This window comes from Yinghuangia aomiensis, from assembly GCF_039542225.1.
Taxonomy (GTDB): domain Bacteria; phylum Actinomycetota; class Actinomycetes; order Streptomycetales; family Streptomycetaceae; genus Yinghuangia; species Yinghuangia aomiensis.
On record NZ_BAABHS010000045.1, the window covers coordinates 1 to 57671 of the forward strand.

Genomic DNA, 57671 nt, shown 5'->3' on the forward strand with positions numbered 1-57671 from the left:
CGCCGCGCGGCGGGCCCGACGCCCGCTGCCCTGCGCGGCGTTCGCGGCCTCGGCCGGCTGCGGCGTGCCGGCGGCGGCGGCCTCGGGCGGCGCGGCGTCGTCTTCCACGGCCGGGTTGCCCGCGCGGCGGGTCCGGCGCGCGTTGGCCACCGGACCGGTCGCGGGCGTGTCCCCCTGGGCACCGGCTTCCTCGGCTGCCTGAGCCGCGGCGGCGGCTTCGGCCGCTTCGGCGGCTTCGGCTGCGGCCTCCGCCGCCTGGTCGGCGGCGCCCGGCTGTTCGCCGTTCGCGTCGGGGTTCGGCCGGGCGCGGGTCCGCAGTCCGCGGCGCGGTGTGGCGTCGGGGTCGGCGAACGCCGCCGTACGCATCCGCCGCACGGACGCCTGCCCGGCTTCCGCGGCCGGGGCGTCGGCCGCCGGAGCGGCCGCGTCCGCGGCGGGCGCGGCCACCGCGGGCGCTTCCTGCTGCGCCGCCGCGACCGGAGCCTGTACGGCATCCGGCTGCTGCTGCGCCGCCACCTGGCCGGAGTCCGGCCCGGCACCGCCGGTCGCGGCCGGAGTCTCGCCGCCGGGCGGCGGCGGAATCGTCGGTACGCCGGAAGTCTGCGGCGCCGCCTGCACGTTCGCCGGGGCCTCGACGGCCGGGCCCGGCACGGGCCCGGGCACTGCCGGTCCGCTCTGCTGCGCCGGAACCTGCCCGCCCGGCCCCTGGACACCCGGGACCTGCGCGTTGGCCACCGGCGCGCCCGGAACGGCCCCCGGCACGGCCTGCGGCAGGACCGCCTGGTGCTGCGCCGACGCCGGTCCGCGGCCCACGCGGCGCTGGCGCCGCGGCGGCAGCGTCGTCCGCGGGACGGCCGGTCCGGCGACCGCCGGGACCGGCTGCGACTGCGTCGACGACAAGCTCTGCTGCGGGAGTTGCACACCCGGCACGGCGCCGGGACCCGGGGTCTCCCCCTCGGGCCGCACCGGCGTCGGCGCGGTGAACGCCACCGGCCCCGACTGCACGACCCCGCCCGGCGCCGCGGCCGGAGCCGCGCCCTGGGCGGGCACCTGTCCGGACGCGTCCTGCCGCGGTACGTCGGCGGGGGCACCCGGCACGCCCGCGACACCCGGTGCGGACTGCCCGGCCTGGGCGCCGTCGGACGGCGCCGTCACGGCCTCGGGCACACCCGGCGCGGGCTGCGCGGCGTTCTGCGCCACGGTCGGCTGAGCGGCAATCGGCTCGGCGACCGGCTGACCCACCGGCTCACCCGGCACCGCGAACCCGGGTGCGGCACCGGCCGGCACGCCACCCCCGTGCGCCGCGTTCTCCGGCACCCCGGCCTCGGGACCCGGAACGGCGGCGATCTGCCCCGACCCGTCCGGCACCGCACCGGCGGCGCCGGGCGCCGCGGCGGGAGCGGGGTGCTGCGGACCGGGCACCTGCGGCTCCTGCGCCTGCGGTCCGGCTCCGGACGGCGAGGCCTGTCCGGCCGGTTCCGCCATCGGCTGCGGGACCTGGAGCTGCGGGATCTGGGGCTGCGGGATCTGGGGCTGCGGGATCTGGGGCTGCGGCACCTGCGGCTGCGGCACCGCGGTCACCGGTTGACCGGCCGGGACACCCGGAGCGCCGTGCGGTCCGGCCTGCTGCGGCTGCTGCGGCTGCGGCGCGGGCTGCGCGGCCTGCGGGGGCACACCCTGAGCCGGCATGCCCGCCCCGACCGCACCGTCGGCCGGCATCTGCTGCGGCGGCGGTGCGGCTGCCGGGCCCGCGTGCGGCGCCTGCGCGAACTGCGCATCGGCGTTGGCCGCACGCCCGGCACCGGGCACCGGCACGGTGTGCGGCGGCATCGTCTGCGGGGGCGCTGCCTGCGGGGGTACACCCGGCTGCGGCATCTCCTGCGCGGGCACCGGGGTCATGCCGTACTGCGGCACGCCCGCGCCCTGCGCGGGTTCCCCGGGAACCTGCCCCGGCACCGCACCCGCGGGCTGTCCGCCGCCGAAGGCCGCGTCGAGCGGCGCGGACGCGGCGGCCGCCGCGGCCATCCGGTCGGCCAGCGACTGCGCGGCCCCCGGCTGCGGCGCCGACTGGGGCATCTGCTGCGGCACGGGCTGGTGAACGGGCTGATGAACGGGCTGCGGCATCGGCTGGGGCACCTGCTGCTGCGGAACCTGCGCACTCGGCGCATACCCGGCAAACTGCCCGCCGTGCGGCGGGGTGTTCCCGACCGGAACTCCCTGATCCTGCGCGGGAACGCCATAGGCCGCGGGCTGCGGCACGGCGTACTGCGCGGACTCCGGATAGCCGACCGGCGTGCCGGGCTGCGGCACGTAGCCGCCGGGCGCGGCCGGGTACTGCTGCGGTACCGCGTACTGCCCCGATTCGGGGTGCGGCACCTCCGCCCAGCCGCCTTGGGGGCCGGGCATCAGCAGCGCGTCGTCGTCGTCGAGATCGTCGATCTCGCCGGGCGCGACGGCTCCGTCGTCCGGATAGGGGTACGCCGGTCCGTTCGGCACGGGGTGGTGCTGCGCCGGGCCGTGGCCACGCAGCTCGTCGGACTCACTCATGCCGAAACCTCGCTTCGCCGGGCGCCGCACACGCCGTCCGCACCCTTCTTTCCGATGAGCGTTTTGCTGTGGAACGTTTTGCCTTCGCCAAAGGTGACGCCGGCACCGCATGCCGCCCCGCCCCGGACCCGCTTGCCGCCGCGGGCGGTGGTGCGGCCGCCGTCGCGTTTCATGGGCTCAACACTCCCTCCAGTGCGGCCGCGAAGGCCTCGGTGGTGGCACGGTCGCGCACCGCGATGCGCAGCCAGTCCGGGCCGAGCCCGGGGAACGTGTCGGCGCGGCGGACGGCGAAGCCCCGCTCGCGCAGGAGTTCGCGTACCGCCAGGCCGTCGTCCACGTGTGCGAGGACGAACGACGAGCGCGGCTCGACCGGCAGCCGCACCCCGGGAATCGCCCGGAGCCGCGCCACGAGGTACGCCCGGTCATCGGCGAGCGTAACGGCCGCGGCGTCCGCGTGGGACACGGCGCCGGGCTCGCTGCACGCCTCGGCGGCGACCAGTGCGGGGGTGGAAACGGACCACAGGGGCTGTCCCTCGGCACAGCGTCGGACCAGGTCGGGGGCGGCGAGGAGGTAGCCGATGCGGAGTCCGGCGAGGGCCCAGGTCTTGGTGAGGCTGCGGACCACGACGAGTCCGTCGACGTCGGCGCGTTCGGCGAGGCTTTCGGGTTCGCCGGGGATCGTGTCGGCGAAGGCTTCGTCGACGACGAGGACGCGTCCGGGGCGCGCGAGAGCGGCGATCGTCTCGGCGGGGTGCAGGACGGACGTCGGGTTGGTGGGGTTGCCGATCATGACGAGGTCGGCCTCCTCCGGGATCCGGGCCGGGTCCAGGCCGAAGCCCTCCTCGGCGCGGAGGAGGACCCGTCGCACAGTATGCCCGGCGGCCCGGAGCGCGGCTTCGGGTTCGGTGAACTGCGGGTGCACGACCACGGCGTGACGCGGCTTCAGGGTGCGGGCGAGGAGGACGAACGCTTCCGCGGCTCCGGCGGTGAGCAGCACGTCGGCGGGGTCGCGTCGGTGCCGGGCGGCGACCGCGGCGCGGGCCTCGGCCGCGTCCGGGTAGGCGGCGAGGCGGGTGAGGCTTTCGGCGATGCGTTCGGTCAGCCACGGCGGAGGTGCGCTGCCGCGGACGTTGACCGCGAGGTCGACGAGTCCGGGCGCGACTTCGCGGTCGCCGTGGTGACGAAGGTCGACGTCCGCGGGGTGGTCGCGCGCAGGGTCGGGCGGGGTGTTGGTGGTGATGCGCATGCCTGGTGTGCCCGTGCTCCTGCCCTGCGTCGTGCGGTACGCCGTCGTGCCGTCGGCGTCCATCATGCTGGTGACTATGCCGGTGCCGCTCGGCGGGGTCGCACCGATGATCACAACGCCTCCCGGTTTGATCGAGTCACCGCGTGTTGACTGTCGCGCAGCGACCGTTCATGTGGCGTTCGTGCTGCCGTTCCGTCCAACCTGTCGGCGCGCCACGGCAATCGTGCACAGGGATGGGGTCCCGGCGCCCCGGGTTTTCGGGATCACGAGGTCGGCGCCGGCGCCGCAGGCGTGGAGGGCGGCGGCTTCGGCCACGCTGGGGGTGCCGACGCGGGCGTGGACCGCCGGGGACGGGTGGGGCACGGCGACGGCGGCGAGTTCGGCGGCGTCCAGCGCGACGAGGGCGGCATCGAGAGATTCGGCCAACCGCAGGATCGCCGGAAAATCACACTTTGTGGTGAGTGTGGCGACTACGGAGACGTCGGTGCGGGACAGGCCCGCGCGGTCGAGGACCGCGCCGAGGGTGTCGGCGAGTTCGGCATACGTCGCGCCGCGGGCCGCCCCGACGCCGACCGCCAGCGCCCCCGCGGGCACGGTCACAAGCGCTCCCCCCACACCACGAACACCGGTTCGCCCGGCTGCAGGCGGTGCGCGGTGCCGCCCGCGGGGGCGAGCCGGGAGGGCTGGAGCAGCGTGCCTTCGACGGCGTATCCGGCGCCGGCGAGCGCCTCGTGGACGGCGCCCACGGACTCGACCGCGGGCAGCGCCGCGACCACGCGTTCGGGACGCCGCGCCGCGCAGGCCGCGACCACGTCGGCACCGCCGCCGCCGACGAACACGGTGTCCGGGTCGGGCAGGTGCGACAGTACGTCGGGGGCGGTGCCGGGCACGATCTGGACCTCGACGCCGTAGCGGGCGGCGTTGGCCGAAATGTGCTCACACCCGGTCGGGTCCCGGTCCACGGCGATCACCGCGGCGCCGTGCCGGGCGATTTCGACGCTCATCGCGCCGCTGCCCGCGCCGATGTCCCACACCAGGTCACCTGGTCGCGGGCCGAGCCGGCCGAGGGCGACCGCGCGGACCTCGGCGCCGGTGATGGCGGCGCCGTCGTGGTCGTACGCGTCGTCGGCGAGGCCCCAGCCGCGCACCGGCCCGGGGAACGTCGAGCGCTGCCCGGCGAGCCAGCCCGCGGGTGCGGAGGTGGCGGGGTTCGGGCCGACGACGATGACCACGTTCGGGTCCGACCACGTGCGGTCGGCCGCCTTGTCGGCGGCCAGCATGGTGACTTCCTCGCTGTCGGTGCCGAGGTTCTCGCAGACGACGAAGGTGCGGGGGACGCCGCGGAGCATCAGGCCGAGTTCGGCGGGGCCCGAGCCGGGGCCGGTGAGCACCGCGACCTTGCCGTAGGCACGGCACACGTTGACCGCCCGGCGCAGCTCGCGGCCGTGCGCGCTCACCACCTTCGCGTCGTCCCATGGCATCGACGCCCGGGCGAACGCGTGCGCGACGGACGAGACCGCGGGCACGATCTCCAGTTCGAGCCCGTACTCGGGACGGCGCAGTATCCGCACGATGCCGAAGAAGCCCGGGTCGCCGGACGCCACCACGACGGCGGTACCGCGGTGTTCGCTGATCCGCCGCGCGGCGACGTGCACGTTGCCCATGACGACGCGCTCGGCCGCCTCCGGCACGCGCACGGCGTCAAGGTGCCGCGCACCGCCGGCGACCAGCGTGGCCGACGCGAGCGCGGTACGCGCCGCGGCGGACAGCGGCGCGCCGTCGTAGCCGATCACGGTGACCCTGTCCGCCATGAGCCGTCCTGTTCCTGGTGCGAGTGTGGTGGTGTCCGGTCTCCCGAGTGTGCCGGGTTCCTGTGAAGACGACGATCACGTGGCCGGATCGGTTTCCGGGGACGCCTCGCCGCGCGCACACCACTCCGCGAACCGCACGGCCGCAGCCGGATTCCCCGCCCAGTGCGTATGCAAGTAAGACGCGTGGACCCCACCCGCGACAAAGCCCTCACGGACCCGGCCGGAGCCGGCCGACCACGCCCACGCCGCCCTCTCCCCCGCCCCCGGCGTCACCACCGTCCGATGGAACTCGTGCCCCCGCACGGTCTCCCCGGCCTCCGCCAGCACCGACGTCTCCACCGCGACCGCCTCGCGATACCCGAGCGTCAACCGCGAGGTCATCCGGGCCTCCGCCGCGAGCACCCCGCACATCGGCGCGCCGTCCAGCGACCGGGCCAAATAGAGCAGCCCCGCGCACTCCGCCGCAATCACTCCACCCCGTGTCGCGAACGCCGCCACGTCCTCCCGCAGAAGCGCGTTCGCCGAAAGCTCCCCCGCATACACCTCGGGGAAGCCCCCGCCGATGACCAACCCGGAGACCCCCTCCGGCAAAGCCTCGTCCCGCAGCGGATCGAACGGCACCAGTTCGGCACCCGCCGCGGCCAGCAGTTCGAAGGTCTCCCGGTATCCGAAGGTGAACGCCGCACCCCCGGCCACGGCGATCCGGGGCCGATGGCCCGGCCGACCGCCGCCGACCTCCGCAACCGCAGCCCCCGCATCCCACGCGGCCGCCGGCAACGGCGCCGCCTCGCGCGCGATCCGCATCACCGCTGCCAAGTCGACCGCGTCCGCGACCAACTCCCCGAGCGCCTCCACCGTCGCCACCGCGTCCGCATGCCGTTCGGCGACCGGTATCAGCCCCAGATGCCGCGACGGCTCGGCAATCGCGTCGTGACGTCCGAGGACACCCAGCACGGGAATCCCCAGCGGCTCCAACGCCTCCCGCAGGATCACCTCGTGCCGCTCCGTACCCACACGGTTGAGCACGACCCCCGCAACCCGCACCCGCGGATCGAAGCCGGCGAAGCCCTGCACCAGCGCGGCCACCGACCGCCCCTGCGACCGAGCGTCGACGACCAGCACCACCGGCGCGTCCAACAACCGCGCAACATGTGCCGTGGACGCGAACTCACCCCGTCCGAAGGCCCCGTCATGCAGCCCCATGACGCCTTCCACCACGGCGACATCGGCCCCTGCCGCCGCATGCGCGAACAACGGCGCAATCCGCTGCTCCCCGACGAGAAAAGGGTCGAGGTTCCGTCCCGGCCGTCCGCTCGCCAGCGCGTGGTACCCCGGGTCGATGTAGTCCGGGCCGACCTTGTGCGGCGACACCCGGAAACCCCGCCGCGTCAGCGCCGCCATCAGCCCGGTCGCGACGGTGGTCTTGCCCTGCCCGGACGCCGGCGCGGCGATCACCAGCCGCGGGACCGTCACCACTCGATGCCTCGCTGGCCCTTCTGCCCGGCGTCCATCGGGTGTTTGACCTTCGTCATCTCCGTCACCAGGTCGGCGTACTCCACCAGATCCGGGTGTGCGTCACGGCCGGTGATCACCACGTGCTGATGCCCTGGGCGTGCGGCCAGCGTCGCCACGACATCGGCGACGTCGACCCAGCCCCACTTCATCGGATAGGTGAACTCGTCGAGCACGTAAAGCTTGTACGCCTCCGCCGCCAGGTCCCGCTTGATCTGCTCCCAGCCCTCGGCCGCGTCCGCCGCGTGGTCGGCGTCGGAGCCAGGGCGCTGGATCCACGACCAGCCTTCGCCCATCTTGTGCCACGCCACCGGCCCGCCCTCGCCGGTCTCGTCGTGGACCCGGCCGAGCGTGCGCAGCACGTTCTCCTCGCCGACCTTCCACTTCGCCGACTTGACGAACTGGAACACGCCGATCGGCCACCCCTGATTCCACGCCCGCAGCGCCAGCCCGAAAGCGGCGGTCGACTTCCCCTTTCCAGGGCCGGTGTGCACCATCACCAGCGGACGGTTGCGGCGCTGACGCGTCGTCAGGCCGTCGTCGGGAACGGTCTCGGGCTTACCTTGCGGCATGGGGGACTCCTTATACGTCGGTGTGGCTCGGGGCAGAGCGAATCGGCGGCCCCGGCACAGGCAAAGGGGATGAGTCGGGCGGGCCCTCCGCGTGTGGGTGGGACGAGGCAGCTCGCCGCCCCACGCCGCGTCGTTCAGCCCGCGGCGCGCAAGTCCCGGACGAGTCCCGCGAGTCCGTCCGCGGCCAGCTCGCCGAGCCCCAGCACGGGGCCGCCGAGGTCGGCCGCCAACCGCGCCGCCAAGCCGAGCCGCACCGGACCGCTCTCGCAGTCCACGACGACCGACGCGACCCCGGTCGCGGCCAGCAGCCCGGCCGCCCGACGGGCCTCGCCCAGCGCGTCGCGGCCGTACGTGGCACGTCCGTCGGTCACCACCACCAGCAGCGCGCGGCGCCGCGGGTCCCGCAGCCGTTCCACCCGCAGCGTCTCGTAGGCCCGCAGCAGCCCGGCCGCCAACGGCGTCCGCCCCCCGGTCGGCAGCGCCGCCAAGCGCGCCGCGCCGGCCTCGACCGACGACGTCGGCGGCAGCGCCAACTCCGCGCCGCCGCCCCGGAACGTCACCAAGCCCACCTTGTCCCGGCGCTGGTAGGCGTCGAGCAGCAGCGACAGCACCGCGCTCTTGACCGTCCGCATCCGGGCCCGCGCCGCCATCGACCCGGACGCGTCGACCGCGAACAGCACCAAGTTGCCTTCGCGGCCTTCCCGTACGGCTTCCCGCACGTCGTGCCGCCGCAGCACCAGCCCGGGCCCGCTGCGCCCGCGCGCCACCTGGTGCGGAGCCGCGGCCCGCACCGTGCCCACGAGGTGCAGGCGGGCCACGCCGCCCCGCGCCGGACGACGCTCGCCGGTCGTCCGGCCGGTCCCGGTCTCCGCCCGCGACCGCCGCCCGGCGGCGCCCTGGCCGAGCCCCGGCACGGCGATCAGCCGCGTCCGGTACGGCTCCCCCGCCGCCACCGCCGCCTGCTCGGCAGCCGCCGCGCCCCCGGACCGCGGCCCGGCCTCAGCGGCGGCGTCCTCGGACTCCCGTGCCGCAGGCGCCTCGTCGACCGACGACGCCTCGCCCCGGGGATCCCGGGAGTCCCCCTGCGGCGGAACCTGCGGCTTCCCGCCCCCGGGCCCCCCGGACCCGCCGGGACCACCGTCCGGCCCGGGATCCGGATCCGGCTCCTCGTCTCCCCCCTCGGACCCCGGCGACGGCTCCGGCTCAAGCTCCTCGTCATCCGAGTCGTTCGCGCCGTCCGAGGCGGCATCGTCCGGCTCCTCCGGATCGTCGGCCAACGCCTCGTCCAGCCGATCCGTGTCCAACCCCGGTGCGTCGAACGGGTTCCGCCGCCGCCGGTGCGGCAGCGCCAGCAGCGCGGCCCGGCGCACATCGCCCGCCTCCACCGCGGTGCGCCCGTCCCACGCCGCCAGCGCCATCGCCGTGCGCGCGGTCACCAGGTCGGCCCGCAGCCCGTCGACTTCGAACGCCGCGCACACCCGGGCCACCCGGTCGAGTTCCCGGTCGGGCAGCCGCACCTCGGGGAGCAGCGCCCGGGCCCGGGTGATCCGCGCGGCGAGGGCCGCGTCGTCGTCGGCCCAGCGGCGGGCGAACCCGTCCGGGTCGGCTTCGTAGGCGAGGCGGCGGCGTACGACCTCGGCGCGTTCGCGGGGTTCGCGGCTGGCCGCGACCTCCACGGTGAGGCCGAAGCGGTCGAGCAACTGCGGCCGCAGTTCGCCTTCTTCGGGGTTCATGGTGCCGACCAGCAGGAAGCGGGCGGCGTGGCGGACGGAGACGCCTTCGCGTTCGACGTGCGCGGTGCCCATGGCGGCGGCGTCGAGGAGCAGGTCGACGAGGTGGTCGTGGAGCAGGTTGACTTCGTCGACGTAGAGGAGTCCGCGGTGGGCGGCGGCGAGCAGGCCCGGTTCGTAGGCTTTGACGCCTTCGGCGAGGGCGCGTTCCAGGTCGAGGGAGCCGACGAGGCGGTCTTCGGTGGCGCCGACGGGGAGTTCGACGAGCCGGGCGCGGCGGGTCTCGCCGAGCGCGGATCCGTCGTGCGGGCCGTCGGGGCAGCGGGGGTCGGGGGCTGTCGGGTCGCAGGCGAAGCGGCAGCCGGAGACGACCGCGGCATCGGGGAGCAGTGCGGCGAGCGCACGCACCATGGTGGATTTGGCGGTGCCCTTCTCGCCGCGGACGAGTACGCCGCCGACGCCGGGGGATACGGCGTTGAGCAGGAGTGCGAGGCGGAGGTCGGCGAGGCCGACGATGGCGGAGAAGGGGAATCCGGCGGTCATCGCCCGACCGCCGGGTGGGCCGGGACCGGGCGGACGTTCTCGGTCCGGTCGGCGGAGCGGCACGGTATGCGCGGCGACATCGGTGGTCGGCCTCCCTCGGGTGTCCACGCCCTGGTAGGTGGCGGGCCCGCCGGTGCGGACCCGGACAGCCGGAAGTGTCTGGCTCCCGGCCGGTCCGGCCCTCGCGGGTCGGCTCGTCCGGTCACAGTGGCGGGACCGCTCCGGCTTCGCACCGGATTCCTTCCCCGCTGTCGGGCGACAGCCTCTCATACCGCCGCAACGGGCCCGACACGGGCGCGATCCGGCTGCCGCGGCCTCGGCGGTGGCAGACTTCCGGCATGGACGAGGGCGGCAAACTGGTGTTCGGAGCCGATGTGCTGGGGGCTCCGTACGAGGCGGCGACCATCCGGTTGCGCGACGATGCCGAAGGCGAGGCGGCCGCGACGCTGGTGCGGCGCCGGGCGGAGACGCCGACCGGGCGTGCGGTGCTGTACGTGCACGGGTTCAACGACTACTTCTTCCAACGCCACCTCGCCGACTTCCACATCGCGCAAGGGTTCGATTTCTATGCGCTGGACCTGCGCTCGTACGGGCGTTCGCTGCGCCCCCACCGCACCCCCGCGTACACCGACGACCTGGGCCGCTACGCCGAGGAGTTGGACATCGCGGCCCGGCACATCCGGGACGCCGACGGGCACGGCACGCTGGTCGTCAACGGCCATTCGACGGGCGGCCTGATCGCCGCGCTGTGGGCGCATCACCGGGCCGGCCGCGGGATCGTCGACGCGCTGGTGCTGAACAGCCCGTTCCTCGACCTGAACGCGCCCCTGGTGACGCGGACGGTCGGGGTGCGCGCGGTGCATGCGGCGCGGCACTACGTCGCGCGGCGTCCGATCCCGGGCGGCCTGGGCGGCGGTTACGGCGAGAGCCTGCACCGCGACCACCACGGCGAGTGGGAGTTCGACCCGGCGTGGAAGGCCATCGAGGGCGTGCCGGCGTATGCGGGCTGGGTCGCGGCCGTGCACCGCGGGCACCGCGCCGTGGCCCGCGGACTGGCGGTCGACTGCCCGGTGCTGGCGATGTCGTCGACGGCGAGCGTGGACGGCGCCACGTGGCGGGAGGAGCTGCACCGGGCCGACGCGGTGCTCGACGCCGACCGGATCGCGTTCCTCGCCCCGCGCTTGGGGAACCACGTCACCATCGTCCGCATCGAGGGCGGTATGCACGACCTGGTCCTGTCCGTCCCGGACGTGCGCGCCGCGGTGTTCGACGAACTCGCCCGCTGGCTGCGCGCCTACGCGGCTCCCTGACCCGGCGTCGGGCACCGCGGCACAACGCGGCCGCCCCGCGCGGTGGACTCACCGATTCGGGTTAACGCCAGGGGGCAACCCTGCCAAATCCCCGCGACGTGCGCCGACGTCTCCGCGGGGACTGCTACCGTCACCCTCGTGGGGGCTCACGAGGTGGCACGAAACGGTTACTCACGCGCGGCGGAGGTCTACCAACGGGCGCGGCCTTCCTACCCTTTGCCCGCCCTCGCCGAACTCTCCGACGCCTTGGGCCTGGCCGCCGGGCGCACCGTCGTCGATCTGGGCGCCGGCACGGGCCTGTTCACCCGGCTGCTGGCGCTGACCGGGGCGCAGGTGGTCGCCGTGGAGCCGGTCGCCGAAATGCGCGGGCGCCTGGCCGATTTGCTGCCGTCCGTGACGGTCACCGACGGCACCGCGGAACGCACCGGCCTGCCGGAGAACTCCGCGGACGCGGTGGTCGCCGCGCAAGCCTGGCACTGGTTCGACGGTGACGCGGCGCTCGGCGAGGTGGAGCACGTCCTCACGCCGGGCGGCGGGCTCGGCCTGGTGTGGAATACGTACGACGACGCGGTGCCGTGGGTGCGCGACTACCAGGAGATCTACCGCCGCCGCGCGCCCGAAGGCCTGCCGTCACACCAAGACGGCGTGTGGCGGGCCCGGTTGGCGGCCCGGCCGGGCTGGGGCGACGTGCAGGAACGGCACTTCCCCAACCCGCAGCGCATGCCGCGCGAAGGTGTCGTCGAACGCATGCTCTCCAGCAGCCACATCGCGTGCCTGGACGCGGCCGCTCAGGACCGCGTCCGGCGCGAGGTCGAGGACGTGCTGGAGGCGCACCCGGAGACGCGGGGGCACAGCCACGTGGAGATCCCGTATACGACCGACGTCTACTGGACGGTCCGCACCGGGAACTGACCGCCCCGGCCGGCGGCACCCTTCAGGCCGAGCGCGCACGCAGGCCCGGCCGCCGCATCTGCACGTGGGCGATGTCGCTGTCGCGGTAGGCCGCGCCGTCCCGGACGAAGCCGAACCGGCCGTACCACGCCTCCAGATCGACCTGCGCCTCCAGTACGCACGGCAGGTCGCCGACCATGTCCAGTGCCTTGCCGAGCAGCATCCCGGCGACGTCCGAGCCACGTTCGCGGCGCGACGTGCACAGCCGGCCGATCCGCGGCGACCCGTCCGAGTCGCGCAGCAGGCGCAGCGCCGCGGCGATCTCGCCGTGGCGTTCGTACCAGAGCTGCCGGGCGCCGGGTTCCAGGTCGCGGCCGTCGAGTTCCGGGTAGGTCCGCTGCTGCTCCACGACGAAGACGTCGACGCGCAGGCGCAGCAGCCGGTACAGGTGCACCACGTCGAGGTCGAGGGTGCGCGCGGAGCGGAATTCCAGGTCGGTCACGGCGCTACGGTACTGCCGGTTCGCTCGGTTTCGCGCCATTTCGCGGCAAAACGAACCGGCCGGACCCCCGTGTCGGGATCCGGCCGGTTCGCAGGGTTTCGCCATACCCGGCGAGTCCCCGAGGGACTCGGAGGGACCCGGCGAATCCCGGAGACTCCGCGGGAATCAGAAGGCGGCGAGCACACTGCCCTGGTAGGTATCGGTGATGTACTGCTTGACCTCGGACGAGTTGAGCAGCTTCTTCAGCTTCTGCACGTTCTCGTCGTTCTCGTGGCCCTTCTTGACCACGAGGATGTTCGCGTACGGGTTGCCTTCGGCCTTCTCCAGCACCAGCGCGTCCTTGGCCTTCAGATCGGCCTGGAGCGCGTAGTTGCCGTTGATGACCGACAGGTCGACGTCGTCGAGGGTGCGCGGCAGCTGCTCGGCGTCGAGCGCCTTGAACTTGAGGTGCTTCGGGTTGTCGGCGACGTCCTTCTCGGTGGCGTTGATGCCGACGCCGTCCTTGAGGGTGATGAGGCCGTTGTCGGCGAGCAGCTTCAGCGCGCGGCCGCCGTTGGTGGCGTCGTTCGGGAAGGAGACGGTGGCGCCGTCCTTGATGTCGGCGATCGCCTTGGTCTTCTTCGAGTACAGGCCGAGCGGCTCCAAGTGCACCGGGGTGACCGGGACGAGGTTCTTGCCGTTCTCCTGGTTGTACTTGTCCAGGTAGGGCTTGTGCTGGAAGAAGTTGGCGTTGATGCTGCCTTCGTCGAGCGCCGGGTTCTGCAGCGCGTAGTCGTCGAAGACCTTGACCTCGAGCTTGAGGCCTTCCTTCGCGGCCAGGTTGTCCTTGATGTAGTTGAGGATCTGGGCGTGCGGCACCGCGGAGGCGCCCACCGTGAGTGTGCCGGTCCCGGACGACGACCCGGACTTGTCGTCGTTGCTGCCGCACGCGGCGAGGCCGAGTGCGAGTGCTCCGACAGCGGCGAGAGAAACGATTTTCTTGCGCACGAAGAGTGCCCTTTCCTTGGGTGGGGTTCTCAGCGGTGGCTCAGCCGGCGGGACAGGAAGTCCCCCACGAGCTGGACCGCTTGCACGACGACGACCAGGACGAGCACGGTGACGAGCATCGTCCGGTTGTCGAAGCTCCGGTATCCGTAGCGGACGGCGAGGTCCCCGAGGCCGCCGCCGCCGATGACGCCGGCCATGGCGGAGTAGCCGATCAGCGCGATGACGGTGGTGGTGAGGGCCGCGACCAGCGACGGCAGTGCCTCGCGGACCAGCACCTTGCGCACGATGGTGGTCACCGACGCGCCCATCGCCTGCGCGGCCTCGACCAGGCCGCGGTCGACCTCGCGGATCGCCGTCTCGGCGAGCCGCGCGAAGAACGGCACGGCGCCGACCGTGAGCGGCACGATCATCGCGTCCGTGCCGATCGACGTGGCGGTGCCGAACAGGCCCATCACCCAGCGGGTGAACGGGATCAGCACGATCATCAGGATCAGGAACGGGAACGAGCGGCCGACGTTGACCACGAACCCGAGGATCTTGTTGACCGGCAGCCCGAACGCGTTCGCGATCCGCGAGTCGCGCAGCAGGCCGCCCTTGTCGGTGAGCACCAGCAGCACGCCGATCGGCAGTCCGAGCAGCACGGTGAACAGGGTCGTCCAGCCGACCATGTGGAAGGTCTCCTGGAGAGCCGTCCACAGCAGGGGGCGCAGTTCGTCCCAGGGCATGGTCAGGCCTCCTTGCGGGCCGCGTCGACCGCGGTCGCCGGGGTCGCGGGGGTCGTGAGCGGGTCGGCGGGTTCGTCGAGGTCGGGAGCGCCGCCCTCGACGACGTGCAGGCGTCCGCCGTTCGCGGCTGCGCTGCCGGTGTCCTGGACGACGTCGACCTGGAGGCCCTGCTCGCGCAGGTAGCCGATCGGCACGACGTTGTCCTCGAACACGCCGTCGAGGGCGAGCCGCATGCGGCCGACCTGGCGGCCGCCGACGGTCTCCACGGCCGCGCCGAGGATGTTGACGTCGACGTTGTAGGTGCGCGCCAGCGTGGACACGAACGGCTGCGCGGTCTCCGCGCCGCGGAAGGTGATCTCGAGCACCGTGCTGCCGCGGCCGGGCGCGGTCGCGGCGAGCGGGAACATGTCGCGCGCGAGGCGCGAGTCCGGGCGGGTCAGCAGGTCGGTGACGCTGCCGGACTCCACGACGCGGCCGTCCTCCATCAGCGCGGCGGAGTCGCAGATGCTCTTGACCACGTCCATCTCGTGGGTGATGAGCAGGATCGTCAGGCCGAGTTCCGCGCGCAGGTCCTTGAGCAGCGCCAGGATCGACCGGGTCGTCTCCGGGTCCAGCGCGGACGTCGCCTCGTCGCACAGCAGCACGCGCGGGTCGTTGCCGAGGGCGCGGGCGATGCCGACGCGCTGCTTCTGCCCGCCGGACAGCTGCGCGGGGTAGGCGTTGGCGTGCCCGGCCAGGCCGACCAGGTCGAGGAGTTCCGCGACCTTGCGCTTGCGCTCGCGACGCCCGACCCCGGCGACCTCCAGCGGGACGGCGACGTTGCCCGCGACGTCCCGGCTGCTCAGCAGGTTGAAGTGCTGGAACACCATGCCGATCCGGCGCCGCTCGGCGCGCAGCGCGGACGCGGACAGGCCGGTCAGCTCGCGGCCGCCGACCTCGACGGTGCCGGAGGTGGGGCGCTCCAGGAGGTTGACGCACCGGATCAAGGTGCTCTTGCCCGCGCCGCTGCGGCCGAGCACGCCGAAGATCTCACCCTCGGCCACCCGCAGATCGACGTCGTCGAGCGCGGTGACCTCGCGGTCGCGCGTGCGGAAGACCTTGGTCAGGCCAGTGGTACGGATCACCGTGGAGTCCAGGTTGCTCGGGGCCTGCCGGGGCAGCCGGGCAGCGGGCCCGGAACTTCGGCAGGCTTCGGCAGGAATCGGGAATTCAGCCGAAAACGACGGGGTCGAACGGAAAGGTCCGGGGCGCCGCTCGAGGGGCGCTCACCCGGATGCCGGGCCGAGAACTGCAGCGAGTCTCAGCAGCCGCACATTCGACACATTCGGCGCATGGCACAGCGAACCGTGGCAGGCGCCGCGGTCGTGGACATGTCAGCCGTGATGAACATGTCGTCGATTAAATCAGACGATCCGACCCGGCCCAAACGACGGCGGCGTGCAATCGGATACACCAAGGCCCCGGCGACCATGATTTCGCAGGTCACCGGGGCCTTTGTGGAATGTTTCGCAGGTATGAACAGTCTGTGACGCAGGTGGCTGGGGCGACTCAGGCGGCGAGGGAGGTCGCCTTCGTCAGGTACACCATGCTCAGCCGGGGACCGACGCGCTCGGTCCGGACCTCGGTGTAGCCGAGGCGCGCGTACAGCCGCAGGTTGTCCTCGCTGCGGTGGCCGGTGAACAGTTCGAACGAGTCGGCGTGGCCGAGCTGCGCCTCGATCGCGCGCAGCAGCCGGGTGCCGAGGCCGTGGCCCTGGAGCCGCGGGTGGACGATCAGCCGGCCGATGTGCGCCACGCCGTCCGTGACGACGCCGCGGACCGAGCCGACGACCTCGTCGCCCAGGCGCGCGACGAGCACGGTGTGCGTGTCGAACTCCCCGACCAGGCTCGCCAGGCTCTGGACCAGCGGCGCGATGCCGTAGTCGTTGTAGAGCGCGGCCTCGCCTTGGTAGCAGAGGTACTGCAGCTTGAGGATCTGCTCGGCGTCGGATACGTCCGCCTGCGCGACCCGTACGTTCTGCCCCATCCGGTGCTCCCCTGATGTCCGGGCACGAGAGGCCGGGGACACCGGATCTCGGCGTCCCCGGCCGCCCGGAGCCCTGATTGCCCTGATGCCGTGCGGAACGGCGTAGTTCCGTCACTGTTCCACACGGCTTTTCGGGTTCTTCTACCCGGGTCGGGGCATGCGGCACACCACGAAAAAGCGGTGGGTCACGGCAGGCCGATGAGCCGCCGCACCGCCTTGTCGCGAAGTTCCACACCGACCCGGAAGTTCTCCACGAACCGGCTGACCAGCAGGCTCGCGTGCGCGTCCCGGCCGACCACGTAACGGCCGTGCGGCTGCTCGGCGGTGGCGGCGTGGGCGACGACTTCGGCGACCCGCTGCACGTCGGTCCAGAACGGTTCGACGAGGGTGAAGCCGAGGTCGAGGCGGCGGAACGCGGTGGCGTACTTCGACCCCCGGTACCGGTGCGCGACGTCCGCCATCTCTTCGGTGATCCCGCTGCGGAACCCGCCCGGCGCGACGACCGCGACGTGGATGCCGGACCCGGCGACCTCCAGGCGCAGCGCGTCGGACAGCGCCTCCATCGCGTGTTTGCCCGCCTGGTACCAGCCCATCAGCGGATACGTGACCTTGCCCGCGACCGACGACACCTGCACGATCCGGCCCCACCCGCGGTCCTGCATGTGCGGGATCGCCAGGCGGGCCAGGCGGATCGGCGCGAACACCGCGGTCTCCACGTGGTGCCGGGCCTCTTCCTCCATGACGTCGGCGACCGGCGCGTAGCAGGTGCCGCCCGCGTTGTTCACCAGCACGTCGGGCCGCACGTCTTCGACGACGTCCTTGCACCCGGCCGCGTCGGTGACGTCGAGGATGCGGGTCTCCACCGGGACGCCGGCGTCGGCCGCCGCGGCCTCGACCTTGCGGGCCTTGTCCGCCGACCGCACCGTCCCCACGACCCGCAGCCCGCCCCGCGCCAGCTCGAGCGCGGACGCGAGCCCGAGCCCCGAGTTGGCGCCGGTGACGAGCGCGGTCCGCAACGGCAGTTCACTCATCGGGGTCACGCTCCGGTGGCGGGGGCCGCAGCGGACGCGGGCTTCCGGCGGGGCCGCGGGGTCGCGGCGGCCTTGGCCGTTCCCTCGGCCGCTTTCCGTCGCGGGTGCTGCGCCGCGGACTTCTGTGCCGCGGACTTCTGTGCCGGGACGAGGGGCACCCCCGGCGCGGCGGCAACGTCCCCGACTGCCGCGACCACGCCGCCGAGCACGGCCGCGGCCGTCTCGCCCGCGGCCGCGCGGTGTGCCGACGGCTCCGGCAGCTCCGCCAAGTCCACCGGGTCAATCGGGTCCGCCGGGTCCGCCGGGTCCCCGTGCGGGGTGTCCGGCGCCGGTGTCTCCGCGGCCGGTTCCCCCGCCGGTGCGACGGCCGACTCCACCGCCGGCTCGACGGACGTCCCCGCGAACTCGTGCGCCGCCTTGAGCAGCATGTTGAGCTGCTCGACGATGCTGTCCGCGAGCGCGAACGGGTCGGGGAGCATCTCCTTGTCGGCCAGCACGCCGATGTCGATCTGGTCGTCGTAGCTCATGCCGCCCACGAAGAGGCCGAAGCCGTCCGCAACGATGCCCATCGAATGGAACGCCTCCACCTTCCGACCCTGCGAGTACAGGGCCGCCCGCGGACCGGGGACGTTGGATATGACCGCATTGCACACCGGCGGCAGGAGCGACGCGGCGTTCACGCCGCGGAACACGTCCCCGCCCAGGCCCATCAGCGCGGGCGGCGGCGTGTCGGCGAGGTTCGCCAGCATGTCGTTGCCCAGCGCGCCCTGTACCGCTTTGGACGCCAGCGCGTTCTCGTGCACGCAGAGCAGGCGCTCCGCAGGGTCGGCGACGTCGGTCGACAGGCCGACGAGCATGCCGGTGATCAGGTTGCCGCTCGACCGCGTCCCGCCCTTGGTCGCGTCGACCGGCACCGTCCCGACGAGCTGCTTGTCCGGCGTCTCGCCGAACGTGTCGAGCTGTTCGCGGATCGCGCCGCCGACGATCGCCAGCACCACGTCGTTGACCTTCACGCCGAACGTGTTCTTCACGGTCTTCACGTCGGACAGCGACACCGTGCAGAACCCGTACGAGCGCTCCTTCCCGACCTGCCCGTTGAACCGGGTCCGCGGCATGTTCAGCGGCATCGCCTGCGCGAGCCGCCCGGTCATCGCGGCCGACACCGCCCCCTGCACGGTCGTGCCGATCCGCCCGGCCAAGCGCACCGGCATGCCGGCCACCGACTTCGCCAGCTCGCCGTATCGGGCGAGGCCTTCGGGCAGCGGGTCCTCCTCGTCCGGCATCGGCAGCGGCACGACCTCGCGGGACACCGCGCCGTGCGGGTCGGCGTCGAAGAAGACCTCCTGCATGGACGCGCCCGCACGCCCGTCGATGCACGCGTGGTGCACCTTCCACAGGTGTGCGATGCGGTTGTTCTCCAGGCCGTCGACCACCCACCACTCCCACAGCGGCCGGTCGCGGTCCAGCCGGTTGCGGTAGATCTCCGCGGCGAGCAGCGCGAGTTCGCGGCGGCCGCCGGGCGCGGGCACGGTCGCCCGGTGCAGGTGGTTGCGGAAGTCGAAGTCGGGGTCGGGTACCCAGTGCGGCCGCGACAGGCCCCACGGGCTGTGCACGAGCTTGCGGCTCAGCAGCGGCAGTCTCGGCAGCCGCGCCGCCAGGGTTTCCGCGAAGGCCGGGAAGTCCACCCGGCCTTCGGTATCCGACGCGTCGACGACGGTGAGGCAGATGACGTGCATCGGCCAGGTCTCCGACTCCAGCGCCAGAAAGGCCGAGTCCAGACCGGAGAGCTTCACCAGGCGTTCCTCCTCCCGATGCCCGACGAAGTCAGGGCATCATCGACGAAGCGGCGGCTCTGCCGGTTCCACATCGCGCCGATGTGCGAGCCGCGGTACCAGCAGACCGACGGTTCCTCCCAGTGCTTCCACAGCCGGTACGCCTGCTGCGGGGTCGCCATGCGGTCGGCGAGCCCGGCGTACACGAACCGCCGTTCGACCGGCACGCGGGGCGTGACCGCCAGCGGCGACACGACCCGGTGCACGGCCTCCGCCTCGGCGCCCAGCAGGCCCGCGGCGCGGACTTCGCGTTCGACGTCGTCCGGCACGTGGTGCGACATCACCCACGCCATGTCGACGGACGGCACGCCGACGACGACGCAGTCGAGGTCTTCGACCCCCGCGAGCAGCGCGGCGACGTAGGCGCCGAGCGACAGGCCGTGCACGCCGACGGCCGTTGCGCCCTGGTGCCGGGCCCAGCCGATCGCGCGCCGCACGTCCCACACGGCCTGCGCGAGGCCGTGCACGTTGCCGAGGTAGTCGAAGGAGACGAACGGCGCGTCCTGGGTGCGCGACGCTTTGCGCGGCCCGTGCATCGGCAGCACCACGTGCATGACGTTGATGCCGAAGTCGCGGTGCAGGCGGGCGGACCGGAACGCGGCCAGGTCGGACGGGCGGCCCATGCCGAACCCGTGCAGGTTGACCAGCCAGGGGCGGGGCTTGCCCGGATGCCGCAGCACGTACGCCCAGACGCGCTGGTTCGCGCCGGCGGCCTGCCACCGGGTGGCGCCGGGGATGCCGGGCCAGGGGGTGTAGCCGCTGTCGAAGGCGAGCTGCTCGTATCCGATGGTGCCGTACAGCTTGCCGCGCACGACCGGGTCGGTCAGCGGGGGCGGCTCGGGATGGAACAAGGTCGGGTCGTCGAGGAACGCCTCGGCGCGGAATTTGCCGACGGCTTCCGCGACTTCGTCGCGTATTCGGATCGCGTCCGCGGGCGCCGGGGACAGTCGGCCGGTGGACATGAACGCCACGACCAGCTCGTCGAGGAATGCCGCGGACACCAGCCCCGGGGTCGGGAACACCGTGGGCATGTCGGGGTAGTTGCGGCGTTCCGCACGCAGCGAGCGGACGTAGGAGCGGACTCCGAAGCCGACCGAGCGCGGAACGCTGCCGAGCATCGCGCCGACCGGGATGTCGGACAGCAGGGTCGCGGATTTCTCCCCGTCGGAACGGATTCGGCGCAGGCGTTCGAGCATGCGGAATGACCTCCCCGGGCGGTTTGAGGTACGGCGGGCCGGAGGCACGGCGGCACGGCACACCACGATCACGCACCGTGGCGCTTCCGCCACTGTGCGGCGATCCGACACCGGCGACATTAGTACGGAATCAACGGAGCGAACACAGTCACTTGCCAGTAGTAACGGCGAATTCACACATCCGTGCGGAAGCTTTACTTCCGTTCATCTCCGACCAGTTGTCCGCTACACCGACGAAACGGAACGGCAATAACCGGTCGGCACGTGTCGACGCGAACGCGGTCCCGGACGGTTTCCGGCCATTCCGCGGGGCGCCGCGGGTGATCGTCCGGGGCGACGATATCCCCGGGAATTCACGGTGTTCGACCGCGGCGGGAAGGGCACGCCCGTGCGGCCACGGGAGCCCGACCAGCCGGCCCGGCCGGCCGCCGGCCGCCGGGAACGCGCAGCGGCCCGCCTCCGGATGTCCGGAGGCGGGCCGCTGGAAACGATGCCTAGGCCTGCGCCCAGCTCCGCTGTACGTCCAGGCCCTTGCGGGCGTCGTCGAGCTGCTCGGCGACCCGGTTGGGCGCCGTGCCGCCGCGGCCGTCGCGGGACCCGATCGAGCCGAGCACGGTCAGCACCGACCGCACCTCGGGCTTGAGTTCCGGCGAGATCTCGGCGAACTGCTCGTCCGTGAGGTCCCACAGCTCCAGGCCGCGCGGCTCGCAGTACTTCACGCACGCGCCCGCAACCTCGTGCGCGACCCGGAACGGCGTGCCCTGCTTGACCAGCCACTCGGCGATGTCGGTGGCCAGCGCGAACCCGGCCGGGGCCAGCTCCTCGAGCCGCTCCCGGTGGAAGCGGAGCGTCGCGATCATGCCGATGAACGCGGGCAGCAGGACTTCGAGCGTGTCGATGCTGTCGAACACCGGCTCCTTGTCCTCCTGCAAGTCGCGGTTGTACGCGAGCGGGAGGCCCTTGAAGGTGGCCAGCAGACCGGACAGGTTGCCGATGAGCCGCCCGGACTTGCCGCGCGCCAGCTCGGCGATGTCCGGGTTCTTCTTCTGCGGCATGATCGACGAACCGGTGGAGAACGCGTCGTCCAGCTCCACGAAGGAGAATTCCTTCGTGTTCCAGATGATGATCTCCTCGGACAGCCGCGACAGGTTCACGCCGAGCATCGCCGTGACGAACGCGAACTCCGCGACGTAGTCCCGGCTGGCCGTGCCGTCGATCGAGTTCGCCGCGGACCGCGAGAACCCGAGGTCGCTCGCCACCGCCTCCGGGTCGAGGCCGAGCGACGAACCGGCGAGCGCGCCGGAGCCGTACGCGGACTCGTCGGCCCGCTTGTCCCAGTCCCGCAGCCGCTCGGCGTCCCGGGCGAACGCCTGGACGTGCGCCAGCAGGTGGTGCGCGAGCAGCACCGGCTGCGCGTGCTGCAGGTGGGTGCGGCCCGGCATGGCCACGTTGATGTTGGCCGCGGCCTGCTCGACGAGCACTTCCTGCAGGTCGGCGAGCAGCCCGCCGATGGTGCGGGCGTGGTCGCGCAGGAACATCCGGCCGAGGGTGGCGATCTGGTCGTTGCGCGACCGGCCGGCGCGCAGCTTGCCGCCCAGCTCCGGGCCGAGGCGCTCGAGCAGGCCGCGCTCCAGCGCGGTGTGCACGTCCTCGTCCTCGATGGTCGCGGTGAAGGTGCCCGCGGCGACGTCGGCTTCGAGGCTGTCGAGGCCGCCCAGCATGCGGGTCAGCTCGTCGTCGGTGAGCAGCCCGGCCTTGTGCAGCACCCGGGCGTGGGCACGCGAACCGGCGATGTCGTAGGGCGCGAGCCGCCAGTCGAAGTGCACGGACGCGGACAGCTTCGCCAGCGCCTCGCTCGGGCCGTCGGAGAACCGACCGCCCCACAGGCGGGTCGACTCCTTGTCGTTCGTCACGGGAATCCTCCGGCGTGTCCGGCGCCCCGCCGTCGGGACGGGGCACGGCACGCGCTTTGCTGGGTGGTGCGGGGGCTGGTGGTGCGGGGCTGGGTGGTACTGGCTGCTGGTGCTCGGGGCGCTCGGGGTGCTCGGGGTGCTCGGGGTGCTGCGCACGATCGTGCCGGTGGGTGCCCGTCTCGTCCCGCCGACCCGCCGCGTCCCCCGTCGGCTCACTCCCCCGCCGGGCGGCCTTCCGCCAGCGAGATCAAGTGCGCCACCAGGGCGGCGCCGCCCTCCGGGTCGCGGCACACCAGCAGGATGGTGTCGTCGCCGGCGATGGTGCCGAGGATGTCGCGGTTCTCCGCGTGGTCCATCGCCGAGGCGAGGAACTGCGCGGCCCCGGGCGGGGTGCGGACCACCACGAGGTTGCCGGACGCCTCGGCGGAGACGAGGAGTTCGCCGGCCAGCCGGGCCAGCCGGCCCTCGGACGCGGAGTCGTTGACCGGCGGCCGCGGGGTGCGGTCGCCGCCCTCGGCGGGCACCGCGTACACCAGGGCGCCGTCGCCGTCGCGGATCTTGACCGCGCCCAGTTCGTCCAGGTCGCGCGACAGCGTGGCCTGGGTGACGGCGAGGCCGTCGTCCGCGAGCAACCGGGCGAGCTGACCCTGGGACCTGACCCGGTGCCGGGTCAGGAGGTCCACGATCCGCCGGTGCCGCGCGGTGCGGGTGCTGGGCACCGCGTAGACCCCGTCGGGTGACGGTGCCGGCATGGGCCCCGTCGCCATGGTCTTGTGCTCGTTGCTCATCGGACGACCTCGCCTACCTTCGGTCTCGTCGCCTGCCGCGCATGCGCGGTGCCGCGTCCGTGCCGCGCGGGCGCGGCATGGCCTCTCTCGTCACTCGGCCCCCCGGGTTCGGGCGTCCGCGAGGATGCCGGGGAGTGCGGCGATCAGCGCGTCCACGTCGGCGTCCTCGACGACCAGCGGCGGAGCGAGCCGGATGACGTCGGGCGCAACCGCGTTGACGAGGAAACCGGCGGCGGTGGCGGCCTCGGCGACGTGGCCCGCGACGGGTGCGGTCAGCACGATACCGAGAAGCAGGCCCGCACCGCGCACATGATCGACCAGCGGGTCGCCGAGTGCCTCGACTTCGTGGGAGATCCGCACGCCGAGGTCGCGGGTGCGGGCCAGCAGGCCGTCGGCGTCGATGGTGTCGAGCACCGCCAGACCGACCGCGCAGCACACCGGGTTGCCGCCGAACGTGGAGGCGTGGTCGCCGGGCGCGAGGAGTTCGGCGGCGTCGCCGAACGCCACGCAGGCGCCGAGCGGCAGACCGCCGCCGATGCCCTTGGCGAGCGTCATCACGTCGGGCAGCACGCCTTCGAAGTACGGGTCCTGGTGGGCGAACCAGTAGCCGGTGCGGCCGGTGCCGGTCTGCACCTCGTCGAGGATCAGCAGCGCGCCGCGTTCCGCGGTGATCTCGCGGGCCCGCTTGAGGTAGCCGGGCGGCAGCGGGCGGACGCCGAACTCGCCCTGGATCGGCTCCAGGAAGACCGCGGCGGTCTGCTCGGTGACCAGGGCGTCGAGGGCGTCGATGTCGCCGAACGGGGCGTACTTCACGCCGCCGGGCAGCGGTTCGAAGCCGGTGCGCTTGCCGGGCTGGCCGGTGAGGGCGAGGGCGCCCATGGTGCGGCCGTGGAACGAGCCTTCGATGGTGACCACTTCGGGCCGCCCGGTCTTGCGGGCGATCTTGAAGGCGGCCTCGTTGGCTTCGGCGCCGGAGTTGCAGAAGAACACCCGGCCGTCGCGTCCGGTCAGCTGCAGGATCCGCTCGGCGAGTTCGACCGCGCGGGTGGAGATGAACAGGTTCGACACATGGCCGACGGTGGAGATCTGCGTGGTGGCGGCGTCGATCACCGCCGGGTGCGCGTGGCCGAGGACGTTGACCGCCACCCCGGACAGGAAGTCCACGTATTCGCGGCCGTCGGCGTCGACGACGTGCGCGCCCTTGCCGGACACCAGCGCGACCTTCGGCCGGCCGAGGGACGGCATGAGGGCGCCCGTCCACCGCTTCTGGTACGTCTCGTTGGCGGTCATGCGCCCTCCCCCGCGGTCTGGCCGGCGTTCGGGACGACCATCGTCCCGACGCCTTCGTCGGTGAACACTTCGAGCAGCAGCGAGTGCGCGACGCGGCCGTCGAGCACGTGCGCGGCCCGGACGCCGGCCTGCACGGCGCGCAGGCAGGCTTCCATCTTCGGCACCATGCCGCTGGCCAGGCTCGGCAGCAGCTCGGCGAGTTCGTCGGCGTCGAGGCGGCTGATCACCTCGTCGCTGTTGGGCCAGTCGGCGTACAGGCCTTCGACGTCGGTGAGGACGACGAGGCGTTCGGCGTGCAGCGCGGCGGCCAGCGCGGCCGCGGCGGTGTCCGCGTTGACGTTGTAGACGTGGCCGTCGGCGCCGCGGGCGACGGACGAGATCACCGGGATCCGGCCGTCGTCGAGCAGAGCGCCGATGGCACCCGGGTTGACCTCGACGACATCGCCGACGAGGCCGATGTCGACCAGTTCGCCGTCGACGAGGGCGTGCCGCTTCTCGGCGGTCATGGTGTGCGCGTCCTCGCCGGTCATGCCGACGGCGAACGGGCCGTGCTCGTTGATGAGCCCGACGATCTCGCGCTGCACCTGGCCGGCGAGCACCATGCGGACCACGTCCATCGCTTCGGGCGTGGTGACCCGCAGGCCGCCCGCGAAGGTGGACTCCAGGCCGAGCTTGTCGAGGTGCGCGCTGATCTGCGGGCCGCCGCCGTGCACGATGACCGGCTTGAGGCCGGCGAACCGCAGGAACACCACGTCTTGGGCGAAGGCGCGCTTGAGGGCGTCGTCGACCATGGCGTTGCCGCCGAACTTGATGACGACGGTCTTGCCGTAGTAGTGCTCGAGCCAGGGCAGCGCTTCGATGAGCGTGTGGGCCTTGCCGAGCGCGACGTTGTGCCGCGCGGCGCGGATCGCTTTTCCGACCGTCTTCATCGAGTTCCCCCCGTTGCCGTGTGCGTCGGCGCTGCCGCCGGCGTCCTGCTTTCCGGTGGTCGTGCTCATGACGAGTACGCCGAGTTCTCGTGGACGTACTCCGCGGTCAGGTCGTTGGTCCACACCGTGACGGCCGCGTCGCCGGCGTTGAGCCGGGCGGTGACCCGGACTTCGCGTCCGCCCATGTCGACGAGGTCGCGGTCCTCGCCGACCGCGCCGCCCTTGCATACCCATACGCCGTTGATGGCGACGTCGAGCCGGTCGGCGTCGAACTCCGCGCCGGTGGTGCCGATCGCGGACAGCACCCGGCCCCAGTTGGGGTCTTCGCCGTGGATGGCGCACTTGAAGAGGTTGTTGCGGGCGATCGACCGGGCGACCTCCAGCGCGTCGGCCTCGTTCGCGGCCCCTTCGACCTCGATGGCGATGTCCTTGCCCGCGCCCTCGGCGTCGCCGATGAGCTGCCGGGCGAGGTCGTCGCAGACGACCCGCACGGCCTCGGCGAACTCCGCGGCGGCCGGGGCCACTCCGGACGCGCCGGAGGCGAGCAGCAGGACGGTGTCGTTGGTCGACATGCAGCCGTCCGAGTCGATCCGGTCGAAGGTGGTGTGCGTGGCGGCGCGCAGCGCCGCGTCGAGCTGCTCGGCGGGCACGTCGGCGTCGGTGGTGAGCACCACGAGCATGGTGGCCAGGCCCGGCGCGAGCATGCCCGCGCCCTTGGCCATGCCGCCGACGACCCAGCCGTCGCCGCCGGACACCGCGACCTTGTGCACGGTGTCGGTGGTCTTGATGGCGATCGCCGCGGCCTCGCCGCCGTCCGCGGTCAGCGCGGCGGCCGCCGCGTCGACGCCCGGGACCAGCTTGTCCATGGGCAGCTGCACGCCGATGAGCCCGGTCGAGCACACCGCGACCTCGCCCGCGTTCAGCTCGAGGAGTTCGGCGACCCGCTCGGCGGTTTTGTGGGTGTTCTGGAAGCCCTCGGCGCCGGTGCACGCGTTGGCGCCGCCGGAGTTGAGGATCACGGCCTGGAGTTGGCCGCCGGTGACGACCTGGCGGGACCACTGCACGGGCGCGGCCTGCACGCGGTTGGACGTGAACACGCCGGCCGCGGCGAGCGACGGCCCGTCGTTGACGACCAGCGCGACGTCCGGCGCACCGGTCGTCTTGAGCCCGGCCGCGACACCCGCGGCCCGGAACCCCTTCGCTGCCGTGACAGTCATGGCGCAACCCCCACCTTGCTCAGACCCAGCTCCTCGTCGAGGCCCAGGGCGATGTTCATGCTTTGCACCGCGCCGCCGCCGGTGCCCTTGGCCAGGTTGTCGATCACGCCCACGGCGACCAGGCGGTTCGCCTGCTCGTCGACGGTCACCTGGAGAAGTGCGGTGTTCGCGCCGTAGGTCATCTGCGTCGCGGGCCACTGGCCCTCGGCGAGCAGGTGCACGAACGGTTCGTCGGCGTACGCCTTCTCGTACGCCGCGCGCACGTCCGCGGCGGTGACGCCGGGGCGCAGCTTGGCGGTGCAGGTGGCGAGGATGCCGCGGGACATCGGGGCGAGGATCGGCGTGAAGGACACCGTGACCGGCTCGCCCGCGGCGGCCGCGAGGCCCTGGGCGATCTCCGGGGTGTGCCGGTGCACTCCGCCGACGCCGTACGCGCTGGCGGAGCCCATGACCTCGCTGCCGAGCAGGTTGGTCTTGAGCGCCTTGCCCGCGCCGCTGGTGCCGGACGCCGCGGCGATCACCACATCGGCCTCGACCAGCCCGGCAGCGAACGCCGGCACGGTGCTGAGCAGCGACACGGTCGGGTAGCAGCCGGGGACGGCGATCCGCTTGGTGCCGCGCAGCCGCTCGCGCGCGCCGGGCAGCTCCGGGAGGCCGTACCGCCAGGTGCCGGCGTGCGGCGAGCCGTAGAACCGCTCCCACGCCGCGGCGTCGCGCAGCCGGAAGTCCGCGCCGCAGTCCACCACGAGCACGTCGTCGCCGAGCTGCTCGGCGATCGCCGCGGACTGCCCGTGCGGCAGTGCGAGGAACACCACGTCGTGCCCGCCGAGTACCTCGGCGGTGGTCTCTTGGAGGACGCGGTCGGCCAACGGCACCAGATGCGGCTGGAGCGCCCCCAGGCGCTGCCCCGCATTCGATCCCGCGGTGAGCGCGCCGATCTCGATTTCCGGATGTGCGATCAGCAGACGCAGAATTTCCCCGCCCGCATAGCCGCTGGCTCCCGCCAATGCCGCCGTGACCACCCTGGCCACCTCCTCCCGATGGCATGACTATACGGAGCAGCGAAGACTTATGCAAACGCCTTCGCCCGCCCGGGTGAATACGCCACCCCCCACCCGACCATGATCCGTCCCCAGAACCCGACACCGGAAATCCCCCCGGTCCGCCACGGGTCAGGACCTGTGGTGCCGATGCCGACCAACCCGGCCGATCCGGACGGCACACCCGCCCCTGCCCCCGCCTCCGCGCGCAACGGAAAAGAGGAGGCCCAGACCCGGCGCGGACCTCCCCCTCTCCTTCAGCTTCGATCAGCCGGTCGGCGGCGCCAGGTACTCCAGCGCATAACCCTCCCCCGCACGCGTGACCCGGGCGATGCCGGGCGAGTCGAGGTGGGCGCCGGCGACGAAGTGGTCCGGCCGGATCAGCCGGTCGAGGAGCCCCGCGCGGGCGGCGCGAGCCTGGGACTGGTCGTCGTCCCACTCCCAGGACACGGACGGCTGGTCGAACTGCAGCGTGGGGACGTGCACGGTGTCGCCCCAGGCGAGCAGGCGCCCGGTGCCGCTCGCGACCTCGTAGACGGTGTGGCCGGGCGTGTGGCCCGGCGTCGGGATCGCGGCGATCCAGTCGTTGATCGCGACCTCCTCCGACACGGAGACGACCCGGTCGCGGATCGGCTCGAGCCGCCCGGTGAACACCGAGGCGTCCCCCGCGCCGATCCACACGCGCTCCAGCTTGGCGAACGCCTCGGAACCGTCCGGCATGACCAGACCGCTCACGTGGTCTTCGTGCCGATGAGTGATGGCCACGTCGGTGATGCCCGCGCGGTCGATTCCCGCTTCGTCGAGCGCTTCGTAGATCAGCCCCATGGTGGGGTCGTGCCAGTTGTCGGACGCGCCGGTGTCGATGAGCACCGACCGCGTGCCGTCGGTGACGTGGAAGGCGTTGACCGACAGCCGCAGGTTGCCGCCGACCAGCGGGACGGCGGCCGGCAACCCGCCGAGCACGCACCCGCACGCGTCGCGGAGCCGGGTCGCGGGCATGTCGATGTACCCGTCGCGCAACGCGACCACCTGCAGATCGCCGAATTCGAACGCGGCGTAGTGCCGGCCACTCGAGACCAGACGCATGAGCCCCTCCGTCGTCACGGTTCTCCAATAGAAGATGAACTCTTCTTTAGAAGAAACCCTACACTGTGCGCGGCGAGGGCATCCATCGATCGAGGAGCACGGTGGTCGAGCAAGACGGCAACGCGGCCGACCCGCAGCACGGCGACGACCTGGCCGGCGCGTTCGGCGGCAACGTGCGGCGGCGCCGCGAGGAGGCGGGTCTGACGCTGGAGCAGCTGTCCGCGCAGTCGTCGGTCAGCCGGGCGATGCTGTCCAAGGTCGAACGCGGCGAGAAGAGTCCGACGATCGGCATCGCGTCCCGCATCGCCCACGCGCTCGACACACCGCTCTCGGACCTGATCGGCTCCCCTGCCGCGGCCGCCAACGGCGTCGCGGTCGTCATGCGCAGGCCCGAACGCCCCGTCTTCCGCGACCCGGAAACCGGCTTCGAACGCCACATCGTGTCGGCCGCCCCGGGCGCGGGCGGAGCCGAACTGGTCGCCCACTACCTCCCCGCGCAGGTCTCCACCGGCCTGCTGCCCGCGTATCCGCCGGGCACCGAGAAACAACTCGTGGTGCTCGCCGGCACCCTCACCGTCGCGGTCGGCGGCATCAGCGAAACCCTGCACGCCGGCGACTCCGTGTTCTTCCAGGCCGACGCCCCCCACGGCTTCGCCAACCGCACGGACGATCCGTGCGAGTACCTGATGGTCATCTCACGCAGGACCTGATCAAGCGCTCCGCCCCAAAACCGCGCGCTCTGGCGCGGGCTCACCTACCTGATGACCGTGCTCCACGAGAGCCGCGACTTCCGGGAGGACCGGAGCGGGGAAGTCGCCGAGGCGGCGCAGCGGGAACTGGACGCCGCGTTCGACACCGTGGCCGCAGAGCTGACCACACGCTGGGGGGCTCCGCGGACCGTCGATCTCTGGCCTGCCCGCCGCCCGCCGCCCGCCGCCCGCCGCCCGGAAGTCCAACGCCCCAAAATTGCCGAGAGCCCGCCCCCACACCGCGAAAGCGGCAGGGAGCGGGCCCTCGTCAGGGTCCTCCGACGTCAGCTGAGCGTCGCCAGGGCCTGGTTCAGCGTCGCGGACGGGCGCATGACCGCGGAGGCCTTGGCCGGGTCCGGCTGGTAGTAGCCGCCGATGTCGGCCGGGGAGCCCTGGACGGCGAGCAGCTCGTCCACGATGGTCTGCTCCTGCTCGGCCAGCGTCTTCGCGAGCGGGGCGAAGGCCGCGGCGAGTTCGGCGTCGGCGGTCTGGCCGGCCAGCTCTTGGGCCCAGTACAGGGCCAGGTAGAAGTGGCTGCCGCGGTTGTCGATGCCGCCGACGCGGCGGGTCGGCGACTTGTCCTCGTTGAGGAAGGTGCCGGTGGCGCGGTCGAGGGTGTCGGCGAGGATCTGCGCGCGGGCGTTGGAGGTCGCCGTGGCGAGGTGCTCGAAGCTCGCGGCCAGGGCGAAGAACTCGCCGAGGCTGTCCCAGCGCAGGTAGTTCTCCTTGACGAGCTGCTGCACGTGCTTCGGCGCCGAGCCGCCCGCACCCGTCTCGAAGAGGCCGCCGCCCGCCATCAGCGGAACAACCGACAGCATCTTGGCGCTGGTGCCCAGCTCCAGGATCGGGAACAGGTCCGTCAGGTAGTCGCGGAGCACGTTGCCGGTGACCGAGATGGTGTTCTCGCCGCGGCGGATGCGCTCGACCGACAGGGCGGTGGCCTTCACCGGCGACATGATCTCGATGGTCAGGCCGTCGGTGTCGTGCTGCGGCAGGTACTCGCGGACCTTGCCGATGAGCACGGCGTCGTGCGCGCGGGTCTCGTCGAGCCAGAACACGGCCGGGTCGCCGGTGGCGCGGGCACGCGTCACGGCGAGCTTGACCCAGTCCTGGATCGGCAGGTCCTTCGTCTGGCACATGCGGAAGATGTCGCCCGCGGAGACCTCCTGCTCGAGGACCGCGTTGCCGTCCTCGTCGACGACGCGGACGGTGCCCGCGGCGGCGATCTCGAAGGTCTTGTCGTGGCTGCCGTATTCCTCGGCGGCCTGCGCCATGAGGCCGACGTTCGGCACCGAGCCCATCGTCGCCGGGTCGTAGGCGCCGTTCGCGCGGCAGTCGTCGATGACGACCTGGTAGACGCCCGCGTAGCTGCTGTCCGGCAGCACCGCGAGGGTGTCGGCCTCGTTGCCGTCCGGGCCCCACATGTGGCCGGAGGTGCGGATCATCGCGGGCATCGACGCGTCGACGATGACGTCGCTGGGGACGTGCAGGTTCGTGATGCCGCGGTCCGAGTCGACCATGGCGAGCGCCGGGCCGTCGGCGATCTCCGCCTCGATCGACGCCTTGATCGCGTCGCCGTCGGGCAGCGCGGCCAGGCCGTTGAGGATGGCACCGAGGCCGTCGTTCGGGCTGAGGCCCGCGGCCGCGAGGGTCTCGCCGTAGGCGGCGAACGTCTTCGGGAAGAAGGCGCGGACGACGTGGCCGAAGACGATCGGGTCGGAGACCTTCATCATCGTGGCCTTGAGGTGCACCGAGAACAGCACGTCCTCGGCCTTCGCGCGGGCGATCTGCGCGGTGAGGAACTCGCGGAGGTGCGCGGCGCGCATGACGGAGGCGTCGACGACCTCGCCGTCGAGGACCTTCACGGTCTCGCGGAGCACGGTGGTGGTGCCGTCGGCGGCGACGTGCTCGATGCGCAGCGTGCCGGCCTTGGCGACGACCGCGGACTTCTCGGTGCTGCGGAAGTCGTTCTGCCCCATCGTGGCGACGTTGGTCTTCGAGTCGGCGGTCCAGGCGCCCATGCGGTGCGGGTGGGCCTTGGCGTAGTTCTTGACCGACGCGGGGGCGCGGCGGTCGGAGTTGCCCTCGCGCAGGACCGGGTTGACGGCGCTGCCCTTGACCTTGTCGTAGCGGGCGCGCGTCTCGCGCTCCTCGTCGGACTTCGGGTCGTCCGGGTAGTCCGGCAGCGCGTAGCCCTGCGCCTGCAGCTCCGCGACCGCGGCCTTGAGCTGCGGGATGGAAGCGGAGATGTTCGGCAGCTTGATGATGTTGGCGGCCGGGGTCTTGGCCAGCTCGCCCAGCTCGGCAAGGGCGTCGCCGATGCGCTGGTCCTCGGTGAGGCGCTCCGGGAAGGACGCGATGATGCGGCCCGCCAGGGAGATGTCGCGGGTCTCGACGCGGACACCGGCGGTCGAGGCGTAGGCCTGGATGACCGGCAGCAGCGAATACGTCGCCAGCGCCGGGGCCTCGTCGGTGTGCGTGTAGATGATGGTCGAGTCAGTCACCAGGTGCTCCGCTCCACGTCTCCGGCTTGCTGCAACATTGCTCGATTGCTCGACATCAAGATATCCCGAAGCGGCACCGGTTTCGCACGCACCCGGCCGCCGGGATAAACCTCACGCGGACGGTTGGCGGAAACCTACAAATCCGTGCTGCGCGACTCGGTGGTTCCCGGTACCCGGTGGCGGCTCGAAGCGCTGGCAGAGTCGGTGGCACGTCGAACTTCTCGGGGCTTCGGCCCCGACGGGGAATTGTCTGCCTATCACAAAGAGGTGCCTGCTGTGACGCCTGCGACGCCTGCTGTGACACCCATGACTCCTGCCGTCGCCGTGACCGGACTGGGCGCGACCACCCCGTTGGGCGGCGACGCGCCGTCCACCTGGGCCGCGATGCTCGCCGGGAAATCCGGCGTACGCCTCCTCGACGACCCCCGCCTCGAGGACTTCCCGGCCCGGATCGGCGCCCCGCTCGCCGTCGACCCCGCCGCCGTCCTCCCGCGCGTCGAGGCGCGCCGCATGGACCGCTCGCAGCAGGTCGCCATGATCGCCGCCCGCGAGGCCTGGGCGGACGCCGGAAGCCCGGAGGTCGACCCGGACCGCCTCGCCGTCGTCATCGGCACCGGCGTCGGCGGCGCGGTCACCCTCCTCGAGCAGGACGACAAGCTGGAGTCCGGCGGCCCGCGCCGCGTCTCGCCGCTGACCGTGCCGATGCTCATGGCCAACGGCCCCGCCGCCTTGGTCGGCATCGAACTGGGCGCCCGGGCGGGCGTGCACACCCCCGTCAGCGCGTGTGCGTCCGGTGCCGAAGCGATCGCCTACGGCATGGACCTGATCCGCCTCGGCCGCGCCGACGTCGTGGTGGCGGGCGGCGCCGAAGCGTGCCTGCACCCGCTGCCGCTCGCCGGGTTCGCGCAGGCCCGCACGCTTTCCACCCGCAACGACGACCCCGAGCGCGCGTCCCGCCCGTTCGACGCGGCCCGCGACGGCTTCGTGCTCGGCGAAGGCGCCGCGGTCGTGGTGCTGGAACGCGCCGACTTCGCCGCGGCCCGCGCCGCCCGGCGGCATGCGCTGCTGGCCGGATCCGGCATGACGTCCGACGCCTTCCACATCACCGGCGCCGACCCCGAGGGCCAAGCCCGCGCGATGCGCCGCGCCCTCGCGGACGCCGGACTGCCGCCGCAGGCCGTCGACGTCGTGCACGCGCACGCCACCTCGACCCCCGTCGGCGACCTCAACGAAGCCCGCTCGGTCGCCGACGCGATCGGCCTGCACCCGGCGGTGACCGCGACCAAGTCGATGACCGGCCACCTGTGCGGCGGCGCCGGCGCGGTCGGCGCGCTTGCCGCGCTGCTCGCCGTCCGCGACGGCGTCGTCCCGGCGGTCCGCAACCTCGACGACCCGGACCCGGAGGTCAAGCTGGACCTGGTCCGCGGCGAACCGCGGCGCGGCTCCTTCCACACCGCGCTCGCCAACGCGTTCGGCTTCGGCGGGCACAACGTGTCGCTCGTGTTCACCGCGGCCTGACCCCCACCGCGGCACCGCACCCGGCCCCGCGCACAGGCCCTCCCCACGGGCCGCGACATCGCGCGCGGACGCCTGTCCCGGCCCCGCGGCCGGTGGCCCGCACCACCGGCCGCACCGGCCCCCTGCGTTAGACTCTGGCGCTCCCGGGCCGTCCCGCACCGCCCGCGTCCGGGCCGCCCAGCCCGGTCGCCCACGTTCCGCGCGGACCGGCCCTGCCCCCGGATGAGACGACGAGACGACGTGACAACTCCCCTGGAATCGGACGACCGCACCAACGTCACCGACCCGGAGAGACCAACGGCCCGCACTTCGTCCCAATTCGGCCGGATCGCCGCCCGGGCCCGCACGCTCAACCGGTTCGACCTGATCGCCATGGCCGTCCCCACCGTGATCCTCGCGGTGATGGGCTGGCAGAAACGCTGGATGACCGACGACGGGCTGATCTTCACCCGCGCCGTCAAGCAAATCGTGGACGGCAACGGCCCCGTCTACAACATCGGCGAGCGCACGGAAACCTCCACGAGCACCCTGTGGCAGTGGGTCCTCGCCCTCGTCGACCTGGTCACCCCCGGCGACATCGCGGCCATCGCCGTCTACCTCGGCCTCGCCCTGTCCGTCGGCGGATTCCTGATCGCCCTCAACGCCACCCGGCGCCTCTATCGCGGCCTCGCCGTCAAGCGCTTCCTGCTGCCGGCCGGCGCCCTGGTGTTCGTCGCGATCCCGTCCATCTGGGACTTCCTGACCGCGGGCATGGAAACCGGGCTGATCATCTTCTGGATCGCCGTGTCCTGGTCCCTCCTGGTGCGCGCGTGGCAGATCCCCGCCGAACGCGTCCGGCTGCGCCGCGTCCTCGGCACCAGCGTCTGGTACGGCCTCGGCCCGCTCGTCCGCCCCGACCTCGGCCTGGCGATGATGGTCTTCCTGGCCGCGCTCGCCCTGCTGACCCGGGCCCGCTGGACCCGGTGCATCGGCATGCTCGCCGCCGCCGGAGCACTGCCCGCCGCATACGAGATCTTCCGCATGGGCTACTACGGCCTCATCTTCCCGATGCCCGCGCTCACCAAAGAAGCCGGCGAATCGCTGTGGGGCCGCGGCTGGGACTACCTGACGGACTACAACCGGCCCTACAAGCTGTGGATCCCGCTGCTCCTGCTCGCGGTCGTCGCCGCGCTGCTGCTGCGCGTCCGCCGCCCCGGCAACCGCACCTGGATCGTCGTCGCCGCCCCGCTGACCGCGGCGTTCGTGCAGACGTTCTACGTGATCAAGGTCGGCGGCGACTTCATGCACGGCCGCATGTGGATGCCCGTCCTGCTGATGCTGCTGCTCCCGCTGCTGCTCACGCCGTTCGACAAGCTCGCCACCCCGGTGGTCGCCGGCATCGCGGTCTGGGCCGTCATCTGCGGCAGTTCGTGGCGCTCCGGCATCATCACCACCGACTCGCCGCTCGGCAACGGCCAGCACCAGGTGTGGAACGAACGCGACTTCTACACCAACGAGACGAAGACCGACAATCCGGTCACCGTCGGGCCGCACATCCGCACCATCGAAGAGTCGTACGACGTCAGCCGCAAGGCCCTCGCCGACGGCCGCCGCGTGCTGATCCTCGACCCGAACTACGCGCGCGCCTACAACCTCCCCGTCGACTTCGCCCTCCCGCTGCGCACCGACGTCGACTTCCCCGTCGGCCTGGTCATCGGCCGCCTGGGCGTGGGCGGCGCGGTCATGCCGCTCGACGGCATCGTCGCCGACGTGTGGGGCCTGTCGAACACCATCGGCGCGCACATCGACCAGACCAACTTCGCCGCGGCCGGCCACCAGAAGCTGCTGCCGCCGGCATGGAACTTCGCGTTGTACGTGGACCCGGCGGCCTGGTCGCAGATCCCCGACAACTTCCTGTCCGCCAAGGACCGCGAGCGCGGCGTCACCATGCTCCAGCTCGTCAACGCCGCCAACCACACGATGCAGTGCGGCGACGTGAAGGAACTGGTCGACTCGGTCACCAAGCCGCTGACGTTCGGCCGCTTCTGGGACAACCTGACCGGCGCCTACGACCGCACCAAGCTGCGCATCCCGGCCGACCCGATCGCCGCCGAGCAGAAGTTCTGCAAGTAGGCGGCCTTCCAGCGATGACGGCGGGAGCGGCGCGGCACGGTGAACTTCACCGTGCCGCGCCCGTGCGGCTACGCTGCGTATCCGCCCGAATTCACCCGTCACGCACGGCAGCGCAACTGCTCGCCTGACGCGTCATAGAAGTGAGCCCATATATGGTTGCCGTGCGTGCCCGGTCACGTCGGCGTTACCAGTGCCGGGCCGCCCCCGCGCAAACGTCCGACGCCCCGGCCCTTGGAGTCCCCGAAGCATGAGCCTCGTCAGTGCGCTGTACCGGCGCACCGGCAGCGACGCGCCCGGGGACGCCGCCGCCGCCGAATCCGGCACCGCCTTCACCCGCCGCTGGAACGCGGCCATGGTCGCGCTGCCCGCCGCGGTGATCCTGGTGCTCGGCTACACCCACCGCTGGATCAGCGACGACGGCCTCATCTTCACCCGCACCGTGCGGCAGATCCTCGCCGGGCACGGCCCCGTCTACAACGTCGGGGAACGCGCCGAGGCGTCCACCAGCACCGTGTGGCAGTGGCTGCTCGTGCTGGTCGGCTGGGTCACCGGGGCGGACATCGGGAAGATCGCGGTCTACCTCGGCCTGCTGTGCACGGCCGCCGGGTACGCCATCGCGCTCGACGCCACGCGCCGCCTGTACCGGCCGTACGCCCCCGGCCGCCTCATGCTCCCGCTCGGCGTCCTGCTGCTGATCGCTCTGCCGCCGGTCTGGGACTTCGCCACCTCCGGCCTGGAGACCGGCCTTTCCACGCTGTGGATCGCGGGCTGCTGGTGGCTGCTGGTCCACACCCTCGACGACCGCCGCAACCGCATCACCTACCCGCTCGCCGTCCTCGCCGGACTCGGGCCGATGGTGCGCCCGGACCTGGCGATCGCGAGCGTCGGCTTCCTCGCCGTCCTGGCGATCGCCCGGCGGCCCCGTTGGCTCGCCGCCCTCGGGCACCTGGGCGCGGCCGCGGCGATCCCGGTCGCCTACGAGATCTTCCGGGCCGGCTACTACGGCGTCCTCCTGCCCCTCCCCGCCATCGCCAAGGAAGCCTCCGGCTCCGACTGGCGGCGCGGCGGCCACTACGCGCAGGACTTCGTCACCCCCTACGTCCTGTGGCTCCCCGTCCTCGCGCTCGTCGCGCTCGTCGTCGCCGTCGTCGTGCTGCGCGTCCGCGCCGACGGCCTGCGCACGACCGCCCGCGGCGACGCCCCCCGCACCGCCGTCTTCGTCATGCCGGTCGTCGTCGCCACCGTGATGAGCCTCTACGTGGTCCGCGTCGGCGGCGACTTCATGCACGCGCGCATGCTCATCCCCGCCCTGTTCGTCGCCGTGCTGCCGGTTCTGCTGGTGCCGTCCGGCCGGCTCGCGATCCCGGTCGCGGCGGCCGTGACGGTGTGGGCGGTGGTCTGCGGCGTATCGCTGCGCGTGCCCTACGACGGCTTCAGCTCCGACGGGATCATCGCCGACGAGCGCGCGTTCTACATAGACGCCATGGGCATCGCGCACCCGATCTCGGCCGCCGACTACATGGCGCACTACCCGCGCTTCCCCGAAGCCGTCCGGATCGCGAAGACGCAGTACACGCACGTCCTCGTCTACGCCTGGTACGACGGCTTCTACGTCACCCCGCTCCGCCCCGGCGACCCTGCCCCCTACGCCACGGCGTGGCTCAACCTCGGCATGAGCGGCGCCGCCGTCCCCCTCGACGGGCGTTCCGTCGACATCCTCGGCCTGGCCTACCCGCTGGCCGCCCACCAGGAGCTGACCGGCCGCGGACGCCCCGGGCACGAGAAGGAACTCGACATCGCCTGGCTGTTCGCCGCCTACGCGCCGGAGAACACGGTCCTGCCGCCCGGCATCGACCCGCTCCGGGTCGCTCAGGCGAAGTACGCGCTGACGTGCGGCGACGAGAACCGCGGCGCGTTGAAGGAACTGCAGGACTCGGTGCAGCAGCCGATGACCTGGAGCCGCTTCTGGAAGAACCTCACCGGCTCGTGGGACCGCACCCGGTTCCGCTTCCCGAACAACCCGGCGGACGCCATGGAGCAGGTGTGCGGCGTCCGCACGCTGCCCGACGGCTACCTCGACAAGATGTTCAAGGTGTCCCCGGACGACGCCGCGAAGACCGGGCAGGCCCCGATCAGCGCACCCACCACCAACCGCTAGCGCGCCCGAAAGCCGCCGCGGGCACCCCCGGAGGACGCACCGCCATGACCCTCGGCACGACCGCTCTCGTCACCGGCGCCGCGCGCGGCCTCGGCCGCAGCATCGCCGAACACCTCGCCGGGCAAGGCGCCTCGGTGGCGGTGCTCGGACGCACCGCGGAAAGCCTCGAGCCGGTACTGGCCGCCATCCGCGCCACGGGCGCGCGCGGCATCGCCGTGGTCGCCGACGTGACCGACCTGTCCGCGGTGACCGCGGCGGTCGCCGACGCCGAAGCCGCACTCGGCCCGCTGGACCTGGTGGTCAACAACGCGGGCCTCATCGACGACAGCGAAGTGCCGTTCTGGGAGACCGATCCGGACCGCTGGTGGGCGGTCGTGGAGACGAACCTGCGCGGCCCGGCGAACATCGACCGTGCGGTCATCCCCGGCATGCTGGCCCGTGGCCGCGGCCGCATCGTCAACATCAACAGCGGCTTCGCGCTCCGCACCGACCCGAACTACTCGGCCTACAGCACCTCCAAGGCCGCACTGCTGCGGCTCAGTGACGCCATGGCCGGTCCCCTGGCCGAGCGCGGCGTGTACCTCTTCGACGTCTCGCCGGGCGCGGTCGCCACCGACATGACCGCCGGCATGGCGATGTTCGAGGGCAAGAGCGACTGGTACGACAAGCAGCGGATCCTCGCTGCGGTCACCGCCGTCGCCGAAGGCAAGGTCGACACCCTCGCCGGGCGGTTCCTGCACGCGGGCAAGGACGACATCGTGAAGCTGGCCGCGGAACGCGCCGACGACATCGCCGAACGCGACGCGCGTCGCCTGCACCTGCGCCCGTACGGCGACGACGACCCGGAAGGCTGAGCCCGCCGTCCGCCCGAGAACCGGCAACCGGCAACCGGACGTAGACAAGCAACGCGAAGGGCCCCGCGGCTCCCCCGATCAGGGGAAGCCGCGGGGCCCTTCGGCGTTCGTGCGTATGCGTGGCTGCGTTACGCCCCGCGCAGCACCGCGCCCGTGCGCTCCGCCGCGAGCGCCACCGCGGCGTCGCGCGCCGCCGTGGCCTCCTCGACGGTGAGCGTGCGGTCCGCCGCGCGGAAGCGCAGCGCGTACGCGAGGGACTTGCGGCCTTCGCCGATCTGCTCGCCGGTGAACACGTCGAACAGGCGCAGCGACTCCAGCAGCGCGCCCGCGCCGTCGCGCAGCGCCGCCTCGACCGCGGCGGCCGACACCTCCGCGTCGACGACCAGCGCGACGTCCTGCGTGGCGATCGGGAACGACCCGATGTGCCCGGACACCGCGTGGTTCTCGCCGCCTTCCAGGCCGGCGGTCAGCGCGTCGAGGTTCAGCTCCATCGCACAGGTGCGCTCCGGAAGCTGCAGCGCCTTGACGACGCGCGGGTGGAGTTCGCCCGCGTGCCCGACGACGGTGTCGCCGACCACGAGTTCGGCGCAGCGGCCCGGGTGCCACGGCGCGTACTGGCCCTGGCGCACGGTGAGTTCGACGCCCGCGGCGGCCGCCACGGTGCGCGCGGCCTCGACCGCGTCGGCCCACGACGCCCGGCGGCCCGCGCCCCACCAGCCGGCCGGCTCGCGCTCGCCCGCCAGCACCGCGGCCACATGGTACGGCTGCTCGGGCAGCGCCGCGGCCAGCGACGCGAGTTCGGCGTCGGTCGGACGGCGGTCCACCGGCAGCCGCGGCGCGACGGGGCGCTCGGCCTTCGGGTGGAACACCAGCCCGCCCTCGAACAGCGCCACGTCGGTGTTGCCGCGGCCCACGTTGCGGCGCAGCGCGCCCAGCAGGCCCGGCAGCATCGTGGTGCGCAGCCCGGGCTCCTCGTCGGAGATCGGGTTGACCAGCTTGACCGTCATGCGGCGCGGGTCGGACGCGTCGAGGCCGAAGCCGTCGAAGACCGCGTCGCCGACGAACGGGTAGTCGAGGACCTCGTTGTACCCGTCGGCGGCGAGCGCCCGGCCGACCCGGCGGCGCAGCCGCTGCCCGGCGGTCAGGCCGCGTCCGGCCGGCACCTGCGGCAGCGCCGAGGGGACGGCGTCGTAGCCTTCGAGCCGGATGACCTCTTCGGCGAGGTCGTTCGGGTCGGTCAGGTCGGGACGCCAGGTCGGCGGGGTGACGGTGAGCGCGTCGATGCCTTCGACCGTGCAGCCGACCTCCTGGAGGCGCTGCGCGACGGTCTCCGGCGCGTACGGCACACCGGCGACGCGCGCCGGGTGGTCCGCGGCGATGCCGATGCGGACCGGCTCGCGCGGCGCGTCGACCTCGGTGACGCCGGCCTCGGCGACCGCGCCTTCGCCGCCCAGCAGCACGAGCAGGTCGACGGCGCGCTGCGCCGCGGCCCGGGCCGCCTCGGGGTCGACGCCGCGCTCGAACCGGCGGGACGCCTCGGAGCCGAGCTTGTGGCGGCGCGCGGTGCGGGCGATCGCGACCGGGTCGAAGTTGGCGGCCTCGATGACGATGTCGGTCGTGTCGATGCCGATTTCGGTGGTCGCGCCGCCCATCACGCCGGCCAGGCCGATGGCGCCCGAGGCGTCGGTGATGAGCAGGTCCTCGCGGTCGAGGATCCGCTCGACGCCGTCCAGCGTGCGGAGCTTCTCGCCCGCGTGGGCGCGGCGCACGGTGATCGTCCCGTCGAGGCGGGCGCGGTCGTAGGCGTGCAGCGGCTGGCCGATTTCGAGCATCACGTAGTTGGTGATGTCGACGGCGAGCGAGATCGGCCGCATGCCGGCCATCTGCACGCGGCGCTGGAGCCAGAGCGGCGACGGCGCGGACGGGTCGATGCCGATGACGGTGCGCGCCACGAAGCGGCGGCAGCCGTCCGCGTCGTCGACCGCGACCGGGTAGCCGTAGGCGTTCGCGGCGGGCACGTCGAGCAGCGCCGGGTCGCGCAGCGGGATGCCGTAGGCGATGGCGGCCTCGCGGGCGACGCCGCGCAGCGACAGGCAGTAGCCGCGGTCGGGGGTGACGGCGATGTCGAGGACCTCGTCGACGAGCCCGAGGAGTTCGATCGCGTCGGCGCCGACCTCGGCCTCGATCGGCAGCACGATGATGCCGTCGTGGTCGTCGCCCATGCCGAGTTCGCGGGCCGAGCAGATCATGCCCTCGGACGTCTTGCCGTACGTCTTGCGCGCGGCGATCTCGAACCCGCCCGGCAGCACGCCGCCGGGGAGGATGACGACGACCTTGTCGCCTTCCTCGAAGTTGCGCGCGCCGCACACGATGTTCTGCGGCTCGCCGGTGCCGTTGGCGTCGCCGACGTCGACCTGGCAGTACCGGATCGGCTTCTTGAACTCGGTGAGTTCCTCGACGGCCAGGACCTGGCCCACGACGAGCGGGCCCTTGAGGTCGGCGCCGAGCCGGTCGACGGTCTCGACCTCGAGGCCGAGGCCGATGAGCTTGGCCGCGACGTCCCGGCCGGACTCGCCGGCCGGCAGGTCGACGTACTCCCGCAGCCACGAAAGCGGGACCCGCATCAGATCTCCATCCCGAACGGAAGGGTGAAACGCACGTCACCCTCGACCATGTCCCGCATGTCTTCGACGCTGTGCCGGAACATCAGGGTGCGTTCCAGGCCCATGCCGAAGGCGAAACCGCTGTACACGTCTGGGTCGATGCCGCACGCGATCAGCACGCGCGGGTTGACCATGCCGCAGCCGCCCCACTCGATCCAGCCCTCGGACTTGCAGGTCCGGCACGGGTTGTCGGGGTCGCCCACCGACGCGCCGCGGCACACGAAGCACTGCAGGTCGACCTCGGCCGACGGCTCGGTGAACGGGAAGTACGACGGGCGCATCCGGGTCACCAGGCCCTCGCCGAACATCGACGCGGCGAAGTGGTCGAGCGTGCCCTTGAGGTGCGCCATGGTCAGGCCGCGGTCCACCGCAAGGCCCTCGACCTGGCCGAACACCGGGGTGTGCGTGGCGTCCAGCTCGTCGGTGCGGTACACGCGGCCCGGGCAGATCACGTAGATCGGCGGGGTGCGGGTGAGCATCGAGCGGATCTGCACCGGCGAGGTGTGGGTGCGCAGCACGACGCCCGAGTCCGGGGTGCCGTCGGCGGCCTGCACGAAGAACGTGTCCTGCATGGTGCGCGCCGGGTGGTCCGGGGCGATGTTGAGGGCGTCGAAGTTGTACCACTCGGCCTCGACCTCGGGGCCTTCGGCGATCTCGTAGCCCATCGCGACGAACACGTCGCCGATGCGCTCGGACAGCGTCGTCAGCGGGTGCCGGGCGCCGCGCGCGGCGCGGTCCCACGGCAGTGTGACGTCGACGGTCTCCTCGACCAGGACGCGGGCGTCGCGTTCCGCCTCGAGCACCTCGCGGCGGGCGGCGAGGGCCTGGTTGACCTGGCCCCGGGCCTGCCCGACGCGCTTGCCGGCCTCGGCCTTGGCCTGCGGCGGCAGCGCGCCGATCTCGCGGTTGGCGAGCGCCAGCGGCGACCGGTCCCCGGTGTGCGCGATCTTGGCCTCGTGGAGGGCGTCCAGGTCACCTGCGGCGGCGAACGCGGCAAGGGCGGCATCGCGCGCCTTGTCGACCTCCTCCGGTTTCAGCGACTCCACCTCGACCGGGTCGTACGACTTGTTCGGTGCCGACATCTTCTTCCAGTGCTCCTGTAGGGATTCTCGCCCGCACGGGCGTCCGGTCGAAGCCGGGCGGCTCGTGGCGCCGACGGCGTTCCGCGCGCGCGGCAGAGGCGCACGGGAGGCACGGGGCGACGGGTCGAGTCTAGGCGAATCGAGGCGGCCACCCGGAACCTGCCCGCACCCCGGACAGCTCGGGGATTGCGGCGTCGTCCGGGTGCGGCCCGACATGGTCGCGGCACAGCCCGCGGGGTGGTCGTCCGGTGCGGCGTTTTGCGGCTTCCACGGCCGCGCACGCTCAGGTCAGGACGTCCGGCATCCCCGCGGGCAGCCGAAATCGGAACCGGGCCCCGCCGCTCGCGGCACGCCCGACGTCGATGGTCCCGCTGTGCGCTTCGACGAGGCCCTTGACGATGTAGAGGCCGAGTCCGGTGCCGCCGCGCCGGTTGCCGCGCCAGAAGCGCGTGAAGACCCGGCCGAGCAACTCGTCCGGGATACCCGGGCCCTCGTCGCTCACCGTGATCTCCGTCCCTTCCTCGCCGTCCTCGTCACCCGCGCCTGCCTCGCCCGCCTCGCCCGTCGCCGGGTCGTCGGACGCGTCCGCGCCCAGACGGATGCGGGTCATCTCGATGGTGACGGTTCCGGCGCCGTGGCGCACCGCGTTTTCCAGCAGGTTGCCGAGGATCTGGTCGAGCTTGTCGCGGTCCATCCAGGTCTGCGGCAGTCCCGGCTCGGCACGCACCACGAACCGGTCGGCGGGGTGCCCCGCGGTGACCATCGCCCGCACGTGCCGGTCGACCGCTTCGCGCAGGTCGACGACCTGGCGGTGCAGCTGGAGCCGGCCCGAGTCGATCCGGGAGATGTCGAGCAGCTCGGTGATCAGCCGCGTCACCCGGTCCGCGTCCGCGTCGACGGTCTCCAGCATCAGCCGCTTCTGCTCGTCGGTGAACCGCTCCCACTTGCGCAGCAGCGTCGCGGTGAAACCCTTCACACTGGTCAGCGGCGACCGCAGCTCGTGCGCGACGGTGGCGACCAGTTCGGCGTGGTTCCGCTCGCTGCGGCGCCGCGCGGAGGTGCAGCGCAGGCCGACGACGACGTGCGTGACCGGGGTGTTGGCGCCGTTCTCCCGCACGTAGGACGCGGTCACCAGGACCTCGCGCCCGGCCAGCAGAAGGTTGCGCTCCGGCTGCCGGGTGCGGATGCCGAGGCCGCCGAACGGGTCGGTGCACACCCACCAGCGCCGCCCGTCGATGTCCTCGAGCGGCAGCGCGTCGGACAAATGCTTGCCGAGGGCGTCGGCGGCCTTGATGCCGGTGATGCGGACGGCGGCCGCGTTGAAGCAGCACACGGTGCCGGACGCATCGGCGATCACCAGCCCGTCGGGCAGCGCATCCGCGGTGAGCCCGCACAGCGCCGCGGCACCGGGGCCGGGGTCGCCTCCGGGTGGAACTCCCGTGCCCGGCACGGAAACCGGATCACCGGCCGGGGCCGGGTGCGGAATACCCGGCCCGTCCACGCCCGTGCGTCCACCTGCCGCGTGCAGATCCGCGTCCACGCCCACCGGCCCCCTTCCGACCTCGTACGGCCGAGGGATTGCAGCATTCCGTGGCCCCCCGCGGAACGGCATACCCCTATGAAGCAGATGCTCCGGGCCGGTCACACTACTCCAACGGGCCGCCCGGCTCGACAGTCACGCGACCGCTTTTCCTTGCGCGCCCCTGGCGAACCGGGCGCACGCCGGAGTACGCCGGTCAGCGGGCAGCGCCCCCGGCGCGCAAGGTCCGGCATCCGGAACTCCCGCGCTGCGCCCGCGCGGACGCATACAGGCACACGGCCGCGGCGGTCGCGAGGTTCAGACTCTCCGCCCGGCCGTGGATCGGCACCCGCACGACCGCGTCGGCCAACGCCCGCGTCTCCTCGGGCAGTCCCCACGCCTCGTTGCCGAAAATCCAGGCCGTCGGCCCGTCCAGCCCGCCCGCGTCGATCTCCTCGTCCAGGTCGGACTCCCCCGCCCCGTCGGCGGCGAGGATCCGCAGCCCGGCAGCCCGCAACTGCGCGATGGTGTCCTCGATCCGGGCCCCGACCGCGACCGGCAGGTGGAACAGGCTGCCCACGGACGCGCGCACCGTCTTCGGGTTGTACAGGTCCACGGACGCGTCGGTCAGCACCACCGCTTCGGCACCGGCCGCATCGGCGGCGCGCAGCACCGTCCCGGCGTTGCCCGGGTCGCGCACGTGCGCCAGCACGGCGACCAGATCGGGCGGGGCGTCCGCGGTGAGCGACGCCAAGGGCACGTCCACGAACCGGCACAGGCCGACGATCCCCTGCGGGGTGACCGTCTGGCTGATCGCCGCGATGACATCCGTGCTCGCGCTCAGCACCGGTACCTTCTGCGCCCGGGCCAGGTCGATGATGTCCGGGTAGCGCTCGGCGGTCTCCGCGGTCGCGTACAGCTCGACCAGCGTGCCCGGCAGCGCGGCGGCTTCCCGCACCGCCTGCGGGCCCTCGGCGAGGAACCGCCGCTCGCCCGCCCGGTGCGCCCGCTTGGCCAGCCGCCTGGCCGCCGCCACACGCGGCGAGCGGGTGGACGTCAGCTCGGGACTCGGCATACGGAAAACCGTTTCTGGGCGAGGGCGTTCGGGCGGAAGGCGGAGCCGGCGGCCGTGCCTGCCCGGCCGGGGCGGGTCGGTATCCGGCCCCGGGGCGACGGGCGCGTTTCGCATCGGCCGCAAATGCACCGGTGGGCCCCCACCGACCCGCGCCGCCGTACCGGAGTACGGGGGCGGCGTCCGTGGAGGCCCTCCGGAAAATCGGCCCCGAGGGGCCGCGTCCACCGGCCCGCCTACGTGCGACGGGCTTGGGACGGCAAGCCTCAGGCGGCTTCCTTCGGCGCGTTGACGTCCTCCGGAAGAGCCTTCTGGGCCGCCTCGACGAGCGCCGCGAACGCCGTCGGGTCGTTGACCGCGAGCTCGGCCAGCATCTTGCGGTCGATCTCGATGCTGGCGGCCTTCAGACCCTGGATGAAGCGGTTGTAGGTGATGCCGTTCAGACGCGCGGCAGCGTTGATGCGCTGGATCCACAGCTGACGGAAGTCGCCCTTGCGCTTCTTGCGGTCGTTGTAGTTGTAGACCAGGGAGTGGGTGACCTGCTCCTTGGCCTTGCGGTAGAGGCGCGAACGCTGACCGCGGTAGCCGCTCGCCTGCTCGAGGATTGCGCGGCGCTTCTTCTGGGCGTTGACCGACCGCTTGACGCGTGCCACTTGATGAACTCCTTGACTTCAGACCGGGGCGTGGTGGAAGCCCCGACCCGGGGTACGACTGGGACCGGCGCCCGCCGCTCCCGCCGGCTCACGCTCGGCGGGGCAGGCGCACGTGGCTCACTTGCCGAGCAGCTTCTTGATCTTCTTGGCGTCACCCGGAGCCATCTCGACGGTGCCCGCAAGGCGGCGGGTCAGCGTCGACGGCTTGTGCTCGAGCAGGTGGCGGCGGCCGGCGCGCTGACGGAGCACCTTGCCGGAGCCGGTGATCTTGAAGCGCTTGCTGGCACCACTGTGCGTCTTGTTCTTCGGCATGTCGCCGCTGTCTCCTCGTCGTGCCGTGCCTGCCCGGCATCGCGCCGGGCAGGCACAGGTATGTAGGGAACTTCCTGGTCGCGGAACGACCGGGCCGATCAGGCCTGGTCCGCGGCGGCCGGAGCCTCCGCGGCTTCCGGCTCCTTGACGGCTTCCGGCGCCTCGGCGGCTTCCGGAGCCTCGGCCGCGTCCGTCGCCTCGTCGGCGGGGTCGGCCGGGGCCGACTCCTCGCCGCGGCGGGCCTGCTTGCGCGCCTCGGCGGCTTCGCGGGCCTCGGCCATGGCTTCGGTCTTCTTCTTGTGCGGACCGAGAACCATGATCATGTTGCGGCCGTCCTGCTTCGGGCTGGACTCGACGAAGCCCAGCTCCTGGACGTCCTCCGCGAGACGCTTCAGCAGTCGGAAGCCCAGCTCGGGGCGGGACTGCTCACGGCCGCGGAACATGATCGTGATCTTGACCTTGTCGCCCTGCTTCAGGAACCGCTCGACGTGACCCTTCTTGGTGTCGTAGTCGTGCGGATCGATCTTCGGCCGGAGCTTCATCTCCTTGATGACCGTGTGCGCCTGGTTCTTGCGCGCTTCACGGGCCTTCATGGCGGACTCGTACTTGAACTTGCCGTAGTCCATGAGCTTGCACACAGGCGGCCGGGCGTTGGCCGCGACCTCGACCAGGTCGAGGTCGTATTCCTGAGCCAGCTCCAGGGCCTTGGCAAGCGGGACGATCCCGACCTGCTCGCCGCTGGGACCGACGAGTCGCACCTCGGGGACGCGAATCCGGTCGTTGATGCGGGGCTCGGCGCTGATGGGGCCTCCTCGATTCCTGAAGTGGTCGGCGGTTCCGTCCCGCGGCCACGTACTCCTGCCGTTCGACCGACTTACGGGTCCATCCGTCACACCGGGCCGTTCAGACAAACGGCCCGACATGCGAAAAGCCCCGCACGGGACGCATGCGAGGCTCCATAACACCGGCGGCAGACGGCTTCTTCCCTTTCCGGGAATCCGCACACCTGCCCGGCCATCCGTGGATGACCGGTGCCGGACCGTGACCCGTCGACCGCGAGGCCGATCAGGTGGGAGACGGAGCCTCCGCTTGCGTGGCGGACACACGAAGTATCCGCTCGGTCGACGCACCACAATACCACCCGGCCGGATGAACCGGACACCGGGCGGCGTCGTGCCGGCGGGGGGAGTCTAGCGGGTCGGAAGGGGGCCGACGCCGCGAGCGGGGCCGCCCCGGCGTACTCCGGTCCCTCCGTCGCTGCCCTCCCCGGCCCCCGGGCCTCGGCCGCCGTCCGATGCCCGACACTGGTGCGCATGACCGACAGCGCACAGCAGCACTCCGCCTCCGCCGCCGACCCGTCCGATTCGGGTGAGGCGGTCGACGGGATGACCCGCGACCTCGCGGACGTCTCCGCGATGGAGGTGATCACCACCCTCGCCGTGCACCTCATGAGCGCGTCGGCGATCAAGCTGGGCCTCGCCGAGGACGGCGAGCAGCACAAGGACCTCGACGAAGCCCGCAAGCTCATCACCGCGCTGGCCGGCCTCGTCACCGCGGGCGCCCCCGAGCTGGGCTCGCAGCACGCCGCTCCGCTCCGCGACGGCCTCAAGTCCCTCCAGCTCGCGTTCCGCGAGGCGTCGCTGATCCCGGACGAGCCGGGCAAGGGCCCGGGCGAGAAGTTCACCGGCCCGGTCTACGCCTGAGCGGAAGGCCGCCGAGCCACCCGGCCCCGCCGACGGGGCCGGGGCCCGGCTCGGCCGAGGCGAGGCCCGGCGAAGCGGGACCGCCGCCGCGCAGCGGGCCGGCCTCGTGGAGCAGCCCGACCGAGCAGCGCGGCCTCGGCCCCGGACGCGGCTGTGCACCGAACCCGGCTCCAGTCCGGATCCCGACGCCGCGCCACGCGCACCGTCTCCCGGCACCACTGCCTGTTTCCCCCCGGCGTCGGCACTCTGCCTCCCAGGTCACCGCCCGCCGGGCCACCAAGCCGACCACCACCCCGCGCCCCCCTGTGGACAAGACTCCGCACCTCTCAAGCCCACGCTGCTATACCTCGGCGGTTGGGGGAGCCAGCACCGGTATGACAACCCGACGATCATCCGCGGCCCGCTCCCGCCCCACCCCCGCGCACCCCGGCCGCCCCGCCCCAACCCGTTAGGGTCACCCCGTGGATTTCACCGGCAAGAGCATCCCCGACCCCGGCTTCTCCGGCGACGACGGCACCGCCGATCCCGCCCTGGCGTCGGCGCTCGCGAGCGGCGGGGACGTGGCCGGCGCCCTCGCCCACGCGCGGCTGCTGGTGCCGGTCGTGGCGATCCTCGGCGAGCTGGAGGACACCGCCCCGGGGGAACTCAAGCGCGAGAAGTCCAGCGACATGGCGGTCCCCACGATCGTCGGGCCCGACGGCCGCAAGGCGCTGCCCGCGTTCACCTCGACCGACGCGTTGACCCGCTGGCGTCCCGACGCCCGTCCCGTACCGGTCGATGCCCGCCGGGCCGCGCTCGCCACGTACTCCGAGGGCGCCGACACGCTGCTGCTCGACATGGCCGGCCCGGTCGCGTACGAACTCACCGGCGCCGCGCTCCGGGCCGTCGCCGAAGGCCGCCCGCTCGTGCCCGCGCACGAGGACCCCGAGGTCGCCGCCGCGGTACGCGCCGCCGTCGCCGCCGAACCCGTCGTCGAAGCCGCCTACTTGCGCCCGGCCGAAACAGCCGACGTCCAGCTCGCGCTCGTCGCGTCCGCCCCGCCGCAGGACATCACGGCCGCCGCGCGGCGGATCGCGGCGCGTCTCGCGGAAGCCGACGTCCTGCGCGGCCGGCTCACCCGCGGCCTCGACTTGGCCCTCCTCCCGCCGGGCACCCCCGCCCCCGGCCCCGCGCTGTACACCCGCTGAGCGGAGATGCCGCACGTGGCCTGACCACGGGGCCTCGTGCGGCATCCCGTCCGGGGCCCGCGGCCTCGCGGACGCGGACGACTCTCGCGATCAGTGTCGTCGGCCGCCTCCACGCCGCGGATCAGGCCGCGTACGGCCCAATCCCTCGAACGAGATTCAGGCTAGGCACCCCGCCCGGGACCGGACGCCGAACCCTCAGACGTCACCCCTACGAGTGATCCACAAACGTCGGCAACTCCCCTGCCCGCCACCAGCGTTGACCAGGGCATCGAGCCCGCTCACCACCCTTCGGGCAACCCCAGCCGCCGGTACCGCGCCAGCCGCCGCGCCAGCCGCGTCCCCGGGTCGAGGGTGTGCAGTCCCGCCAGTTCCTCCGCAAGCGTGTCCGCCACGCGCCGGACGAACGGCTCCGGTTCCGCGGCCGCGTCCGGGAGTTCGGGGACGATCCGGTCGACGATGCCGTGCGCGTGCAGGTCCGCCGCGCGGATGCCTTGGCGTTCGGCGATCTCGGCCGCGCGGTCGGTCGTGCGGTACAGGATCGCCGACGCCCCCTCGGGCGGCAGCGGCGACAGCCACCCGTGCTCGGCGCACAGCACCCGGTCGGCAGGGAGCAGGGCCAGCGCGCCGCCGCCCGCGCCTTGGCCGAGCAGCAGGCACACGGTCGGCGCGGGCAGCATCACGAGTTCGGCGAGGCAGCGGGCGATCTCCCCGGCCAGGCCGCCTTGTTCCGCGTCCGCGGAGAGCGCCGCGCCGGCGGTGTCGACGACGGTGACGAGCGGCAGGCCGAGGTCGGCGGCGAGCCGCATGCCCCGCCGGGCCTGGCGCAGCCCGGCGGGGCCGAACGGGCCGTACTCGCTCTGCCGGGTCCGGTCCTGGCCCAGCACCACGCACGGCGCGCCGGGCCGATCCCCGAACCGTGCCAGAGCCAGGCGCAGCGACGGCTCGCTCTCGCCTTCGCCGGTGCCGCGCAGCGGCGTCACCGAGCGCGCCCCGTGCCGCAGGAGCGTGCGCAGCCCCGGCCGCCGGGGATCGCGCGACCGGCGGACGCTCTCCCACGCCGGAGTGTCCGCGGGCGTACGCCCCTCCATCCGCGCCCCTGACATGCCCTCCGGCGCGCCCCCGGCCGCGGCGCCCGCGCGCTCCGGACCATCCCCGAGGCCGCCTCCGGCTCCCGGGTCCCCCAGCACGTCGAACACCCGCACGACCACGTCCCGGAGCTGCTCCGGGGCGACCACCGCGTCGATCAGCCCGTGCTCGTACAGGTTCTCGGCGACCTGGACGCCTTGCGGGAACGGTTCGCCGTTCAGCGCCTCGAACACGCGCGGCCCGAGGAATCCGATGAGCGCCCCGGGCTCGGCCGCGGTGACATGCCCGAGCGACCCCCATGACGCGAACACGCCGCCCGTCGTGGGGTGGCGCAGATAGACGAGGTAGGGGAGCCCAGCGGCCTTGTGTGCCGCCACCGCCGCCGAGATCTTCACCATCTGCAGGAAGGCGACCGTCCCCTCTTGCATCCGGGTGCCGCCCGACGTCGGCGAGGCCACGAGCGGGAGCCGCTCGGCACTCGCCCGCTCGATCGCCCGCACGAGCTTCTCCGCCGCCGCGACGCCGATCGAGCCGGCCAGGAAGCCGAACTCGCAGGCGACCACCGCGACGCGCCGCCCGTCGATGCGCCCCTCCCCCGTGACCAGCGCTTCGTCCAGCCCGGTGCGGTCGCGGGCGGCCTGCAGGTCGGCGGCGTAGGCGGCGTCGACGGAGTCCGGTTCGGGTGCCGGGTCCGACCACGCGGCGAAGCTGTCCGGGTCCAGCACCCGATCGATCAGGTCCAGGGCTCGTACGTGCATCGATCCGCCTCCCGGGGCCGCGTCCGGCGGGGACGGCGCCGCGCCCGCCGCCCCACGTTGCCGACCAGTCCTCGAACAGTCCTCGAACGCCTGTCGATCGACTGTCGATCGCTTGTCGATCACTTGCACGGTATCCACGCGGCTCCCCACCTACCCCTCGGTAACCCGATCTGGCAGGCTTCCTGCATGGCCAGCCTCACCGCCGCGCGCGTCAGCCCATCCGTCCCCGGCGCCGACCTCGTCGCCGACCGGGCGCGCTACGACCGCGCCACCGCGCACCTCGACGCCCCGTTCGCGATCGTCGACCTGGAGGCCTTCCGCGCCAATGCGGCGGACCTCGTGCGGCGCGCCTCGGGCATGCCGATCCGGATCGCGAGCAAGTCGGTGCGCTGCCTTCCGCTGCTGCGCGAGGCGCTGGCGATGGACGGCTTCGCGGGTGTCATGGCGTTCACCCTGCCCGAGGCCTTGTGGCTGTCCGACCAGGGCATCGACGACATCCTCGTCGCCTACCCGTCGACCGACCGCGAGGCCTACGCCCGCCTGGCCGCCGACCCGGTGGCCGCCTCCCGGATCACCGTCATGGTCGACGACGTCGCCCAGCTCGACTTCATCGACCGCGCCCGCGGCGCCGGCCGGGAGCGCCTGCGCGTGTGCGTGGACATCGACTGCTCGTGGCAGCCGTTCGGCGGCAAGGTCCGGGTCGGGGCGCACCGGTCGCCGCTGCACTCGCCCGACCAGGTCGCGGAGGTGGCGGCGCGGGTGGCCGAGCGGCCGCAGTTCCGCCTGGTGGGGCTGATGGCCTACGAGGCGCACATCGCGGGCGTGGGCGACGCGCCGCAGGGCCGTGCGCTGTACGGCCGCGCGATCCGGTTCATGCAGGCCCGCGCGGGTGCCGAACTGGCGGCGCGGCGTGCGGAGATCGTGCGCGCGGTACACGAGGTCGGGCCGCTGGAGTTCGTGAACGGCGGCGGCACGGGCAGCATCGAGCGCACCCGGTCGGAAGCGGCGGTCACCGAAGTCGCCGCGGGATCAGGCCTGTTCCAGCCGCGGCTGTTCGACCACTACACGTCGTTCCGGGGCCGTCCGGCGGCGTTGTTCGCCCTGCCGGTCGTGCGGCGTCCCGGGGTGGGCTGGGTGTCGGTGCTCGGCGGCGGCTACCACGCGTCGGGAGCACCGGGGAGCGACCGGCTGCCGACGCCGTACCTGCCGGAGGGGCTCGCGTACGACCCGCAGGAAGGCGCGGGCGAGGTCCAGACGCCGCTGCGCGGGGCGGCGGCCGACGACCTGCTGATCGGCGACCGGGTGTGGTTCCGGCACGCGAAGGCCGGCGAACTGTGCGAGCGCTTCGATGTGCTGCATGTGGTGGAGGGCGACCGGGTCGTCGAGACGGTGCCGACGTACCGCGGCGAGGGCAAGACGTTCCTCTGACCGCATTCGAACGAGTAGGGGCACAAGGGGTGCGCAGTGGGCGGCCAACCGGTCGCCAACTGCCCGCCAACCGGGCGCCAACCATCTGACGGGTCGTCACCCATCGCCGCGGCGCCCTCACCGATCGTCCACCGACACGGTTGGTATGCCCGGATTTTCGTGATCAAGGTGCCGCGCAAACCGGTTGTTCCGGACAAGGTGCCAGGTCCGGCGCAACACGAATGGTCCTGGGACTATCTCCGGGGGCCGCAATGCATCAGAATGCACTCGGCGCCGTGAGGTTCCACTCCTGTCCCGACCACGGAAAGGTCGAGGCCATGGTCGCGCGGCTCGGCATGCTCGGTCAGGAACACCCCGTCACCGGGGTGACCATCTGGCGCGGGTGCGCCGTCGTTCATCTGCATGGCGAACTGGATCTGCACAACGCACCGCTTCTGCATCGGACGCTCATCGATCTCGTCGACGGCGGATGCCGTCGCGTGGTGGTCGACGCCACCGCGCTCACGTTCTGCGACTCGGTGGGGCTCGGGGTGCTGATCGACGCGTTCAAAGCCATGCACGCGTGCGGCGGGGGACTGCGCCTGGCGGCGCCGGACCGGCACGTCCGCGCGACGCTGCGCATGACGGGGCTGATCGACATCCTCGGCGTCCGCGACACGCTCCAGGAAGTTCTGGACGAGTTCTCGGTCTAGCCCGCGGGTTCTCCCCAAGTCGGACGAAATCGGCTCGCCGCGGCCTCCGCCGTCGCGCACAATCGCCGCATGATCTCCGAGCTGTGGCCGCTCTTCGGCCTGCGCCTCACCACCCCGCGCCTGGAACTCCGCCTGCCGCGCGAGGCGGACTTCGCCGGGCTGTGCGCGGCGGCCGCCCGCGGCATCCACGACGACGGGTTCATGCCGTTCACCTTCCCGTGGTCGAACCTGCCGGAGCCGGCCCGCACCCGGGGCGCGCTGCAGCACCACTGGCGCTCGTGGGCCGCTTGGCAGCCCGAAGACTGGGCCCTCCACCTGCTCGTCGTCCACGACGGCACGCCGATCGGCTCGCAGGAAATCGCCGCCCGCAACTTCGCCGCCCGCCGCGAGGTCTCCACCGGCTCCTGGCTCGAACGCGCCCACCAGGACCGCGGCCTCGGCACCGAAATGCGCGCCGCGGTCCTCCACTTGGCCTTCGTCGCCCTCAACGCCCGCTGGGCGGTCTCCGCGGCCTTCACCGACAACCCGCGCTCCTTGGCCGTCTCCCGCAAACTCGGCTACCGCGACGACGGCCGGGAGATCCCCGACAACCCCGGCACCCCGCCCCGCATGCTCCAACGCCTCCGCCTCGCCCGCCTGGACTGGCAGGCCCACCGGCGCGTCCCCGTGGAGATCCACGGCTTCGAGACCTGCCGGACGATGTTCGGCCTGGGCGACGAAAGACCCCGCGGCCTGGCGTAACACCCACGCCCAACAAGACTGCACAAGCAACGCCGCACCGACGAGCAACGCGGGTTCCGCGCGGGTCACCGCCGGCGGCAAAGCGACCGCAGGCGCGAAGCCCCCGCCGCACGGGGCAGCCCTTGGGGGAACGCGCGTGCGGCACATGGGCCCAGCGCACAACGCGGCACCGCACGCGCGGCTGCGCGCCCCGTGCAGTCGGACCGGTGGGGTGCAACGCGCGCTCACAGCACCGCCAGGCGCACCCACCCCGGCGCCCGCGCCCCCGTGGGGCCGGGCACGGCTGTCGCCGCCGGCACGCACCCCGCCTCGACATGCTCGCGCTCGACTCCCCCGTCGACACGACCTCCTGCGAGCGGACCTCGCTGACAGGACAGCCGCGAAAGCGATCCAGGGGGTGTGAAGGGCGATGGCGTGGAAAGGGCGCGCGGCTTGGCCCAGCGGCCGAACAAGGCGGCACGAGCAGCGCCGCATCGACGAGCAACAGGGGGCGCAGCACACGACGCGGCCGCGCGCCGCCGACTCGTCCCCGTGGGATCACCTGCCGAGCCGCGCCCGTCCCCACACGCACACGGACCCGCCGCACGGCAGGCGCCCCTCCCAGGGCCCTGCCACGTCGGCCGTCATCACCCCCACGCAGCCATGCGCCCAGCTCTCGCGTCCACGGAACCGCCGCGTGGACCGTGACCGCCCTGCCGCGCGCGGGCCGCCCGGCCGTCCTCCCCCGCCGAAGCCCCAGGCCCCGGGTCCACACGCCGCCCCCTCCCTACCCCCACCGCGTGCCGCGTCCTCCCCCCGTCACACCCGTGCGGCACGATAGGCGCGTGCCTCGACAACTCATGCTGCTCGATACCGCCTCGCTCTACTTCCGTGCCTACTTCGGGGTGCCCGAGTCGGTGAAGGCGCCGGACGGGACTCCGGTCAACGCGGTCCGCGGGCTGCTCGACTTCATCTCGCGGCTCGTCGCCGACCACCGCCCCGACGCGCTGGTGGCGTGCTGGGACGACGACTGGCGGCCGCAGTTCCGGGTGGACGCCATCCCGTCGTACAAAGCCCACCGGGTGGCGGAGTTCGTCGAAGGCGACGCCCCCGATGCGGAGGAAGTCCCCGACACGCTCTCCCCGCAGGTGCCGATCATCGTGGACGTGCTGGAGGCGTTCGGCATCGCCCGCGTCGGCGCGGCCGGGTACGAGGCCGACGACGTCATCGGCACGCTCGCGACCGCGTCCACCGCCGATGCCACGCTCGTGGTGACCGGCGACCGCGACCTGTTCCAGCTCGTCGACGACGCCCGCGGCGTGCGCGTGCTGTACCCCGTCAAGGGCGTCGGCGACCCGGCGGTCATCGACGACGCCGCCGTGCTGGAGCGCTACGGCGTCCCGGCGTCGGCCTACGCCGACTTCGCGATCCTGCGCGGCGATCCGAGCGACGGCCTGCCCGGCGTGAAGGGCATCGGCGAGAAGACGGCCGCGCAGCTCATCGGCGAGTACGGGGACCTGGCCGGCGTCCGCCGCGCAGCCGCGGACCCGAAGGCCAAGCTGACGCCCGGCCGCCGCAAGGCGCTCCTCGAAGCGTCCGACTACCTCGACGTCGCCCCGCTGGTCGTGAACGTCGCCAAGGACGTCCCGATCCCGGCAGGCTTCGACCCGGCTGTGCCGAAGGCCCCCCGCGACCCCCACGCCGTCGGCGCCCTCGCCGAGCGCTGGGGCCTCGGCGGCGCGGTCACCCGCCTGACCGGGACCCTCGCCGACAACTGACCCCAGCGGACCCCGAACCCCCCGAGCGCCCTGCGCCGGGGGGTTTTCGCTGCCCGCACGCGCCTCGCGCCGCATCCTCGCCGCGTTGGCTTTGTTCATGGGAAGTAGCAACGGTTCGACAGCAGTTCTGGAGCCCGCCGGGATTCGCCAGGGATGATGTTCACGAGTTCTGGGATCACGTGCCCTCTTGCGTTGCGAGCATGGGAGTGCTCGGCGTGGTGAGGGGGCGCGGTGCCTCGGGACGTAAAGGTCGATCTGTAAGCGGCGATCCGGCGTGACTACCGCGCGGGGGCGACGAAGCGTGCCGTGATGCGGCGGTACAACGTCGGGTACGCCACGGTGTCGAAGGCCGTGGGTTCGGCGTGGCCTGAGCCGCGGAAGGTGATGCCGGCCCGGCGGACGCGGCTGGACCCGTTCAAGCTGGCGGTCGACGCGATGCTGCGTGCGGATTTGGACGCGCCGCGCAAGCAGCGGCACACGGTGACGCGGATCTTCCACCGGCTGTTGGACGAGTACGGCGCCGAGGGGATCTCGTATCCGATGGTGCGCCGGTATGTGAAGGAGCGTCGTCCACAGATCCGTGCCGCGGCGGGCCTTGGGGTGGACGAGGCGTTCGTCCCGCAGTCGCACCCGCCGGGGATGGAGGCGGAGGTCGACTTCGGGGATGTGAAGGTGCGCCTGGGCGGTGAGCTGGTGACCTGCTACCTGTTCGCGTTCCGGTTGTCGTTCTCGGGCAGGTCGGTGCACCGGGTGTTCGCCTCGGGCGGTCAGGAGGCGTTCTTCGAGGGCCATGTGCATGCGCTGCGGACGCTGGGCGGGGTGCCGCGGGGCAAGGTGCGGTACGACAACTTGAAGGCGGCGGTCGCGCAGGTGCTGGGGTTCACGCGGCACCGGGTGGAGACGGCGCGGTGGACGGCGTTCAAGTCGCACTACGGCTTGGAGAGCTTCTATTGCCGCCCGGGGCTTGCCGGGGCGCACGAGAAGGGCGGGGTGGAGGGGCAGATCGGCTGGTACCGGCGCAACCACTTCGTGCCGGTGCCCGAGGTGGCGTCGCTGACCGAGTTGAACGCGCTCGTCGAGCAGTGGGACGCCGGCGACGACGCGCGGCGGATCGGCGCGCGGCCGCACACGGTCGGCGAGGCCTTCGCCCTGGAGCGGGAGCTGCTGGCGCCGTTGCCGGAGGAGGAGTTCGAGACCGGGCTGCAGTTGCGGCCGCGGGTGGACCGGTACGGGCAGGTCTCGGTGCGGATGAACCGGTACTCGGTGCCGGTGCGGTTGGTCGGCCGCCGGGTCCAGGTGGTGCTGCACGCCTCGCACCTGGTCGTCTACGACAACGGCGTGGAAGTCGCCCGCCACGAGCGCCTGACCGGCAAGCTCCGGACCCGCCTTGAGCTGGACCACTACCTCGAAGCCCTAATCCGCAAGCCCGGCGCGCTGCCGGGCGCGACGGCGCTGGAGCAGGCCCGCGCGGCGGGCCGGTTCACCCCGCTGCACGACGCGTGGTGGGACGCCGCCCGCGCCGCGCACGGCGAGCGCGAGGGCACCCGCGCACTGATCGACGTGCTGCTACTCGGTCGGGCGATCGGCCATGAGCACCTGGTCACCGGGCTGGCCGCCGCGCTGCGGGTCGGCGCCCTGACCGCGGACGCGGTCGCGTTGGAGGCCCGCAAGGCCGCCCAGGCCGACGACGAAGCGGCTGAGCCCGCGGTGGACGCGGCGCAGGCGGCGAACGTGACGTTCCTGGCCCAATGGCGGCTGTCTCATCTTCCGCCGGATACCCGGCCGCTGCCGTCGGTGGCGGCGTACGACCAGTTGCTGCGCCGCCGGGCCGGCGGCGCACGCCGCGAAGGAGAATCCGGATGACCCTGCCCCGCCAGCGCGGCATGACCGAGCAGGCCGCCGACACTGCGATCGACCAGGCGTGCAAGGTGCTGCGCTTGCCGACGGTGCGCGCGGAGTTCCGCGACGCCGCGTCCCGCAGCGCCAAGGATCAGCTCACGTATCTGGGCTACCTGGCCGAGTTGCTGCTCGCCGAGTGCGACGACCGCGCGCGGCGCCGCTCGGAGCGGCGGATCAAGGCCGCCGGGTTCCCGCGGGACAAGTCCCTGCGGACGTTCGAGTACGCGGCGAACCCGAACATCGACCCGGCCGTGGTCAACACCCTCGCCAAGTGCGAATGGGTCAAGAAGGGCCAGCCGCTGTGCCTGATCGGCGACTCGGGCACCGGCAAGTCGCACCTGCTGATCGCGCTGGGCACCGAGGCGGCGATGGCCGGCCACCGCGTGCGCTACACCCTGGCCACGAAACTGGTGAACGAGCTGGTGGAAGCTGCGGACGACAAGCAGCTGGCCAAGACGATCGCCCGCTACGGCCGCGTCGATCTTCTCTGTATCGATGAGC

General features: G+C 72.9%; 48 protein-coding genes and 1 riboswitch (1 of these 49 running past the window's edge). Of the genes, 16 read left to right on the plus strand and 32 right to left on the minus strand.

Translation table 11 applies throughout. The features are described from left to right. The 8 genes from ABEA93_RS36865 to ABEA93_RS36900 form a co-directional block, all read right to left on the minus strand. Positions 1-2547 (minus strand): DNA polymerase III subunit gamma/tau domain-containing protein (locus ABEA93_RS36865; RefSeq protein ID WP_486394664.1); only part of this gene is annotated, 2547 nt, incomplete at its 3' end. Then, entirely contained in the window at positions 2544-2720 is a 177-nt protein-coding gene (locus ABEA93_RS36870; RefSeq protein WP_345680321.1) for a hypothetical protein, read from the minus strand. The genes ABEA93_RS36865 and ABEA93_RS36870, both read right to left, overlap by 4 nt. Next, complete coding sequence (gene cobC / locus ABEA93_RS36875; RefSeq protein WP_345680370.1) at positions 2717-3793, minus strand: Rv2231c family histidinol phosphate aminotransferase CobC; 1077 nt, start codon at positions 3791-3793, stop codon at positions 2717-2719. The genes ABEA93_RS36870 and cobC overlap by 4 nt, the downstream gene beginning before the upstream one ends. Before the next feature lie 168 nt (positions 3794-3961). Further along, entirely contained in the window at positions 3962-4393 is a 432-nt protein-coding gene (locus ABEA93_RS36880; RefSeq protein ID WP_345680322.1) for a cobalamin biosynthesis protein, read from the minus strand. Further along, positions 4390-5604 carry a precorrin-6y C5,15-methyltransferase (decarboxylating) subunit CbiE gene (cbiE, locus tag ABEA93_RS36885; RefSeq protein ID WP_345680323.1) on the minus strand — a complete coding sequence of 405 codons (1215 nt, stop codon included), beginning with the start codon at positions 5602-5604 and terminating at the stop codon, positions 4390-4392. Before cbiE ends, ABEA93_RS36880 begins: the two co-directional genes overlap by 4 nt. A gap of 75 nt (positions 5605-5679) precedes the next feature. After that, positions 5680-7080: a cobyrinic acid a,c-diamide synthase CobB gene (locus tag ABEA93_RS36890; protein ID WP_345680324.1), complete on the minus strand. Its 1401-nt coding sequence runs from the start codon at positions 7078-7080 to the stop codon at positions 5680-5682. Beyond that, positions 7074-7688 (minus strand): cob(I)yrinic acid a,c-diamide adenosyltransferase, encoded by a 615-nt coding sequence (cobO, locus tag ABEA93_RS36895; protein ID WP_345680325.1) that lies wholly within the window; start codon positions 7686-7688, stop codon positions 7074-7076. Before cobO ends, ABEA93_RS36890 begins: the two co-directional genes overlap by 7 nt. Positions 7689-7822: 134 nt before the next feature. Continuing rightward, complete coding sequence (locus ABEA93_RS36900) at positions 7823-9961, minus strand: putative cobaltochelatase (RefSeq protein WP_345680326.1); 2139 nt, start codon at positions 9959-9961, stop codon at positions 7823-7825. A gap of 153 nt (positions 9962-10114) precedes the next feature. Further along, a riboswitch (cobalamin riboswitch) is annotated at positions 10115-10204 on the minus strand. Between the two features lie 95 nt (positions 10205-10299). Between ABEA93_RS36900 and ABEA93_RS36905 the strand changes: the two genes are divergently transcribed. Together ABEA93_RS36905 and ABEA93_RS36910 are read left to right on the plus strand one after the other, a co-directional pair. Continuing rightward, a complete protein-coding gene (locus tag ABEA93_RS36905; RefSeq protein ID WP_345680327.1) occupies positions 10300-11271 on the plus strand; it encodes an alpha/beta hydrolase in 972 nt (323 codons plus the stop codon). Between the two features lie 138 nt (positions 11272-11409). Continuing rightward, positions 11410-12183 (plus strand): class I SAM-dependent methyltransferase, encoded by a 774-nt coding sequence (locus ABEA93_RS36910; RefSeq protein WP_345680328.1) that lies wholly within the window; start codon positions 11410-11412, stop codon positions 12181-12183. Positions 12184-12205: 22 nt separating this feature from the next. Here ABEA93_RS36910 and ABEA93_RS36915 read toward each other — a convergent pair whose 3' ends face one another. The 4 genes from ABEA93_RS36915 to ABEA93_RS36930 all read right to left on the minus strand — a co-directional run bounded on the left by ABEA93_RS36915 (position 12206) and on the right by ABEA93_RS36930 (position 15500). Then, positions 12206-12664, minus strand: a complete 459-nt coding sequence (locus ABEA93_RS36915; RefSeq protein ID WP_345680329.1) for a GNAT family N-acetyltransferase — start codon at positions 12662-12664, stop codon at positions 12206-12208. A gap of 165 nt (positions 12665-12829) precedes the next feature. Further along, on the minus strand, positions 12830-13651 hold the full coding sequence (locus tag ABEA93_RS36920) for a MetQ/NlpA family ABC transporter substrate-binding protein (RefSeq protein ID WP_345680331.1): 822 nt from the start codon (positions 13649-13651) through the stop codon (positions 12830-12832). 29 nt (positions 13652-13680) lie between these two features. Continuing rightward, positions 13681-14376, minus strand: a complete 696-nt coding sequence (locus ABEA93_RS36925; protein ID WP_345680332.1) for a methionine ABC transporter permease — start codon at positions 14374-14376, stop codon at positions 13681-13683. 2 nt (positions 14377-14378) lie between these two features. After that, on the minus strand, positions 14379-15500 hold the full coding sequence (locus ABEA93_RS36930) for a methionine ABC transporter ATP-binding protein (RefSeq protein WP_345680333.1): 1122 nt from the start codon (positions 15498-15500) through the stop codon (positions 14379-14381). Positions 15501-15707: 207 nt separating this feature from the next. Here ABEA93_RS36930 and ABEA93_RS36935 point away from each other — a divergent pair, with 207 nt between their 5' ends. Continuing rightward, positions 15708-15905 carry a hypothetical protein gene (locus tag ABEA93_RS36935; RefSeq protein WP_345680334.1) on the plus strand — a complete coding sequence of 66 codons (198 nt, stop codon included), beginning with the start codon at positions 15708-15710 and terminating at the stop codon, positions 15903-15905. A gap of 19 nt (positions 15906-15924) precedes the next feature. On the opposite strand, the gene ABEA93_RS36940 is transcribed toward ABEA93_RS36935, so the two are convergent. The 11 genes from ABEA93_RS36940 to ABEA93_RS36990 form a co-directional block, all read right to left on the minus strand. After that, complete coding sequence (locus tag ABEA93_RS36940) at positions 15925-16443, minus strand: GNAT family N-acetyltransferase (protein WP_345680335.1); 519 nt, start codon at positions 16441-16443, stop codon at positions 15925-15927. A gap of 143 nt (positions 16444-16586) precedes the next feature. Further along, on the minus strand, positions 16587-17432 hold the full coding sequence (locus tag ABEA93_RS36945; protein WP_345680336.1) for an SDR family oxidoreductase: 846 nt from the start codon (positions 17430-17432) through the stop codon (positions 16587-16589). Positions 17433-17437: 5 nt separating this feature from the next. After that, entirely contained in the window at positions 17438-19225 is a 1788-nt protein-coding gene (locus tag ABEA93_RS36950; protein ID WP_345680337.1) for a wax ester/triacylglycerol synthase family O-acyltransferase, read from the minus strand. Then, a complete protein-coding gene (locus ABEA93_RS36955) occupies positions 19222-20460 on the minus strand; it encodes an alpha/beta hydrolase family protein (RefSeq protein WP_345680338.1) in 1239 nt (412 codons plus the stop codon). The genes ABEA93_RS36950 and ABEA93_RS36955 overlap by 4 nt, the downstream gene beginning before the upstream one ends. 494 nt (positions 20461-20954) lie before the next feature. Further along, entirely contained in the window at positions 20955-22373 is a 1419-nt protein-coding gene (gene argH, locus ABEA93_RS36960; protein WP_345680339.1) for an argininosuccinate lyase, read from the minus strand. Between the two features lie 212 nt (positions 22374-22585). Further along, positions 22586-23125 (minus strand): arginine repressor, encoded by a 540-nt coding sequence (locus ABEA93_RS36965; RefSeq protein WP_345680371.1) that lies wholly within the window; start codon positions 23123-23125, stop codon positions 22586-22588. Positions 23126-23251: 126 nt separating this feature from the next. Beyond that, entirely contained in the window at positions 23252-24451 is a 1200-nt protein-coding gene (locus ABEA93_RS36970) for an acetylornithine transaminase (protein ID WP_345680340.1), read from the minus strand. Further along, positions 24448-25380: an acetylglutamate kinase gene (gene argB / locus ABEA93_RS36975; protein WP_345680372.1), complete on the minus strand. Its 933-nt coding sequence runs from the start codon at positions 25378-25380 to the stop codon at positions 24448-24450. Before argB ends, ABEA93_RS36970 begins: the two co-directional genes overlap by 4 nt. A gap of 65 nt (positions 25381-25445) precedes the next feature. Then, positions 25446-26597 (minus strand): bifunctional glutamate N-acetyltransferase/amino-acid acetyltransferase ArgJ, encoded by a 1152-nt coding sequence (argJ, locus tag ABEA93_RS36980; protein ID WP_345680341.1) that lies wholly within the window; start codon positions 26595-26597, stop codon positions 25446-25448. Then, a complete protein-coding gene (argC, locus tag ABEA93_RS36985) occupies positions 26594-27619 on the minus strand; it encodes an N-acetyl-gamma-glutamyl-phosphate reductase (RefSeq protein ID WP_345680342.1) in 1026 nt (341 codons plus the stop codon). The genes argJ and argC overlap by 4 nt, the downstream gene beginning before the upstream one ends. Positions 27620-27904: 285 nt before the next feature. Then, complete coding sequence (locus tag ABEA93_RS36990) at positions 27905-28723, minus strand: MBL fold metallo-hydrolase (protein WP_345680343.1); 819 nt, start codon at positions 28721-28723, stop codon at positions 27905-27907. Positions 28724-28824: 101 nt separating this feature from the next. Here ABEA93_RS36990 and ABEA93_RS36995 point away from each other — a divergent pair, with 101 nt between their 5' ends. Beyond that, positions 28825-29433 (plus strand): helix-turn-helix domain-containing protein, encoded by a 609-nt coding sequence (locus ABEA93_RS36995; protein WP_345680344.1) that lies wholly within the window; start codon positions 28825-28827, stop codon positions 29431-29433. A gap of 323 nt (positions 29434-29756) precedes the next feature. Here ABEA93_RS36995 and ABEA93_RS37000 read toward each other — a convergent pair whose 3' ends face one another. Then, on the minus strand, positions 29757-31976 hold the full coding sequence (locus ABEA93_RS37000) for an NADP-dependent isocitrate dehydrogenase (protein ID WP_345680345.1): 2220 nt from the start codon (positions 31974-31976) through the stop codon (positions 29757-29759). 306 nt (positions 31977-32282) lie between these two features. Between ABEA93_RS37000 and ABEA93_RS37005 the strand changes: the two genes are divergently transcribed. From ABEA93_RS37005 to ABEA93_RS37020, 4 genes are all read left to right on the plus strand, one after another. Beyond that, positions 32283-33494: a beta-ketoacyl-[acyl-carrier-protein] synthase family protein gene (locus tag ABEA93_RS37005; protein ID WP_345680346.1), complete on the plus strand. Its 1212-nt coding sequence runs from the start codon at positions 32283-32285 to the stop codon at positions 33492-33494. Between the two features lie 240 nt (positions 33495-33734). After that, the gene (locus tag ABEA93_RS37010; RefSeq protein ID WP_345680347.1) at positions 33735-35606 is read left to right on the plus strand and encodes an arabinofuranosyltransferase AftB family protein; all 1872 of its coding nucleotides are present in this window, start codon (positions 33735-33737) and stop codon (positions 35604-35606) included. A gap of 247 nt (positions 35607-35853) precedes the next feature. Then, on the plus strand, positions 35854-37764 hold the full coding sequence (locus ABEA93_RS37015) for an arabinofuranosyltransferase AftB family protein (RefSeq protein ID WP_345680348.1): 1911 nt from the start codon (positions 35854-35856) through the stop codon (positions 37762-37764). A 44-nt stretch (positions 37765-37808) separates the two neighbouring features. Further along, positions 37809-38618 carry an SDR family NAD(P)-dependent oxidoreductase gene (locus tag ABEA93_RS37020; RefSeq protein ID WP_345680349.1) on the plus strand — a complete coding sequence of 270 codons (810 nt, stop codon included), beginning with the start codon at positions 37809-37811 and terminating at the stop codon, positions 38616-38618. 128 nt (positions 38619-38746) lie between these two features. Here ABEA93_RS37020 and pheT read toward each other — a convergent pair whose 3' ends face one another. The 7 genes from pheT to infC all read right to left on the minus strand — a co-directional run bounded on the left by pheT (position 38747) and on the right by infC (position 46722). After that, a complete protein-coding gene (gene pheT / locus ABEA93_RS37025) occupies positions 38747-41242 on the minus strand; it encodes a phenylalanine--tRNA ligase subunit beta (protein WP_345680350.1) in 2496 nt (831 codons plus the stop codon). Next, a complete protein-coding gene (gene pheS, locus ABEA93_RS37030; protein ID WP_345680351.1) occupies positions 41242-42363 on the minus strand; it encodes a phenylalanine--tRNA ligase subunit alpha in 1122 nt (373 codons plus the stop codon). The genes pheT and pheS overlap by 1 nt, the downstream gene beginning before the upstream one ends. A 283-nt stretch (positions 42364-42646) precedes the next feature. Next, on the minus strand, positions 42647-43849 hold the full coding sequence (locus ABEA93_RS37035) for a sensor histidine kinase (protein WP_425585240.1): 1203 nt from the start codon (positions 43847-43849) through the stop codon (positions 42647-42649). 250 nt (positions 43850-44099) lie between these two features. Continuing rightward, positions 44100-44957 carry a TrmH family RNA methyltransferase gene (locus ABEA93_RS37040; protein WP_345680352.1) on the minus strand — a complete coding sequence of 286 codons (858 nt, stop codon included), beginning with the start codon at positions 44955-44957 and terminating at the stop codon, positions 44100-44102. A gap of 263 nt (positions 44958-45220) precedes the next feature. Next, the gene (gene rplT, locus ABEA93_RS37045; protein ID WP_345680353.1) at positions 45221-45607 is read right to left on the minus strand and encodes a 50S ribosomal protein L20; all 387 of its coding nucleotides are present in this window, start codon (positions 45605-45607) and stop codon (positions 45221-45223) included. Between the two features lie 117 nt (positions 45608-45724). Continuing rightward, complete coding sequence (gene rpmI, locus ABEA93_RS37050) at positions 45725-45919, minus strand: 50S ribosomal protein L35 (RefSeq protein ID WP_345680354.1); 195 nt, start codon at positions 45917-45919, stop codon at positions 45725-45727. Positions 45920-46017: 98 nt separating this feature from the next. Beyond that, positions 46018-46722, minus strand: coding sequence for a translation initiation factor IF-3 (infC, locus tag ABEA93_RS37055; RefSeq protein WP_345680374.1), 705 nt, complete (start codon positions 46720-46722; stop codon positions 46018-46020). A 510-nt stretch (positions 46723-47232) separates the two neighbouring features. Between infC and ABEA93_RS37060 the strand changes: the two genes are divergently transcribed. Beyond that, a complete protein-coding gene (locus ABEA93_RS37060) occupies positions 47233-47622 on the plus strand; it encodes a DUF1844 domain-containing protein (protein ID WP_345680355.1) in 390 nt (129 codons plus the stop codon). Between the two features lie 461 nt (positions 47623-48083). After that, positions 48084-48809, plus strand: coding sequence for an SseB family protein (locus ABEA93_RS37065; RefSeq protein WP_345680356.1), 726 nt, complete (start codon positions 48084-48086; stop codon positions 48807-48809). A gap of 278 nt (positions 48810-49087) precedes the next feature. Here the strand turns inward: ABEA93_RS37065 and ABEA93_RS37070 are convergent, their stop codons facing one another. Then, positions 49088-50653 carry a carboxyl transferase domain-containing protein gene (locus ABEA93_RS37070; RefSeq protein ID WP_345680357.1) on the minus strand — a complete coding sequence of 522 codons (1566 nt, stop codon included), beginning with the start codon at positions 50651-50653 and terminating at the stop codon, positions 49088-49090. Positions 50654-50839: 186 nt separating this feature from the next. Here ABEA93_RS37070 and ABEA93_RS37075 point away from each other — a divergent pair, with 186 nt between their 5' ends. From ABEA93_RS37075 to istB, 6 genes are all read left to right on the plus strand, one after another. Further along, positions 50840-52081, plus strand: a complete 1242-nt coding sequence (locus ABEA93_RS37075; protein ID WP_345680358.1) for an amino acid deaminase/aldolase — start codon at positions 50840-50842, stop codon at positions 52079-52081. Positions 52082-52398: 317 nt separating this feature from the next. Then, entirely contained in the window at positions 52399-52773 is a 375-nt protein-coding gene (locus ABEA93_RS37080) for an STAS domain-containing protein (protein ID WP_345680359.1), read from the plus strand. 69 nt (positions 52774-52842) lie between these two features. Next, a complete protein-coding gene (locus ABEA93_RS37085) occupies positions 52843-53514 on the plus strand; it encodes a GNAT family N-acetyltransferase (protein ID WP_345680360.1) in 672 nt (223 codons plus the stop codon). A gap of 824 nt (positions 53515-54338) precedes the next feature. Further along, positions 54339-55271, plus strand: coding sequence for a 5'-3' exonuclease (locus tag ABEA93_RS37090; RefSeq protein ID WP_345680361.1), 933 nt, complete (start codon positions 54339-54341; stop codon positions 55269-55271). A gap of 267 nt (positions 55272-55538) precedes the next feature. Then, entirely contained in the window at positions 55539-57134 is a 1596-nt protein-coding gene (gene istA / locus ABEA93_RS37095; protein ID WP_345680375.1) for an IS21 family transposase, read from the plus strand. Further along, positions 57131-57671, plus strand: the 5' portion of a protein-coding gene (gene istB / locus ABEA93_RS37100; protein WP_345680362.1) for an IS21-like element helper ATPase IstB. 254 nt of this gene lie beyond the right edge of the window; the window shows 541 of its 795 coding nt (coding positions 1-541); it begins with the start codon at positions 57131-57133; its stop codon lies beyond the right edge, outside the window. Before istA ends, istB begins: the two co-directional genes overlap by 4 nt.

What these genes read in the sequence shown, in the direction of transcription:
- ABEA93_RS37020 (WP_345680349.1), top strand. Translation starts at nt 37,809, where the DNA reads ATGACCCTCGGCACGACCGCTCTCGTCACCGGCGCCGCGCGCGGCCTC.
- ABEA93_RS36900 (WP_345680326.1), bottom strand. Translation starts at nt 9,961, where the DNA reads ATGACCGCCGGATTCCCCTTCTCCGCCATCGTCGGCCTCGCCGACCTC.
- ABEA93_RS36870 (WP_345680321.1), bottom strand. Translation starts at nt 2,720, where the DNA reads ATGAAACGCGACGGCGGCCGCACCACCGCCCGCGGCGGCAAGCGGGTC.
- ABEA93_RS37040 (WP_345680352.1), bottom strand. Translation starts at nt 44,957, where the DNA reads ATGCCGAGTCCCGAGCTGACGTCCACCCGCTCGCCGCGTGTGGCGGCG.
- ABEA93_RS37015 (WP_345680348.1), top strand. Translation starts at nt 35,854, where the DNA reads ATGAGCCTCGTCAGTGCGCTGTACCGGCGCACCGGCAGCGACGCGCCC.
- pheT (WP_345680350.1), bottom strand. Translation starts at nt 41,242, where the DNA reads ATGCGGGTCCCGCTTTCGTGGCTGCGGGAGTACGTCGACCTGCCGGCC.
- ABEA93_RS36965 (WP_345680371.1), bottom strand. Translation starts at nt 23,125, where the DNA reads ATGCCGGCACCGTCACCCGACGGGGTCTACGCGGTGCCCAGCACCCGC.
- argJ (WP_345680341.1), bottom strand. Translation starts at nt 26,597, where the DNA reads ATGACTGTCACGGCAGCGAAGGGGTTCCGGGCCGCGGGTGTCGCGGCC.
- argB (WP_345680372.1), bottom strand. Translation starts at nt 25,380, where the DNA reads ATGAAGACGGTCGGAAAAGCGATCCGCGCCGCGCGGCACAACGTCGCG.
- ABEA93_RS37070 (WP_345680357.1), bottom strand. Translation starts at nt 50,653, where the DNA reads ATGCACGTACGAGCCCTGGACCTGATCGATCGGGTGCTGGACCCGGAC.
- ABEA93_RS37060 (WP_345680355.1), top strand. Translation starts at nt 47,233, where the DNA reads ATGACCGACAGCGCACAGCAGCACTCCGCCTCCGCCGCCGACCCGTCC.
- ABEA93_RS37075 (WP_345680358.1), top strand. Translation starts at nt 50,840, where the DNA reads ATGGCCAGCCTCACCGCCGCGCGCGTCAGCCCATCCGTCCCCGGCGCC.
- cbiE (WP_345680323.1), bottom strand. Translation starts at nt 5,604, where the DNA reads ATGGCGGACAGGGTCACCGTGATCGGCTACGACGGCGCGCCGCTGTCC.
- ABEA93_RS36925 (WP_345680332.1), bottom strand. Translation starts at nt 14,376, where the DNA reads ATGCCCTGGGACGAACTGCGCCCCCTGCTGTGGACGGCTCTCCAGGAG.
- ABEA93_RS37085 (WP_345680360.1), top strand. Translation starts at nt 52,843, where the DNA reads ATGATCTCCGAGCTGTGGCCGCTCTTCGGCCTGCGCCTCACCACCCCG.
- rpmI (WP_345680354.1), bottom strand. Translation starts at nt 45,919, where the DNA reads ATGCCGAAGAACAAGACGCACAGTGGTGCCAGCAAGCGCTTCAAGATC.
- ABEA93_RS36945 (WP_345680336.1), bottom strand. Translation starts at nt 17,432, where the DNA reads ATGAGTGAACTGCCGTTGCGGACCGCGCTCGTCACCGGCGCCAACTCG.
- ABEA93_RS36990 (WP_345680343.1), bottom strand. Translation starts at nt 28,723, where the DNA reads ATGCGTCTGGTCTCGAGTGGCCGGCACTACGCCGCGTTCGAATTCGGC.
- ABEA93_RS37080 (WP_345680359.1), top strand. Translation starts at nt 52,399, where the DNA reads ATGGTCGCGCGGCTCGGCATGCTCGGTCAGGAACACCCCGTCACCGGG.
- pheS (WP_345680351.1), bottom strand. Translation starts at nt 42,363, where the DNA reads ATGTCGGCACCGAACAAGTCGTACGACCCGGTCGAGGTGGAGTCGCTG.
- ABEA93_RS36970 (WP_345680340.1), bottom strand. Translation starts at nt 24,451, where the DNA reads ATGACCGCCAACGAGACGTACCAGAAGCGGTGGACGGGCGCCCTCATG.
- ABEA93_RS37005 (WP_345680346.1), top strand. Translation starts at nt 32,283, where the DNA reads ATGACTCCTGCCGTCGCCGTGACCGGACTGGGCGCGACCACCCCGTTG.
- cobC (WP_345680370.1), bottom strand. Translation starts at nt 3,793, where the DNA reads ATGCGCATCACCACCAACACCCCGCCCGACCCTGCGCGCGACCACCCC.
- ABEA93_RS36905 (WP_345680327.1), top strand. Translation starts at nt 10,300, where the DNA reads ATGGACGAGGGCGGCAAACTGGTGTTCGGAGCCGATGTGCTGGGGGCT.
- ABEA93_RS36955 (WP_345680338.1), bottom strand. Translation starts at nt 20,460, where the DNA reads ATGCTCGAACGCCTGCGCCGAATCCGTTCCGACGGGGAGAAATCCGCG.
- cobO (WP_345680325.1), bottom strand. Translation starts at nt 7,688, where the DNA reads ATGCCGCAAGGTAAGCCCGAGACCGTTCCCGACGACGGCCTGACGACG.
- ABEA93_RS36935 (WP_345680334.1), top strand. Translation starts at nt 15,708, where the DNA reads ATGGCACAGCGAACCGTGGCAGGCGCCGCGGTCGTGGACATGTCAGCC.